At 71.7% G+C, this 57,671-nt stretch carries 47 protein-coding genes (1 of these 47 running past the window's edge); 18 read left to right on the top strand and 29 right to left on the bottom strand.

Features of this window, described 5'->3' with window-relative positions; genetic code table 11:
- Positions 1-288: 288 nt before the first annotated feature.
- On the bottom strand, positions 289-1,296 hold the full coding sequence (locus AMK10_RS33335; protein ID WP_073752971.1) for a stage II sporulation protein M: 1,008 nt from the start codon (positions 1,294-1,296) through the stop codon (positions 289-291).
- A 119-nt stretch (positions 1,297-1,415) separates the two neighbouring features.
- Here AMK10_RS33335 and AMK10_RS33340 point away from each other — a divergent pair, with 119 nt between their 5' ends.
- Positions 1,416-2,384 carry an RDD family protein gene (locus AMK10_RS33340; protein WP_073752973.1) on the top strand — a complete coding sequence of 323 codons (969 nt, stop codon included), beginning with the start codon at positions 1,416-1,418 and terminating at the stop codon, positions 2,382-2,384.
- Positions 2,385-2,524: 140 nt separating this feature from the next.
- Here AMK10_RS33340 and AMK10_RS33345 read toward each other — a convergent pair whose 3' ends face one another.
- The 9 genes from AMK10_RS33345 to AMK10_RS33385 form a co-directional block, all read right to left on the bottom strand.
- The gene (locus AMK10_RS33345) at positions 2,525-3,151 is read right to left on the bottom strand and encodes a hypothetical protein (RefSeq protein WP_073752975.1); all 627 of its coding nucleotides are present in this window, start codon (positions 3,149-3,151) and stop codon (positions 2,525-2,527) included.
- 124 nt (positions 3,152-3,275) lie between these two features.
- Positions 3,276-4,733, bottom strand: coding sequence for an adenosylhomocysteinase (ahcY, locus tag AMK10_RS33350; protein WP_073752977.1), 1,458 nt, complete (start codon positions 4,731-4,733; stop codon positions 3,276-3,278).
- 262 nt (positions 4,734-4,995) lie between these two features.
- Positions 4,996-5,988, bottom strand: coding sequence for a cation diffusion facilitator family transporter (locus tag AMK10_RS33355; RefSeq protein ID WP_073752979.1), 993 nt, complete (start codon positions 5,986-5,988; stop codon positions 4,996-4,998).
- Between the two features lie 87 nt (positions 5,989-6,075).
- On the bottom strand, positions 6,076-7,320 hold the full coding sequence (gene manA, locus AMK10_RS33360; RefSeq protein WP_073752981.1) for a mannose-6-phosphate isomerase, class I: 1,245 nt from the start codon (positions 7,318-7,320) through the stop codon (positions 6,076-6,078).
- Positions 7,321-7,376: 56 nt separating this feature from the next.
- The gene (locus AMK10_RS33365) at positions 7,377-8,513 is read right to left on the bottom strand and encodes an SIS domain-containing protein (RefSeq protein ID WP_073752983.1); all 1,137 of its coding nucleotides are present in this window, start codon (positions 8,511-8,513) and stop codon (positions 7,377-7,379) included.
- Between the two features lie 40 nt (positions 8,514-8,553).
- Positions 8,554-8,736 carry a Trm112 family protein gene (locus AMK10_RS33370; protein ID WP_073752985.1) on the bottom strand — a complete coding sequence of 61 codons (183 nt, stop codon included), beginning with the start codon at positions 8,734-8,736 and terminating at the stop codon, positions 8,554-8,556.
- A gap of 469 nt (positions 8,737-9,205) precedes the next feature.
- The gene (locus AMK10_RS33375) at positions 9,206-10,573 is read right to left on the bottom strand and encodes a phosphomannomutase/phosphoglucomutase (protein ID WP_073752987.1); all 1,368 of its coding nucleotides are present in this window, start codon (positions 10,571-10,573) and stop codon (positions 9,206-9,208) included.
- 61 nt (positions 10,574-10,634) lie between these two features.
- Complete coding sequence (locus tag AMK10_RS33380; RefSeq protein WP_073752989.1) at positions 10,635-12,251, bottom strand: L-lactate permease; 1,617 nt, start codon at positions 12,249-12,251, stop codon at positions 10,635-10,637.
- A 309-nt stretch (positions 12,252-12,560) separates the two neighbouring features.
- Positions 12,561-12,932, bottom strand: a complete 372-nt coding sequence (locus AMK10_RS33385) for a DUF3499 domain-containing protein (protein ID WP_053929176.1) — start codon at positions 12,930-12,932, stop codon at positions 12,561-12,563.
- Between the two features lie 323 nt (positions 12,933-13,255).
- Between AMK10_RS33385 and AMK10_RS33390 the strand changes: the two genes are divergently transcribed.
- Positions 13,256-13,684, top strand: a complete 429-nt coding sequence (locus AMK10_RS33390) for a metallopeptidase family protein (protein WP_073752993.1) — start codon at positions 13,256-13,258, stop codon at positions 13,682-13,684.
- Between the two features lie 61 nt (positions 13,685-13,745).
- Here the strand turns inward: AMK10_RS33390 and AMK10_RS33395 are convergent, their stop codons facing one another.
- The 3 genes from AMK10_RS33395 to AMK10_RS33405 all read right to left on the bottom strand — a co-directional run bounded on the left by AMK10_RS33395 (position 13,746) and on the right by AMK10_RS33405 (position 19,629).
- Positions 13,746-15,293 carry a DUF5719 family protein gene (locus AMK10_RS33395; protein WP_073752995.1) on the bottom strand — a complete coding sequence of 516 codons (1,548 nt, stop codon included), beginning with the start codon at positions 15,291-15,293 and terminating at the stop codon, positions 13,746-13,748.
- A complete protein-coding gene (locus tag AMK10_RS33400) occupies positions 15,290-19,105 on the bottom strand; it encodes a glycosyltransferase family 2 protein (RefSeq protein WP_073752997.1) in 3,816 nt (1,271 codons plus the stop codon). The genes AMK10_RS33395 and AMK10_RS33400 overlap by 4 nt, the downstream gene beginning before the upstream one ends.
- Positions 19,106-19,365: 260 nt before the next feature.
- The gene (locus tag AMK10_RS33405; RefSeq protein ID WP_031093859.1) at positions 19,366-19,629 is read right to left on the bottom strand and encodes a WhiB family transcriptional regulator; all 264 of its coding nucleotides are present in this window, start codon (positions 19,627-19,629) and stop codon (positions 19,366-19,368) included.
- 654 nt (positions 19,630-20,283) lie between these two features.
- Between AMK10_RS33405 and AMK10_RS33415 the strand changes: the two genes are divergently transcribed.
- The 3 genes from AMK10_RS33415 (at position 20,284) to AMK10_RS33425 (ending at position 23,207) form a co-directional block, all read left to right on the top strand.
- Positions 20,284-20,829 carry a cysteine dioxygenase gene (locus AMK10_RS33415; RefSeq protein WP_073752999.1) on the top strand — a complete coding sequence of 182 codons (546 nt, stop codon included), beginning with the start codon at positions 20,284-20,286 and terminating at the stop codon, positions 20,827-20,829.
- Positions 20,830-20,937: 108 nt separating this feature from the next.
- Entirely contained in the window at positions 20,938-21,894 is a 957-nt protein-coding gene (gene cofD, locus AMK10_RS33420) for a 2-phospho-L-lactate transferase (RefSeq protein ID WP_073753529.1), read from the top strand.
- The gene (locus AMK10_RS33425; RefSeq protein WP_073753001.1) at positions 21,891-23,207 is read left to right on the top strand and encodes a coenzyme F420-0:L-glutamate ligase; all 1,317 of its coding nucleotides are present in this window, start codon (positions 21,891-21,893) and stop codon (positions 23,205-23,207) included. Before cofD ends, AMK10_RS33425 begins: the two co-directional genes overlap by 4 nt.
- Before the next feature lie 74 nt (positions 23,208-23,281).
- Here AMK10_RS33425 and AMK10_RS33430 read toward each other — a convergent pair whose 3' ends face one another.
- The 3 genes from AMK10_RS33430 to AMK10_RS33440 all read right to left on the bottom strand — a co-directional run bounded on the left by AMK10_RS33430 (position 23,282) and on the right by AMK10_RS33440 (position 26,922).
- On the bottom strand, positions 23,282-24,277 hold the full coding sequence (locus AMK10_RS33430; RefSeq protein ID WP_073753003.1) for a DNA-3-methyladenine glycosylase family protein: 996 nt from the start codon (positions 24,275-24,277) through the stop codon (positions 23,282-23,284).
- Between the two features lie 56 nt (positions 24,278-24,333).
- The gene (locus tag AMK10_RS33435) at positions 24,334-25,425 is read right to left on the bottom strand and encodes a nucleotidyltransferase family protein (RefSeq protein ID WP_073753005.1); all 1,092 of its coding nucleotides are present in this window, start codon (positions 25,423-25,425) and stop codon (positions 24,334-24,336) included.
- A gap of 78 nt (positions 25,426-25,503) precedes the next feature.
- Positions 25,504-26,922, bottom strand: a complete 1,419-nt coding sequence (locus tag AMK10_RS33440) for a peptidoglycan recognition protein family protein (protein WP_073753007.1) — start codon at positions 26,920-26,922, stop codon at positions 25,504-25,506.
- 140 nt (positions 26,923-27,062) lie between these two features.
- On the opposite strand from AMK10_RS33440, the gene AMK10_RS33445 reads away from it, so the two are divergent.
- The 4 genes from AMK10_RS33445 to AMK10_RS33460 all read left to right on the top strand — a co-directional run bounded on the left by AMK10_RS33445 (position 27,063) and on the right by AMK10_RS33460 (position 32,001).
- The gene (locus AMK10_RS33445; protein WP_073753009.1) at positions 27,063-27,815 is read left to right on the top strand and encodes a TIGR03089 family protein; all 753 of its coding nucleotides are present in this window, start codon (positions 27,063-27,065) and stop codon (positions 27,813-27,815) included.
- Between the two features lie 187 nt (positions 27,816-28,002).
- Positions 28,003-29,439, top strand: coding sequence for an LCP family protein (locus tag AMK10_RS33450; protein ID WP_382567304.1), 1,437 nt, complete (start codon positions 28,003-28,005; stop codon positions 29,437-29,439).
- Positions 29,440-29,664: 225 nt separating this feature from the next.
- On the top strand, positions 29,665-30,285 hold the full coding sequence (locus AMK10_RS33455; RefSeq protein WP_143195003.1) for a hypothetical protein: 621 nt from the start codon (positions 29,665-29,667) through the stop codon (positions 30,283-30,285).
- Positions 30,286-30,333: 48 nt separating this feature from the next.
- On the top strand, positions 30,334-32,001 hold the full coding sequence (locus AMK10_RS33460) for an LCP family protein (RefSeq protein WP_073753015.1): 1,668 nt from the start codon (positions 30,334-30,336) through the stop codon (positions 31,999-32,001).
- Between the two features lie 70 nt (positions 32,002-32,071).
- Here the strand turns inward: AMK10_RS33460 and AMK10_RS33465 are convergent, their stop codons facing one another.
- Positions 32,072-33,094: a glycosyltransferase family 2 protein gene (locus tag AMK10_RS33465; protein WP_073753017.1), complete on the bottom strand. Its 1,023-nt coding sequence runs from the start codon at positions 33,092-33,094 to the stop codon at positions 32,072-32,074.
- A gap of 140 nt (positions 33,095-33,234) precedes the next feature.
- Here AMK10_RS33465 and AMK10_RS33470 point away from each other — a divergent pair, with 140 nt between their 5' ends.
- Complete coding sequence (locus AMK10_RS33470; protein WP_443333128.1) at positions 33,235-34,782, top strand: LCP family protein; 1,548 nt, start codon at positions 33,235-33,237, stop codon at positions 34,780-34,782.
- A gap of 88 nt (positions 34,783-34,870) precedes the next feature.
- Here the strand turns inward: AMK10_RS33470 and AMK10_RS33475 are convergent, their stop codons facing one another.
- Positions 34,871-36,295, bottom strand: coding sequence for an MFS transporter (locus tag AMK10_RS33475; RefSeq protein ID WP_073753021.1), 1,425 nt, complete (start codon positions 36,293-36,295; stop codon positions 34,871-34,873).
- On the bottom strand, positions 36,292-37,512 hold the full coding sequence (locus tag AMK10_RS33480) for a M20 metallopeptidase family protein (protein WP_073753023.1): 1,221 nt from the start codon (positions 37,510-37,512) through the stop codon (positions 36,292-36,294). The genes AMK10_RS33475 and AMK10_RS33480 overlap by 4 nt, the downstream gene beginning before the upstream one ends.
- A 59-nt stretch (positions 37,513-37,571) precedes the next feature.
- On the opposite strand from AMK10_RS33480, the gene AMK10_RS33485 reads away from it, so the two are divergent.
- Complete coding sequence (locus AMK10_RS33485) at positions 37,572-38,699, top strand: Lrp/AsnC family transcriptional regulator (protein WP_073753025.1); 1,128 nt, start codon at positions 37,572-37,574, stop codon at positions 38,697-38,699.
- Between the two features lie 86 nt (positions 38,700-38,785).
- On the opposite strand, the gene AMK10_RS33490 is transcribed toward AMK10_RS33485, so the two are convergent.
- Positions 38,786-39,334: an acyl-CoA thioesterase gene (locus AMK10_RS33490; protein ID WP_073753027.1), complete on the bottom strand. Its 549-nt coding sequence runs from the start codon at positions 39,332-39,334 to the stop codon at positions 38,786-38,788.
- A gap of 119 nt (positions 39,335-39,453) precedes the next feature.
- Here AMK10_RS33490 and AMK10_RS33495 point away from each other — a divergent pair, with 119 nt between their 5' ends.
- Complete coding sequence (locus tag AMK10_RS33495) at positions 39,454-40,713, top strand: LCP family protein (RefSeq protein ID WP_079180975.1); 1,260 nt, start codon at positions 39,454-39,456, stop codon at positions 40,711-40,713.
- Between the two features lie 115 nt (positions 40,714-40,828).
- Here the strand turns inward: AMK10_RS33495 and AMK10_RS33500 are convergent, their stop codons facing one another.
- Positions 40,829-41,986, bottom strand: coding sequence for an acyl-CoA dehydrogenase (locus tag AMK10_RS33500; protein ID WP_073753031.1), 1,158 nt, complete (start codon positions 41,984-41,986; stop codon positions 40,829-40,831).
- Positions 41,987-42,170: 184 nt separating this feature from the next.
- Between AMK10_RS33500 and AMK10_RS33505 the strand changes: the two genes are divergently transcribed.
- Positions 42,171-43,514 (top strand): UDP-glucose dehydrogenase family protein, encoded by a 1,344-nt coding sequence (locus AMK10_RS33505; RefSeq protein WP_073753033.1) that lies wholly within the window; start codon positions 42,171-42,173, stop codon positions 43,512-43,514.
- A gap of 108 nt (positions 43,515-43,622) precedes the next feature.
- On the opposite strand, the gene AMK10_RS33510 is transcribed toward AMK10_RS33505, so the two are convergent.
- Genes AMK10_RS33510 through AMK10_RS33520 form a run of 3 tightly spaced genes read right to left on the bottom strand, consistent with a single transcriptional unit; the run spans position 43,623 to position 46,505 of the window.
- On the bottom strand, positions 43,623-44,825 hold the full coding sequence (locus AMK10_RS33510) for a dipeptidase (RefSeq protein WP_073753035.1): 1,203 nt from the start codon (positions 44,823-44,825) through the stop codon (positions 43,623-43,625).
- A gap of 7 nt (positions 44,826-44,832) precedes the next feature.
- Positions 44,833-45,369, bottom strand: a complete 537-nt coding sequence (gene purE / locus AMK10_RS33515; protein WP_073753037.1) for a 5-(carboxyamino)imidazole ribonucleotide mutase — start codon at positions 45,367-45,369, stop codon at positions 44,833-44,835.
- Complete coding sequence (locus tag AMK10_RS33520) at positions 45,366-46,505, bottom strand: 5-(carboxyamino)imidazole ribonucleotide synthase (RefSeq protein WP_073753039.1); 1,140 nt, start codon at positions 46,503-46,505, stop codon at positions 45,366-45,368. Before AMK10_RS33520 ends, purE begins: the two co-directional genes overlap by 4 nt.
- A 121-nt stretch (positions 46,506-46,626) precedes the next feature.
- On the opposite strand from AMK10_RS33520, the gene AMK10_RS33525 reads away from it, so the two are divergent.
- Positions 46,627-47,145 (top strand): GtrA family protein, encoded by a 519-nt coding sequence (locus tag AMK10_RS33525; protein ID WP_073753041.1) that lies wholly within the window; start codon positions 46,627-46,629, stop codon positions 47,143-47,145.
- Between the two features lie 24 nt (positions 47,146-47,169).
- Here the strand turns inward: AMK10_RS33525 and AMK10_RS33530 are convergent, their stop codons facing one another.
- Positions 47,170-48,435, bottom strand: a complete 1,266-nt coding sequence (locus AMK10_RS33530) for an ATP-binding protein (protein WP_073753043.1) — start codon at positions 48,433-48,435, stop codon at positions 47,170-47,172.
- Between the two features lie 15 nt (positions 48,436-48,450).
- Positions 48,451-49,128 (bottom strand): response regulator transcription factor, encoded by a 678-nt coding sequence (locus AMK10_RS33535; protein WP_031098784.1) that lies wholly within the window; start codon positions 49,126-49,128, stop codon positions 48,451-48,453.
- Positions 49,129-49,615: 487 nt separating this feature from the next.
- On the opposite strand from AMK10_RS33535, the gene AMK10_RS33540 reads away from it, so the two are divergent.
- Positions 49,616-51,106, top strand: a complete 1,491-nt coding sequence (locus AMK10_RS33540) for an oligopeptide:H+ symporter (protein ID WP_073753045.1) — start codon at positions 49,616-49,618, stop codon at positions 51,104-51,106.
- Positions 51,107-51,218: 112 nt separating this feature from the next.
- Here AMK10_RS33540 and AMK10_RS33545 read toward each other — a convergent pair whose 3' ends face one another.
- Together AMK10_RS33545 and AMK10_RS33550 are read right to left on the bottom strand one after the other, a co-directional pair.
- A complete protein-coding gene (locus AMK10_RS33545) occupies positions 51,219-51,710 on the bottom strand; it encodes an ATP-binding protein (RefSeq protein ID WP_073753047.1) in 492 nt (163 codons plus the stop codon).
- Between the two features lie 202 nt (positions 51,711-51,912).
- A complete protein-coding gene (locus AMK10_RS33550; RefSeq protein WP_073753049.1) occupies positions 51,913-52,281 on the bottom strand; it encodes an STAS domain-containing protein in 369 nt (122 codons plus the stop codon).
- 290 nt (positions 52,282-52,571) lie between these two features.
- On the opposite strand from AMK10_RS33550, the gene AMK10_RS33555 reads away from it, so the two are divergent.
- The 3 genes from AMK10_RS33555 (at position 52,572) to AMK10_RS33565 (ending at position 57,023) form a co-directional block, all read left to right on the top strand.
- Positions 52,572-53,564 (top strand): RNA polymerase sigma factor SigF, encoded by a 993-nt coding sequence (locus AMK10_RS33555; protein WP_073753051.1) that lies wholly within the window; start codon positions 52,572-52,574, stop codon positions 53,562-53,564.
- A gap of 197 nt (positions 53,565-53,761) precedes the next feature.
- A complete protein-coding gene (locus AMK10_RS33560) occupies positions 53,762-54,910 on the top strand; it encodes a DegT/DnrJ/EryC1/StrS family aminotransferase (RefSeq protein ID WP_073753053.1) in 1,149 nt (382 codons plus the stop codon).
- A 73-nt stretch (positions 54,911-54,983) separates the two neighbouring features.
- Positions 54,984-57,023 (top strand): lipopolysaccharide biosynthesis protein, encoded by a 2,040-nt coding sequence (locus AMK10_RS33565; RefSeq protein WP_382565686.1) that lies wholly within the window; start codon positions 54,984-54,986, stop codon positions 57,021-57,023.
- Here AMK10_RS33565 and AMK10_RS33570 read toward each other — a convergent pair.
- On the bottom strand, positions 56,998-57,671 hold the 3' portion of the coding sequence (locus AMK10_RS33570; RefSeq protein WP_382565689.1) for a glycoside hydrolase family 26 protein. The gene runs 325 nt beyond the window's last position; only the last 674 of its 999 coding nucleotides appear in the window; its start codon lies beyond the right edge, outside the window; the stop codon is at positions 56,998-57,000. The two genes, AMK10_RS33565 and AMK10_RS33570, sit on opposite strands and share 26 nt — an antisense overlap.

The following is a 57,671-nucleotide window of genomic DNA, read 5'->3' on the forward strand; positions in this document are numbered from 1 at the left end:
AATTTGATTCCGGCGGCCTGTGGAGTGGCCTTTGCCTTTCGGCTGACTCGACTTTATCAGAAGCATTTCGGCCGAAGCGAATCGGCTTGTTTGCTCGAAAGAGAAGAATCGATCGGCTCTGCGGGAATCTCGTCCCCTGCACGAGCGAGATGAACTTTAACTGTCGCGTCCGAGCTTGTCCAGCTCGCTGCAACCGTTAAAATCTACCTCCCCACGCGGACCGTGTCAACGGTTTTTGTGGGCGATGAGGAGACTAGCAGGTCAGCGCCCTCGCACGCACATCGCCCCTCAGGCGGCGGAGGGCAGCTCCGCACTTCGCTCCGCGGTCTCGACGTCTCCCGTGTCCCCGGCGCGAGCCGCTCGGCCCCCGAGGACGTAGACGTAGGTCAGAAAGGCCAGCTCAGCCGCGATGCCGATGGCGATCCGGGCCCAGGTGGGGAGACCGGACGGGGTGACGAAGCCTTCGATGACTCCGGACACGAACAGCACCAGGGCCAGGCCGATGGCCATACCCAGCGCGGCGCGCCCTTGCTGGGCCAGTGCCGAGCGCCGGGTCCGGGGGCCCGGGTCGATGACCGTCCAGCCGAGGCGGAGGCCCGTACCCGCCGCGACGAACACGGCGGTGAGTTCGAGCAGGCCGTGCGGCAGTACCAGCCCGAGGAAGGTGTCCAGTCGGCCGGCGGAGGACATCAGGCCGATGCCCACGCCGAGGTTCAGCACGTTGATGAAGAGGATCCAGATGACCGGAACGCAGAGGAACGCCCCCAGGACCAGGCACATGGCCGCGGCCTGGGCATTGTTCGTCCACACCTGCGCGGCGAAGGACGCGGCCGGGTGGCTGGAGTAGTACGTCTCGTACTCCCCGCCGGGGCGGGTGAGGGCCCTCAGGTCCTCCGGGGCGGCTATCGCCGCCTGGACATCCGGGTGGGCGCCGATCCACCACCCGATGACAGCCGCCATGAGTACGGAGAGCACGGCCGTGGGTATCCACCAGTGCCGCGAGCGGTAGACGGCCGCGGGGAAGCCGGCGGTCAGGAACCGTGCGGCATCGCGCCACGAAGCACGTCGGGTCCCGGTCACGGTGGAACGGGCTCGGGCCACGAGCTGGGTGAGGCGCGCGGTCAGCAGAGGGTCGGGCGCGCTGGACTGGATCAGGGACAGGTGAGTGGCGGTCCGCTGGTACAGGACGACGAGTTCGTCCACCTCCGCACCTGTCAGGCTGCGCCCTTGGTGCAGAAGATGGTCCAGGCGGTCCCACTCGATGCGGTGGGTGGTCACGAAGACGTCGAGATCCATGGTCGGCTGCTGCTCCAGGCATGGGTGCGTACGGGTCCGTACTACGGCGGCGCGCTGCGGGTCAGCTTGGCAGACTGTGGGCCCGAGGGGCAGGGAAGGGCGGCGAGGGGTGGGTGGCGATGAATGAGCTCGTGACCGGAGACGCGGTCGTATTGGGACTGCAGCCTGCGAGGCTGCCCAGCCGGGCGTTGGCGATCGCCATCGATCTCGTGGTGGTTCTGACCGTTTTCGTTGTGCTGTCCATAGGTCTGGCCGTCGCGACGGTGACGCTCGATGAGGCCGCGTCCGCCGCGATCGCCGTCGCTGCTTTCCTACTGGTGCTGGTGGGCGGGCCGATCGCGGTCGAGACCCTCACCCACGGCCGTTCGCTGGGAAAGCTCGCCTGCGGTCTTCGGGTGGTGCGGGACGACGGCGGGCCGATCCGTTTCCGGCACGCGCTGGTGAGGGGGTCGATGGGCGTGGTCGAGATTCTCGGCACGTTCGGTGTCGTGGCCTGCGTCTCCTCGCTGGTGTCCGCCCGGGGGCGCCGGCTCGGTGATGTCTTCGCGGGAACCCTCGTCGTACGTGAGCGGGTGCGCGCCGGACGGACACTCGCCGTGCCCCCGCCGCCGCCCTGGCTCGTGGGGCGTTTCGCTCAGCTGGACCTGTCGGGCGTGCCGGACGGTCTCTGGCTGGCGGTGAGGCAGTACCTGACGCGGATGAACCAGCTCGACGCCGCGGTGCGCTGGTCGATGGCCGAACAGCTGTCCGCGGATCTGGCCGCGCATACGGGTGTTCCGGTACCGCAGGGCGTGCCGTCGGCCGCGTATCTGGCGGCTGTGGTGAACGAGCGGCAGACACGGGATGTGCGGCGGGTCTCCGCTGCTGCGAGCCGCGGCGCTCAGCTGCCCCCGTCCCTCCAGGTGCAGGCGCCGCTTCAAGTTCCGGGCCCTCTTGCGACGCAGGTGCCCTATCCGATGCAGGTGCCGTTGAACGGCACGCCCGCACCCATGTACGGGAGCGGGCCGTCACCCGTTCCGCTGGAGTTCCCGGCCGGGGAGACGGACGAGGTGCGGCCGTCCCCGACCGGCTTCGCCCCGCCCGCCTGACCTCCCGCCTCCGGAAGTCCTGCCCGCCCGAACACTCCCCCGCCCGGAGCCCGTCCTTCCGCGCCGGGCCCGGAACTCTCGGCAGAGCCCCACGCGGGGCCTCGTTCCTGGTCCTCGGCGTTCCTGGGCCCTCGGTGTGTCTAGCCTTCGGCGCGGGACATGTCCGAAGGCGGGGATTCGAGGTGTTCGAGTTCGATGCCCGGGGCTGCCAGCACCACGTCCCCGGCGATGTGGACGGTGTGCTGATCCCCCGTGTCCAGCGCGTTGACCTGATATTCGTCCACGGTCAGGGGCCCGTTGTCAGTGGCGTGCGCTTCACTGTTCAGCAGGGACCAGGACTGGTCGACGGTGCGGGGGGCGAGGACCGGGTCCGTGAAGGTGACCAGACGGACGCGGGTCGCGGGGGAATCGGGGGTGAGGCGCAGGAGCCGGGACACGGCGACGAGAAAAGCGGGGGATGTGCCGGAAAAGGCATGGGCACGGACATTGCCTTCGGTGGCATGGGTGCCGGTCGGATCGGTCCGTACCCAGGTGACCCCGTCGAGGGCGGCGCCGCGGATCTGCCAGCTCGCGGCGTGCAGTTCGAGGCGGATGGGGCGGCCGAGTTCGTCCAGGGCCAGATCGACGGATCCCAGGTGGGCGCCCGAGGGGTCCGTGCTCTGGGAGACATAGCGCCAGCCCGAGGGGCCGGGCGCGCAGTGGAAGTGTTCTTCGCCGAGGGGGGTGTGGTCGTGGAGATCGTGGAGCGAATAACGGCCGCGGGGCATGGGGTCCTTCGGGTTCCTCGGGTCGTGCGGGTGCGGTACGGGGCAGGCCCCCGGCACGGGGGTGCGGGGGCCTGCGCTCGGACCTGCTGCTGAGAACTGATCCGGCCGTCGGCCGACGGCCGGATCAGTAGCGGTAGAGCTCGGACTTGTACGGGCCCTCGACCGGGACACCGATGTAGTCCGCCTGCTCGGGGCGGAGGGTCGTCAGCTTCACGCCCAGCGCGTCGAGGTGGAGACGGGCGACCTTCTCGTCCAGGTGCTTCGGCAGCACGTAGACGTCGGTCGGGTACGCCTCGGGCTTCGTGAACAGCTCGATCTGGGCCAGGGTCTGGTCCGCGAACGAGTTGGACATGACGAACGAGGGGTGACCCGTGGCGTTGCCGAGGTTCAGCAGACGGCCCTCGGAGAGGACGATCAGGACCTTGCCGTCCGAGAACGTCCAGGTGTGGACCTGCGGCTTGACCTCGTCCTTGACGATGCCGTCGATCTTCGCCAGGCCGGCCATGTCGATCTCGTTGTCGAAGTGGCCGATGTTCCCGACGATGGCCTGGTGCTTCATCCGGGCCATGTCACCGGCCATGATGATGTCCTTGTTGCCCGTCGTCGTGACGAAGATGTCCGCGGTCTCCACCACGTCGTCGAGCGTCGCGACCTGGTAGCCGTCCATCGCGGCCTGCAGGGCGCAGATCGGGTCGATCTCCGTGATGATCACCCGGGCGCCCTGGCCGCGGAGGGACTCCGCGCAGCCCTTGCCCACGTCGCCGTAGCCGCAGACGACGGCGGTCTTGCCGCCGATCAGGACGTCGGTGGCGCGGTTGATGCCGTCGATCAGCGAGTGGCGGCAGCCGTACTTGTTGTCGAACTTCGACTTGGTGACCGCGTCGTTGACGTTGATCGCCGGGAACAGGAGGGTGCCCTCACGGTGCATCTCGTACAGCCGGTGCACACCGGTCGTGGTCTCCTCGGTCACGCCCCGGATCTCGGACGCCAGCTGGGTCCACTTCTGCGGGGACTCGCCGAGGGTGCGGTTCAGCAGGGTGAGGATGTGGGCGAATTCCTCGCTGTCCGCGGTCGACGGGTCCGGGGCCGAACCGGCCTTCTCGAACTCGACGCCCTTGTGGACGAGGAGGGTGGCGTCACCACCGTCGTCGAGGATCATGTTCGGGCCGCCGGTGGGGGTGTTCGGCCAGGTCAGCGCCTGCTCGGTGCACCACCAGTACTCCTCCAGGCTCTCGCCCTTCCAGGCGAAGACCGGGACGCCGGCGGGGGCGTCCGGGGTGCCGTTCGGGCCGACCGCGATGGCGGCGGCGGCGTGGTCCTGGGTGGAGAAGATGTTGCAGGAGGCCCAGCGGACCTCGGCGCCCAGGGCGACGAGGGTCTCGATGAGCACCGCGGTCTGCACGGTCATGTGCAGGGAGCCGGTGATCCGTGCGCCGGCCAGCGGCTGCGCGGCGGCGTACTCCTTGCGGATCGACATCAGGCCGGGCATCTCGTGCTCGGCGAGGGTGATCTCCTTGCGGCCGAAGGCGGCGAGGGAGAGGTCTGCGACCTTGAAGTCCTGGCGATTGGCGGCCGTCGTCATAACGGGCTGCTCCTCGTGATGGGTCGAGGGTGGGCTGGCTGGCTCTGCGGCGCGCACGGGCATACGAATGCCCGGGTGATCCGCAGTGCAGTCCGTCGGAGGCCCTCTCTCCCTCGGCCGGCCCGCTTCCGCGAACCGATCGACCGCCATCAGCAGCGACGTCTGGTACTTCCCCGAATCTACACCGAACGGCCCAGTGAGCCCCAGCCCGCCAGGCAGACGGTGTGGGTCACGGGGCCGTTCAGGGCTGGTCCTCAGCAGGTCAGTGGCCGGATCCCGCCGGTGCGTCGGGAGACTCCGGGCCACCGGCTTCCTTGCCCGGGTTGGTGCCCGCCGCGGCTGCCGCCTCGTCGTAGATGTCGGGCTCCAGGTAGATGACCCGGGCGATCGGGACCGCCTCGCGGATCCGGGTCTCGGCGGCGTTGATCGCCTCGGCGACCTCGGCCGCCGACTCCTCGGCGCGCACCGCGATCTTGGCCGCCACCAGCAGCTCTTCCGGACCGAGGTGGAGGGTGCGCATGTGGATGACGCGGGTGACGGTGTCGCCGTCGACCACCGACGCCTGGATCTTCTCGACGTCCTCGACGCCGGCCGACTCACCGAGCAGCAGCGACTTGGTCTCGGCGGCGAGGACGATCGCGATGGCGATCAGCAGGATGCCGATGCAGAGGGTGCCGATGCCGTCCCAGACGCCGTCGCCGGTGGCCAGTGCCAGGCCGACACCGCCGAGGGCCAGGATGAGGCCGACGAGCGCGCCGAGGTCCTCGAGGAGGACGACCGGGAGCTCGGGCGCCTTGGCGCGGCGGACGAACTGCGTCCACGACAGCTTTCCGCGGGTCAGGTTGGACTCCACGATGGCCGTACGGAAGGAGAAGCCCTCGGCGATGATCGCGAAGACCAGCACACCGACCGGCCAGTACCAGTGCTCGATCTCGTGCGGGTGCTTGATCTTCTCGTAGCCCTCGTAGATCGCGAACATGCCACCGACCGAGAACAGCACGATGGAGACGAGGAAGGCGTAGATGTAGCGCTCGCGCCCGTAGCCGAAGGGGTGCTGCGGGGTGGCCTCCCGCTGGGCCTTCTTGCCGCCGACCAGCAGGAGTCCCTGGTTGCCCGAGTCCGCCAGTGAGTGAACGCTCTCAGCCAGCATCGATGACGAGCCACTGAAGAGGAACGCCACGAATTTGGCCACTGCGATCGCGAGGTTGGCGGCGAGTGCCGCCACGATCGCCTTGGTTCCGCCTGACGCGCTCATGGGTGCGTGGTGTCCCTTCCTCGGTGCTGCGGCACTGGCGCCGCGCTACGGCCGGACATTGTTGCAGCCGCTGACGCGGACGGTACGTCAGACTGCCACGGTCGCCCTGAAGAGGGTTCCGCTACCTGACACTTCGACCGTTTCGTCCGCCGGCACGAACACCGATTCGCCGGGGCCGAGCGCGATCTCACCGGCGCGCGGGGCGCCCGCCGTGCAGAGCAGGATCTGCGGGGTGGCCGCGGTGAGGTCGACGGGGGCGCCGCCGTCCGGCAGGACGTAGCGGGAGAGCCGGAACTCGTCGACCGGCGTCTCGTACAGCTCCTCGCCCGAAGGTGCGGCCTCGGGGCGCAGGATGCCGGGTTCGGTGGCCTCGAAGCGCACGATGCGCAGCAGTTCGGGTACGTCGATGTGCTTCGGGGTCAGGCCGCACCGCAGGACGTTGTCGGAGTTGGCCATGATCTCGACGCCCAGACCGCCGAGGTAGGCGTGGGGCACGCCCGCGCCGAGGAACATGGCCTCGCCCGGCTGGAGTTGTACGTGGTTCAGCAGCATGGCCGCGATGACACCCGGGTCGCCCGGGTAGTGGTGCGCGATCTGGGCGTACGGGGCGTGGTCGCCGCCGAGCCGGTCCGCGGCCTCGGCCGCCTCGGCGACCGTACGGGACATCTCGTCCGGGTCCGCGCCGAGGATCGCCGTGAGGACCTCGCGCAGGGCCGCGTCCTCCGGCCGGGCGCGGAGCAGGTCCACATAGGGCTTGAGGGAGTCGACGCCCAGGGCCGCCAGCAGATCGGCGGCCTCGGCGGGCCTGCGGAAACCGCACAGCCCTTCGAAGGGGGTGAGCGCGCAGATGAGCTCGGGCTTGTGGTTGGCGTCCTTGTACGTGCGGTGCGGTGCGTCGACGGGGATGCCCCGGCGCTCCTCGTCGGCGTATCCGTGCTGGGCCTGCGCGAGGTCGGGGTGGACCTGGAGGGAGAGCGGGGCGCCCGCCGCGAGCAGCTTGAGCAGGAAGGGAAGGCGGGGGCCGAAGGCGGCGACGGCCGCGGGGCCCAGTTCGCGTTCCGGATCGGCCGCGATGACGTCCGCGAGCGACCGCCCGCCCGCGCCGGAGTGGTCCGGACCCGCGCCGGAGTGGTCCGAAACGGAGCGACCCGTGCCGGAACCGGAGCCCGGGTCCGTGTCTCCGGGACGGGTGATGCGGGACGGGGCTCCCGGGTGGGCGCCCATCCACATCTCGGCCTGCGGTTCACCGGTCGGGTCCGTGCCGAGCAGCTCGGGTATGGCCGTGGTGGACCCCCAGGCGTAGGGGCGCACGGTGTTGGACAGTCGGTCCATGGAGATTCGTCCTCGTGGGTACGCGGGGGCGGTGGCGCCAGGGAAGGGGCGGGCCGTCAGGCCCTGTTGTCGGAGGCCAGTGAGGCGTAGACGGCGGCGAAGTCGGTGACGGCGAGCAGCTCGGCGAGGGTCTCGAGGGCGGTGCCCTCCTCGGGTTCGAGCTCGCTGATCGCCGTGTCGTGGCTCAGGGCGAGCTCACGGGCGGCCGGTGCGGCGGTGAGGCCGCCGGTGGGCCGGTCGCGGAGGAGGACGACGCGGGCCCGCATGGCCTCGGGTTCGTCCACCCGGTCCCGGAAGAAGTCGTCGGGGTCGGCCCCCGCCGCGAACGCTCCCGCGAGCAGCCCTCCGTGGGAGGGCAGCGCCTCCGGCAGCTCGGCCACGAGGGCGGGCCGCCCGGCGAGCTCGGCCAGGACCGCGGCGAAGCGGCGCCCGACGGGTCCGGCGGCGTCGCCCTCCGTCCAGACGAGCGGCAGGCTGTCGGCGAGTTCCGCCGCGAGGGTCTTGGCGGGGTTGCTGTACGTGGCGATGGCCGGTCCGCAGCGCTCCGCGGTGCGGTCGAGACGGTCGGCGGCCTTCTGCAGCGCCTCCGGGGGCGCGTCGATCAGGCCCACCCGGTCCAGCAGCGCGAGGAGCGGGGTGAGCAGCGCCCAGAGCGTGCCGGGGCCGGCGGCCGAGGTCTCGGCGTCGTACTCCCCGTGCGGGGCCGCTGCCATGGGGACGACGATTCCGTGGACCCCGTCGACCGCCTCGCGCAGCGGGGAGCGGACGGGGGCGACGGCGACGACCGTGCAGCCTCGGCGGTACGCCTGCTCGGCGAGCAGCGCGAGGCCGGGTTCCGAACCGTCCGCCGTGGCGATGAGCAGCAGATCCACGGATCCGGCCCAGCCCGGCAGCGTCCAGCGCAGTGCTCCGCCCGCAGGCGCGACCCCGGTGGGCCGGATGGAGGTGACGGGTGCGGCGGCGCCCGCGAGGGCGCCGATCAGGTCGGCGACGCCGGACGCGGCGGTACCGGGCCCCGCGACGAGGACGGCGCGTGGTCTGCCCTCGGGGGCCAGGGCACCGATCCCCGCCTCGGCTGCGTGCCGGGCGGCGGTCCGCACACGGGCCCCGGCCTCGGCGGCTCCGCGGAGCAGACCTCGCCTGTCGGCTCTGGCCAGGGCTTCCGGTGCGTCGAGCAACGACTCGTCGAGCATGGCTTTGGGCCTCCGATCACCGTGCTGATCAGGGTGCGGGTTACGCGGGGCGGCGGGCCTCGTCGACCAGCAGGACCGGGATGCCGTCCCGTACCGGGTAGGCGAGACCGCAGTCCGCGCCGGTGCAGACCAGCTCGGGGCTCTCGGCCGCCGACCTGTCGTCGAGCCCGGCGTGACAGGCCGGGCAGGCGAGGATCTCCAGGAGGCCGGCTTCGAGCGGCATGGGGTGGGTCCCTTCGGGCGAGCGGTGCGGATCTGGTCCGGGCCCGGTGTGGGGTCCGCGGAGCTTGGAGCGTGGTCAGCCTACCGCCGGGCCGACGGCGTCGCGGCCCGGCAGGCCATGAGCGACGGGGCATGCGTCGGCACGGCGCGGCGGCGCGCACGGACGGACACGGGCAGCGGCGGGACGGGCACGAGAGCCGCACGGCGTACGGGAGCCGGGCGCACACGAGGTCCGTGCCCGTGCGAGGGCCGCACGGGCACGGACCTCACACCGCACAGGAGCCGGACGCACACACCGTCGAGCGCGCAGGAGCGGCACGGACACACGGGCCGCCAGGCGTACGGGGCGAGCGACGGACACCAGGAGCGTGGAGCGCCTTCCGCACGGGAGCGAGGGACGGACACAGGAGCGCCTTCGGCACGGGAGCCCCGGCAGGCACGAGGACCGCCCCCGCAGGGAGCAGCCCGCCTCACGCTCGTACGAGAGCCAGGACCTCGTCGCGTACGGCCGTCATCGTCTTCTTCTCCCGGGCCTCGACGTTCAGGCGCAGCAGCGGCTCCGTGTTGGACGGGCGGAGGTTGAACCACCAGTCCTCGCCGCTCACCGTGAGCCCGTCGAGCTCGTCGAACCGCACACCGTCGCGGCTCGCGTACTCCGCCCTGATCTCCGCCAGCTTGCCGGCCTGGTCGGTCACCGTGGAGTTGATCTCGCCGGAGCCGGCGTAGCGGTCGTAGCTGTCGAGGAGCCCGGAGAGAGGGCCCTCCTGTCCGCCGAGCGCGGCCAGGACGTGCAGGGCGGCGAGCATGCCCGTATCCGCGTTCCAGAAGTCGCGGAAGTAGTAGTGCGCGGAGTGCTCGCCGCCGAAGATCGCACCGTGCTCGGCCATCTCGGCCTTGATGAAGGAGTGGCCGACACGGGTACGGACGGGGGTGCCGCCGTTCTCGCGGACGACCTCCGGGACCGACCAGGAGGTGATCAGGTTGTGGATGACGGTGCCCTTGCCGCCGTTGCGGGCGAGCTCCCGGGCCGCGACCAGGGCCGTGATCGCGGACGGCGACACGCCCTCTCCGCGTTCGTCGACCACGAAACAGCGGTCGGCGTCGCCGTCGAAGGCGAGGCCCAGGTCGGCGCCCTCGGCGAGGACACGGGCCTGGAGGTCGACGATGTTCTTCGGGTCGAGGGGGTTCGCCTCGTGGTTGGGGAAGGTGCCGTCGAGCTCGAAGTACATGGGTACGAGGTCGAGCGGGAGCCCCGCGAAGACGGTCGGGACGGTGTGGCCACCCATGCCGTTGCCCGCGTCCACGACGACCTTGAGCGGCCGGATCCCGTCCAGACCGACGAGGCCCAGCAGGTGGGCGGCGTAGTCGCCGAGGGTGTCGCGCTCGGTGAGCGTGCCCGGGGTGGTGACGGCCGTGGCGGGGAGGCCGTGTTCCGACCACTGCTCGACCAGGGTGCGGATCTCGGTCAGACCGGTGTCCTGGCCGACGGGCGCGGCTCCGGCGCGGCACAGCTTGATGCCGTTGTACCGCGCCGGGTTGTGCGAGGCCGTGAACATCGCTCCGGGCAGGTCCAGCGCCCCGGACGCGTAGTAGAGCTGGTCCGTCGAGCAGAGCCCGATGAGGGTCACGTCGGCCCCGCGTGCCGTCGCGCCGCGGGCGAAGGCTGCGGCCAGACCGGGCGAGGACGGCCGCATGTCGTGGCCGATCACGATCGCCGAGGCGTCGGTGACCTGGACGAAGGCGGCACCGAACAGTTCGGCCAGCGGCTCGTCCCACTGGTCGGGCACGACTCCGCGCACGTCGTACGCCTTCACGAGCTGCGACAGGTCAGCAACCACGGCCGGTCCTCCTGGGGTCTTTACGGACCGCCCAAACTACCCGGCGCCCCCGCCCCCGCGGTCAGGGGAGCATCCAGCCCAGCACCGCCGTGCTCTGCGCCATCACGACGAGACACATCACCAGCAACAGGCCGAGGCTCCAGGGCAGGACCTTGCGCAGCAGATCGCCCTCGCGTCCGGCGAGCCCGACGGCCGCGCAGGCGATCGTCAGATTCTGCGGGGAGATCATCTTGCCCAGCACTCCGCCGGAGCTGTTGGCGGCGGCGAGGAGCTCCGGGGAGAGGCCGGACTCCCGTGCGGCGGACACCTGGAGGGCTCCGAAGAGGGCGTTGGCCGAGGTGTCGGAGCCGGAGACGGCGACGCCGAACCAGCCCAGCACCGGCGAGAGGAAGGCGAGTCCGGCGCCGGCCGCGGCGACGAACTGGCCGATGGTGGCGGCCTGTCCGGAGAGGTTCATGACGTAGGCGAGGGCGAGCACCGACGTCACGGTGAGGATGGCGTACCGCAGTTCGTGCACGGTGGCCGCCCACTCCCGCGCCGCCGCGCCGGCCCGTACACCGAGTACGACGGCGGTGACCAGGCCCGCGAGCAGGACGAGCGTGCCGCCCGTGCCGAGGAGCGGCAGGGTGAACGTGTTGGCGCCGACCGGTTCGCCGTCGGGCGCCGCGACATCGAGGAACGGCCAGTCGAACACCTGCGTCGCCCGGGCCAGCAGTTCCTTGACGGGCGGTATCTGGGCGAGGGAGAACACCACGATGATCAGGGCGTACGGGGCATAGGCGCGCACCACCTCGCGGCGCGGGTCCTCCTTGTCCAGGTCCTCGCTGCGTGCGCCGGTCAGCACCGCGGCGCGTACCGGCTCGGCGGCGGGCCTGCGTGCGCCGGGGAGTGCGATCAGCGCGCCGGCGCCCACCAGCGCCGCCGCGATGTCGGCGAGCTGGGCGGAGACGAAGTTGGACGCGGCGAACTGGGCGACGGCGAAGGCCACCCCACACACCAGCGCGGGCAGCCAGGTCTCCCGCAGCCCGCGCCTGCCGTCCACGAGGAAGACGAGGATGAGCGGGACGACGAGGGCGAGCAGCGGGGTCTGGCGGCCGACGACCGTGGCGACGTCGTCCAGCGGCAGCCCGGTGACCTGGGCGAGCGTCACCACGGGCGTGCCCATGGCGCCGAAGGCGACGGGCGCGGTGTTGGCGACCAGGGAGACGACGGCGGCCTTCACCGGGTCGAAGCCGAGGGCGACGAGCATGACCGAGCAGATCGCCACGGGCGCGCCGAAGCCGGCCAGCGCCTCCAGGAGCGCGCCGAAACAGAAGGCGATGACGAGGGCCTGGATACGGGGGTCGTCGGACACCCGGCCGAAGGAACGCCGCAGGATGTCGAAGTGCTGGGTGCGGACGGTCATCCGGTACACCCAGAGGGCGTTGACGACGATCCACATGATGGGGAAGAGCCCGAAGAGGACGCCCTGGGCCCCCGCGGAGAGGGTCTGTCCGAGAGGCATCCCGAACGCCAGCACGCCGACGAGGACGGCGACGGCGAGGCCGATGAGTCCCGCACGGTGGGCCTTCATCCGGACGGCGCCGAGCAGGACGAGGACGGTGACCAGGGGCAGCGAGGCGACGAGGGCGGACAGGGCGAGCGAATCGGCTACGGGTTCGAGTTGCTGGACAAACACACAGACCTCCCCGGATTCCGTGATGCGGAAGCGATCTCTCACGGGTGGGGGAATGGTCGTGTCCGCGACAAGCCGCCGTCAATGCTCCGTACCGGAAAACTTCTTCCGAACAGATATGTGACCGGTGGGACGCGTGGGGCGGCTGGTGCGCGCAGAAGGCCTTCTCGAGCGCGCCGTCAGACGCGCACGGCGTCAGGATCGCCGCAGGCGGGGCAGAGTGGATGCCGGCAGCGCGATACGTCGGGCGGGCAGCAGCCCCCGGTCAGGCACAGCGCGGTCAGGCGCACGGCCCGTCAGGCACGCGGTGCGTCAGGAGTCCGGCGAGCGCAGCACCCGCAGATGCCCCCGGCGCGCGACCTCCACCGGGTCGGCGGCGCGCGGACCTCGTCCGCCCTGCTGGCGGTCTTGGGGACGGGCCGCCTCGCGCACGGCGTTGGCGAGCGCTTCGAGATCGTCACCGCTGGGGCGCGTGGGGGCCGAGGGATCGGAGAGCCGGACGACTTCCCAGCCGCGCGGCGCGGTGAGCCGCTCGCCGTGCTCGGCGCAGAGGTCGTAGCAGTGGGGCTCGGCATAGGTGGCGAGCGGGCCGAGGACCGCGGTCGAGTCGGCATAGACGTACGTCAGTGTCGCGACGGCGGGACGGCCGCACGCGGTTCGCGAACAGCGACGTACAGGGCTCACGATGTTGGACGGTACCGCACTCTTGAGCGGGCTGCGACGACTCTCCCTCAGCTCACCCCCACGTGTCGCCCCGCGACACGTGCCCCGGCGGGCCCCGGCGCACCCGTTCCGACCTGCGCGGCAGGTGATGCGCGCGGGTGTGCGCGGGCTCCTTCGCGGCCGTCGGGAGGAACATGAGCGGTCGTCCGACGGAGGGTCAGCGATCGGAGCAAGGGCCGGATTCGCACGCGATCCTGGCCGGAATGTTCATCTGTGGACATCGGGCCGACCGGCGGCGGAAGCCGTGATCGCCCGGGCCGGAGGAGGGTTACGCTGCGTCGGTGATGGACAGTCCCGTACCGCCCCCTTCGTCCGAGCCGCGGCCCCGCCGCCGCGACCGTCACGGCCGCGGAATGCGTGGACCGGTCGCGCCGCCCCAGGTGCCGCTGTCGGTCAGCAGGGCCGAGAGCTTCCGCGACCTCGTGCAGGACTCGGTGGAGCGGCTGGAGCGGCGCTGGCCTCAGCTGACGGATGTCGACTTCCTGGTCCTCGACGTGCCGGGATCGCTGGAGGACACCGTGCCGCTCGGGCGCGCGCTGTCCGCCGTCAAGGGCCAGCCGGCGCAGATCGTGATCTACCGGCGCCCCGTCGAGATCCGCACCAAGAGCCGCGACGAGCGCGCCCTGCTGGTGCACGAGGTCGTGGTGGAGCAGGTCGCGGAGCTCCTCGGCCTCTCCCCCGAGTCGGTCGACCCGCGCTACGGGCAGGACTGACCCACCTGGGGCGTGTCCGGCCCACCCCCGGCGCGCCGGACACGCCCGAAGCGCGCGGGCCTCAGTCGTCCAGGACGGACAGGTCCTGCTCGGCCGTGGGCACCTCGACCGTGCCGCCGTCGTCCGGAAGGGTCTGCACGGTGAACATGTCGACCCCGCCCTGGGTGAGCGTGAGCGTGCGGGCGGCGTGCACCGGCCCGCCCGACTCGGTCTCCACCGTCAGCGCGTAGCTCCCCTTGAGCCCTGACGGGGCCTCGGGGGTGACGTCCAGCGTCGTACCGCCCTTGACCGTGTACGTCTTGACGGTCGCCTCGCCGCCCTCGCTGCCGGCCGAGGCCGTCACCTTGACCTTCGCCGTTTCGCCCGGAGCGGTCAGGGAGAGCACGGAGCCCTTCGCCCGGTTGTCGGCGACGCTCGCCCGGTCTCCCACCGGCTCGGTCGCCGGGATGAACGCGATCTCCTGCTTGGCGCCGGTGCCGCGCACCACGCGCAGCGCGGCGACGACGGGGGTCCTGCTGCCGTCGGCGGGCGAGAGCCGGATCGAGCCGGGCTCGCCGCGTGTGACGTCCTTGAGGTCGACGCTCGCGGTCATCTGCGACTTGATGTGCAGGGTGTCGTTCCCGGCGGGTGCGAACGTCGCGTTCTTCCCCATGAGCTGGACCTTCACATCGGCGTCGTCCTCGCCCGGCGCGAAGGCGACCAGGCGTACGTCGGTGGCGTCCGCCGGGATGCCGGGCAGCACCAGGGTGTCCGCCGGGTCGGCCGAAGCGGCCAGCCAGTCGCTGCCCACCTCGTCCTCGGCGGCGCTGAGGACCGCGCCGACGCGCCCCGACCGGGTGGTGACATGGACGGTCACGTTCTCGGCGGCCTCGCCGGTCAGCGTCGAGATCAGCATCGGGACGCTCGACCTGGCCGGGACCGTGATGCCCTCCGCGACATCGGACTTGAGGGCGCCGTCGGCGCCGTACAGCTCGATGTCGGCGACGGCGGCGGTGTCGTCGGGGTTGGTCAGGTGGACGTAGTCCTGACGCTTCGCGGAGGTGCTCGCGCCCGGGAACCAGAAGTCCGTGTCGGGCGCGGTGCAGCTGACGCCGAGCAGCCCGCGGGCACCGCCGGCGGCGGCCGTGGTGGTCTGCTGGGCGGCCCAGCCGGGGGCCAGCCTGCCGGTGGCGGTGCCGATCAGCGCGGGGGCGTCGGACTTGTCCGTGTCGGCGGTGGACGGCTTGCCGGGTTCCTTGAGGGAGATGACGGGCTTGCTGTCCGCCGCCTTGTCCTCGGCCTCGTCGTCCTTCGCCTTGTCCGCTTCCTTGTCGGCGTCCTCGTCGGCCGGTGCGTCCTCGTCGACGGGGAGCGGCTCGGCCGGCTTCAGCTCGGCCGCTCCGGCTTCTCCCCCGCTCTCCCCGGCAGGGGTGAAGGAGGTGTACGCCGTCTCCGCCACGTCGGAGGTGCTGGGCGCGGGGCAGAGCAGGCTGGTGCGCTCGACGGGAAGCCGGGCCGCGGCCTTCGCCTCCGGTTCGCCCGCGTCGCCGGGCGCGGTGAGCGCGGCGAAGCCGGTGACCGCGGCAAGGGCGACGGTGCCCGCGATGAGGGACAGGGGGGTGGACTTCACTCGGACTCGCCTCGCGATGCGTTGCCGTTGCCGTTGCCGTTGCCGGTCTGCCACGGGTTCTGGCCCGGGGCTGCGTTCTCGTCGTGCCCGTCGTACGGGGCCTCGCCCGCACCCGTGGCGTAGGGCTGCTGCTGGGCGTAGCCGTACGGGTCGTAGGCGCCCTGCTGCTGGTACGGGTCCTGCTGGTAGGGATCGGCCTGGTAGTACTGGCCGGCGTCCTGCCCGGTCTGGTACTGGCCGTAGTCGGCGCCCTGGTACTGCTGCTGCGCGTCCCACTCCCCGTACGCGTTCTGCTGCGGGACCGCCGCGTAGGTGCCGGTGCCGTCCTGGTCCCCGGGGATCGCCGCGTACGTGCCCGTACCGTCCTGGTCCCCGGGCACCACCGCGTACGTACCCGTACCGTCCTGATCACCAGGGACCGCCGCATACGGATCGGCGGTCTGCTGGGCCGGGATGTACTGCTCCCCGGTGTCGGGCGCCGCGTCGGCGTGGAGGGCCTGGGCGTTCGCCGCGCCGGGCTCGTCCTCGCTCCCCGCCGCCTCGGCCTGGGCGGCCGCGCGCAGCCTGCGCGCCCTGCGTCCCTCGCCGGCGACCGGCTCGGCCGGTACGGACTCGGTCTCCTCGGGCAGGTCGTCGTCGATCTCCCGGCGGCGGCCCGGCAGGGCCAGGACCACCAGGACGACACCGAGCGCCACCTGCGTCCAGACCCAGGCGGTGTGCGCGACCGGGGTGTCGTAGGTGAGGTCGAGCGTTCCGCCGCCCGCGGGGAGCGCGAAGCCCTGGGCCCAGCCGTCCACGGTCTTGGGGGTCAGCGCCACGCCGTCGAGCGTGGCCGTCCAGCCCGGGTCGGCCGTGTCGGCGATCCGCAGCACCCGGCCGGCGTCGCCCTCGGGGATCTTGGTGTGCGCCTCCACGGGGAGCGAGCCCACCGGCACGGGCTCGGCGCCCTCGCCGGAGGGGACGATCGTGAGGCGGGAGGCCTGGCGGTCGACGCGCCACAGGGCGCTGCCGTCGAGCTGGCTGAGCCGGCTCAGACCGGGCGTCGAGTCCAGCACGCGGCTCATCTGCCGGGGCGCCCCGTCCCGTACGAGGACGTAGCGGATCGCGAAGCCGCTCAGCTGGCTGCCCTGGTCGGCGCCGGAGCCCGCGACCAGGTTGGCGACGACCTTGTCGAGGTGGGAGTTGCTGCCGCCCGCCTCGGTGAGCTCGGCGTCACCGAGGCGCGCGCCGGAGCCGCGGACCAGGCTGTAGGAGACGGCCGCCTCCGACGTGCCGCCGAGGACCAGGGTCCGCGGCTGGTCGCGGGTGGCGCTCTCCTCCGCGACGAAGGCCGGCACCTGCACGGGGTCGCGGCGCTCCAGCGGCCCGGTGGCGCCGCCGATCATCCAGCCCACCGCGGCGAGCACGGGTGCGATCCCGGCGGCCAGGGCGATCAGCGCGGCGACCGGCTGGCGCCACCCGAAGCTCAGCGCGGCGACCCGCACCCGGGCTCCGTCCGCACCGAGCAGCGCCGCGGCGAGCAGCGCGATCCCGTAGACGAGGGTCGCGGGCCCGGCCCAGGTGGAGCCGTTGGAGACGGCGGCGAAGACGAGCGCGGTCAGCACGACGGCCCAGGCGGTACGGATCGCGAACTGCCGCTCCCCGCGCAGCAGCGCGGCCAGCGCCGCGAGCACGATGCCCAGCAGCAGGATGCCGCCGGCCGCCTTGGGGCCGCCGGGACTGATGCCGAGCAGGTCCAGGGCGGACGCCGTACCCGTGCCGAGGTCGAGCCCGGCCTCCTCGAGGAAGCCGGACGGACTGGTCAGCAGCGAGAGCGACCAGGGCGCGAGGACCAGCAGCGGGGTGCCCGCCGTGGCCAGGAAGCGCAGCCCGTACGCGGTGATGTCGTTGCGGCGGAGCACGAGCACCCCGATGCCGAGGACCACCGCGAGCGGCCACACGATCGGTGTGAAGGCCGTCGTGAAGGTGAGCAGCAGGGTGTACGCCCAGGTGGCCCGCCAGCTGCCGCGTGCGGTGGAGCCGTCGCCGCGCAGCCCGTGCGCCGCGACGGCCGCGCGGGCGATCAGCGGGAGCAGGACGGCGAGCACGGCCGTACCGAGGCGCCCGGTGGCCAGTGCGCCGGTCGCGGCGGGGAGGAAGGCGTACGCGATGCTCGCCCAGGCCCTCAGGAGCCGGGACTCGATCAGCGGCCGGGAGGCGAAGTACGCGGTGAGTCCGGCGAGCGGGACCGAGCAGACGAGCAGGAGGGTGAGTGCGAAGCCGGTGGAGCCGAGGAACAGGGCCGACAGCGCGGCGATCACGCCGAGGTAGGGCGGCGCGGTCTGGGTTCCGCCGGTCCCCACGGGGTGCCATCCGCCCGCGTAGCGCGACCAGAGGTCGGAGACATCGGCGGGGGCGGGCAGCAGGGCTCCGCCCGCGAGGGCGCCGCTGCCGAGGAGGCCCCGGCAGGCGACCAGCGAGACGAGCAGGAGGAGGGCGAAGAGCACGGGGCCGGGCTTCCGGCCGAGCTTCTTCAGCCGCGCGAACTGTTCGATCTCCAGGAAGTCGGCGTCGTCACCACCGGGGCCGGACTCGACCACCCCGTGGCGCGAGCCTCCGGAGTCGGAGTCGGTGCGGCTGCCGAAGTTGCCCGCGATCTGCTCGACGGTGGCCCGGACGGTGGCACCGGGCGGCGGGAACAGGGCCCGCAGTTCGGCCGCGTCCACCGCTCCCTTGCCGCGCGCACGGCGCGCGGCGAAGATCCGCCCGGGGCGCAGCAGGGTGCCGAAGAGCCCGGCGACCTCGTCCAGCGCCTGCCCCGGCACCTTGCCGACGAGATAGGCGAGGGTGCGCAGGAAGGTGCCGACGACGAGGCGGAGCAGCGCCCACGGCAGCTGCTTGCCCCGGGCGTTGACGAGCATCGTGTAGACGGCGCCCGCCTTGTCGACGCGGTGCGGGCTCGCGACGGAGCGTCCGGCGCAGTCGATGGGACGGCGTTCCCTCGCGGAGGCCTCGGCATGCCGCAGGATCGCGTCCGGGGCGACGAGCACCCGGTGGCCGGCCATGTGCGCGCGCCAGCAGAGGTCGACGTCGTCACGCATCAGCGGGAGCCTGCGGTCGAAGCCGCCGAGCTCCTCCCAGACGTCACGGCGCACCAGCATGCCCGCGGAGGACACGGAGAGCACGGTACGGACCTGGTCGTGCTGGCCCTGGTCCTGTTCGCGGCGGTCCAGGCCGGTCCAGCGGCGCCCGCTGTTGGCGATGGAGACGCCGACCTCCAGGAGCTGCTTGCGGTCGTACCAGCCGCGCAGCTTGGGTCCGACGATCGCGGCGTGCTTGTCGTTGTCGACGACGCGCAGCATCTCGGCGAGCGCGTCCGGCTCGGGGGCGCTGTCGTCGTGCAGCAGCCAGAGCCACTGCACGGGGTCGCCGTGCGGAAGCTCCGGCATGTCGTACGCGTCGTCACGCCAGCTGCGGGTGACGGGGTCCCAGCCGCTGGGGCGCTTCAGGTACGGCAGGTCGTCGGGGGTGAGGACTCCGGCCGTGCGGACCGCCTCGTCGACGGCGGTGCCGAAGCTCGTACGCCGTGCCAGGTGCAGGACGCGCTCTCCGCCGAGCGACTCGGTGACCAGGCGGGCGGAGTCGTCGGCGCTGCCGGTGTCGGCAGCGACGACGTTCTGTACGGGGCGTTCCTGCCCGAGCAGCCCGGCCAGCACACGGGGCAGCCAGCGTGCGCCGTCGTGGGAGACGAGCACGGCGGTGACGACGTGCCGGGGGAACTCTGGGGCGGCGGCGGCCGCGTTCGGCGCCGCCGAGTGGCTGTGCACGGACATCGGGGTACGGGCCCTCCGGCCGGGTCCGGAGGGGGTCCCCCCCGGGGGCTGCATCGGTGTACACGCGCGCCCCGGCGGGGCGTTGGCGCGTCTCTCGGACGGGGCCCCACACTAACGGTACGGATGTGCGCCCCGCGCCGAGCGGTTGACGGGCGGGATCCGGAGCGCCCGTGGACGCCGATGGCCTGGGGGCCGCGCCCTGCGTTCAGGGTGCGGCCCCCAGGCCATCGCGGTCCCGGTGTCCGGGTGCGCGGGGTGCGTCAGATGGCGGCCTTTTTCAGGCGTCGCCGTTCGCGCTCGGAGAGGCCGCCCCAGATGCCGAACCGTTCGTCGTTGTTGAGGGCGTACTCAAGGCATTCAGAGCGGACCTCGCAGGCGAGACAGACCTTCTTGGCCTCGCGGGTGGAGCCGCCCTTCTCAGGAAAGAAGGACTCGGGATCGGTCTGGGCGCACAGTGCGCGCTCCTGCCAGCCGAGCTCCTCGTCCGCGTCCTCGACCAGCAGTTGCTGGAACAGCTCGGTCATGTGCGCCCCTCGTCTGTCTCTTGCGTCCCCGTGATGCGGCCGTTATCGATGCGGCCGAACGACACGAGTGAAATTACAAGTGTGTAGCTTCGGGCCAGTCAAGCGAAGATCTGCTATTGGCCTTGGTATTCACTCTGCGGAACCAAGCGTATGCGGAAAGTGTTCAAATCACCAAAAATCTGACATATGCCACGCGCGTCCACCCGGCGTCGCTTCTCACCGAATGAGACGAGCGGGGCCGCGGTGATGTTTCGATTTGATCACTGTAGCGACCAAGATCACAGTAGGGTCACGAGCCCTCACCCATGTTTGGGCACACGCCCGTTGCGCCACCTTGCCTCTCCGGTGGGTGGCAAAACCTTTCTCCATCCCCTGCAACCAGAAGGGGTGAAACATTGCCGCCAAATCGGGCATTGAGTTGACAGACCGCACATCGAGCCGGTCTCCTTGACTTCATGCCAGCGACCGCAGCCTCGTACACGACCCGCATCCGTGGGTTCCGTACGGCTGTCCAGGCCCGCTGTTGCTGTTCCAGCTGTCACAGCTGTTGAAGCCGTAGAGCTCCAGCTCTGATCCAGCTCTCTTCACCGTATTTCCGGTCTTCCGCGACACCCCCACGCACGCGCATCCACATGCCGAGGAACCACCGCACCCATGAACAGCGACAGCGACCTCTCGATCGCCGGCGACATCCTTGAAGTCCAGCACCTCCTCCAGCCGGCCCGCCCCCATCCCTCCACCGTGGCCGAGTTCGTCGGGCTCGCCCGCACCATCGCGGCCGACCGCGACCGGTGGGCCCCGCTCGTCCGCTACGACACCACGACCCGCTGGTACCACCGCCTGCAGACGGTTCCCCAAGCTCTCGGCTCCGCTCGAGCAGGGGAGGCCCCGATCGGCTACGAGGTGTGGCTGCTGAGCTGGGTCCCCGGGCAGGGCAGCGGACGCCATGACCACGGCCTGTCCTCCGGTGTACTCACCGTCCTGGACGGCGAGTTGACCGAGCACACGGCACGTGGGGCGGTCACCCTCACCCCCGGCGCGCAGCGCGTCTTCGCACCCGGTTACGTCCACGAGGTCGCCAATGACTCCCTCGAACCCGGGGTCAGCCTGCACATCTACTTCCCGGGCCTCACCGAGATGCCGATGCACTCGGCGCAGTGCGCCCCGGCCGCCGAACCCGAAACCGTCGTACCGGCCTGACGGTCGCCCGCCACCACCCCACCAACGATCAGGCTTCGCCTGACAGTCCCACCCGTCGCCCGCCACCACCCCACCAACGATCAGGCTTCGCCTGACAGACTGATGCTCATGCGCATTGTGGTTCTGGCCGGCGGTATCGGTGGTGCTCGTTTCCTGCGCGGTCTCAAAGAGGCCGCTCCCGACGCGGACATCACGGTGATCGGCAACACCGGCGACGACATCCATCTGTTCGGGCTGAAGGTCTGCCCCGACCTGGACACCGTGATGTACACCCTCGGTGGTGGCATCAACGAGGAGCAGGGCTGGGGGCGTACCGACGAGAGCTTCCAGGTGAAGGAGGAACTCGCGGCGTACGGCGTGGGGCCCGACTGGTTCGGGCTCGGCGACCGTGACTTCGCCACCCACATCGTCCGTACGCAGATGCTCGGCGCCGGCTATCCGCTCAGCGCGGTCACCGAGGCGCTCTGCGCGCGGTGGAAACCCGGGGTCCGGCTGATCCCGATGTCCGACGACCGCGTCGAGACGCATGTGGCGGTCGACGTGGACGGCGAGAGCAAGGCGATCCACTTCCAGGAGTACTGGGTGAAGCTGCGCGCCTCCGTGGCGGCGCGGGCCGTCGTGCCGGTCGGCGCGGAGCAGGCCAAGCCCGCCCCCGGCGTCCTGGAGGCCATCGCCGAGGCCGACGTCGTCGTCTTCCCGCCGTCGAACCCGGTCGTCTCCGTGGGCACCATCCTCGCTGTGCCCGGCATCCGGGAGGCGATCGCCGAGGCCGGGGTCCCCGTCGTCGGGCTCTCCCCCATCGTCGGCGACGCACCCGTGCGGGGCATGGCCGACAAGGTCCTGGCCGCGGTGGGCGTCGAGTCCACCGCGTCGGCCGTCGCACAGCACTACGGCTCCGGGCTGCTCGACGGCTGGCTCGTCGACACCGTGGACGCCGGGGCGGTCGACGAGATCGAGGCCGCGGGCATCCGCTGCCGCGCCGTCCCGCTGATGATGACGGACCTGGAGGCCACGGCCGAGATGGCACGGCAGGCCCTGGCCCTCGCCGAGGAGGTACGGGCATGAGCGGTACGGCACCCTCCTACCGGGTCTGGGCCCTGCCCGGGATGCCCGAGGTGCGGGCGGGCGACGACCTGGCGAAGCTGATCGCGGCCACGGAGCCGGGCCTGGTGGACGGCGACGTCCTGCTGGTCACCTCGAAGATCGTCTCCAAGGCGGAGGGCCGGATCGTCGAGGCCACCGACCGGGAGGCGGCGATCGACTCCGAGACGGTCCGGGTGGTCGCCCGGCGCGGAACGCTCAGGATCGTGGAGAACCGGCAGGGGCTCGTCATGGCCGCCGCCGGGGTCGACGCGTCGAACACCCCGGCCGGGACGGTCCTGCTGCTGCCCGAGGACCCCGACGCCTCGGCCCGGCTGATCCGGGACGGCCTGCGGGACGCGCTCGGCGTGGAGATCGGGGTCGTCGTCACGGACACCTTCGGCCGCCCCTGGCGCAACGGCCTGACGGACGTGGCGATCGGTGCCGCGGGGGTCAAGGTGCTGGACGATCTGCGGGGCGGCACCGACGGCTACGGCAATCCGCTGAGCGCCACGGTCGTGGCCACGGCCGATGAACTCGCCTCGGCCGGTGACCTGGTGAAGGGCAAGGCGTCCGGGCTGCCGGTCGCGGTGGTGCGCGGGCTCCCCCATGTCGTGGCGGGCGCGGACTCACCGGAGGAGGAGGGCGCCCGTGCGATGGTGCGGGTCGCCGCCGACGACATGTTCCGGCTGGGCACGTCCGAGGCGGTGCGCGAGGCTCTGTACCTCCGGCGCACGGTACGGGAGTTCACGGACGATCCGGTCGACCCCGGCGCCGTACGGCGTGCGGTGGCGGCGGCGGTGACCGCCCCGGCCCCGCACCACACGACTCCGTGGCGGTTCGTCCTGCTGGAGTCGCAGGAGTCCAGGACGCGGCTGCTCGACGCGATGCGGGACGCCTGGATCGCGGACCTGCGCGAGGACGGGCGCGGCGAGGAGTCGGTCGCCAAGCGGGTGCGGCGGGGTGACGTCCTGCGCAACGCACCGTATCTGGCGGTGCCGTGCCTGGTGATGGACGGCTCGCACACCTACGGGGACGAGCGCCGGGACACCGCGGAGCGCGAGATGTTCGTGGTCGCGGCCGGCGCCGGGGTGCAGAACTTCCTGGTGGCGCTGGCCGGTGAGCGGCTGGGCTCGGCGTGGGTGTCCTCGACGATGTTCTGCCGGGACGTGGTGCGTGAGGTGCTGGACCTTCCGGACTCCTGGGACCCGCTGGGCGCGGTGGCCGTGGGCCGTCCGAAGAGCGCACCGTCCGCCCGGGCCGACCGGGACCCGGGGGCGTTCGTCACGGTCCGCTGAACCGGGTCTGCCGGGGAGCGGGCTTCCTGGGACTCCCCCGGGGCCCAGGAAGCGCCAGGGAGCCCGAGGGGTTCTCAGAGCCGGGCGATGTCGCCCGGTGTCATCCGTGGGGCCCGGCGCGCCGGGACATGGCCCGAGAGCAGGATCAGGCGGGTCGCCCGGTGGCGCTGGCCCTCGTACGGGGCGAGGAGCTCCAGCATCTCCTCGTCGCCGGCGTGCCGGTTGCCGCCGAGGGCGTGACCGACGATGCCCGGCAGGTGGTAGTCGCCGACCGTGACGGCGTCGGCCGCGCCGTTCGAGCGCTGCAGGGTCTCCGCCGCCGTCCAGGGGCCGATGCCGGGGACGAGCTGGAGCCGGGCCATCGCGTCGGGAAGCTCCATCGAGGCCGCCTCCTCCATGCGCCGGGCGACCCGGACCGCCCGCAGGACCGTGTCGGAGCGCTTGGAGTCGACGCCCGCGCGGTGCCACTCCCAGGACGGGACCATCGACCAGGTCCTGGCGTCCGGCATGACATGGAGGCCGTACGCCCCGAACGCCGTGTCCTCGGGGCCGGGGGCCGGGGTGCCGTGGGTGCGGACCAGCAGCCGCCAGGCGCGGTACGCCTCGTCGGTGGTGACCTTCTGTTCCAGGATCGACGGGATCAGGGACTCCATGACCAGCCCGGTGCGCAGCAGGCGCAGCCCCGGCCTGCGGTGCTGGGCCGCGGCGACCAGCCGGTGGCGCGGGCGGAAGTCCTCCGGGGTGTCGTCGGCGCCGAGCAGCGCCGGGAGCCGGTCCAGGAGCCACTGCGCGCCCGGACCCCAGGCCGCCGCCGAGACGCCGCCGTCACGGGAGCCGGAGACGCGCAGGGTGCCGGGGCCGGCCGGGGTGCGGGTGGCCCGCCAGAACGTCCCGTCGGGCAGCGCCCGGAAGCAGGGGTCCGCGGGGCCGCGCCGCAGCGGGCTCAGGACCAGCCGGAGATCGAGCGGCCACGGCGGCGTCCAGGTCCTGGTGTGCGGCGCGGACGCGTCCGTGCCCGCCGCCTGCCGGCGCGGCACGGCGGTGGTGCGGGGTACGAAGCGTCCTGCCACGGGTGAGTTCCTCGGTCGTCGGGGTGCCTATCGAGGGTAAGGCCGACCGGGGCCGTTCACTGGTCGGAGGAGAAGCGGACCGAGGCGTCCGGGATGCTCGCGCCGCACCAGATCCGGATTCCGTCGCGCAGTTCGTTGTCCGCGCCGACGTGGGCTCCGTCACCGATCACCGCGCCCGTGAGGACCGTACGGCTGCCGATGCGGGCGCCGGCTCCGACCAGCGAGTCGGTGATCACGGCGCCGGGTTCCACGACGGCGCCGGCGAGCACGGTGGACCCCGCGATCCTGGCGCCCTCGCCGATCAGCGCGCCCTCGCCGACGACCGTACCGCCGGTGAGCTTGGCGTCGGCGGCCACGGAGGCCGTGGGCAGGACGAGCCGGTCGCCGCAGCGGCCGGGCACCGCGGGAGAGGGCGCGCGGCCCAGGACCAGGTCGGCCGAGCCGCGCACGAACGCCTGCGGGGTGCCGAGGTCCAGCCAGTACGTGGAGTCGACCATGCCCTGGAGGTGGGCGCCGGAGGCCAGGAGTCCGGGGAAGGTCTCGCGCTCCACGGAGACCGGCCGGCCCGCCGGGATGGTGTCGATGACCGAGCGGCGGAAGACGTACGCCCCCGCGTTGATCTGGTCGGTGACTATCTCCTCGGGGGTCTGCGGCTTCTCCAGGAAGGCCGTCACCCTGCCCGAGGCGTCCGTCGGCACGAGACCGAAGGCGCGCGGGTCCTCCACCCGGGTCAGATGGAGGGAGACGTCCGCCCCGGACGTGGCGTGCGCCGCGACCAGGGCCCGGATGTCGAGACCGGTGAGGATGTCCCCGTTGAACACGATGACCGGCTCGTCCGGCCCCGAGGACAGCCGGGACGCCACGTTGCGGATGGCCCCGCCGGTGCCGAGCGGCTCGCGCTCGGTGACGTACTCGATGGAGAGGCCGAGCGACGCGCCGTCACCGAAGTACGGCTCGAAGACCTCCGCCAGATAGGACGTCGCGAGCACGATGTGCTCCACCCCGGCAGCCCTGGCCCGCGCCAGCTGGTGCGTGAGGAAGGGCACCCCCGCGGCCGGGACCATCGGCTTCGGGGTGTGCACCGTGAGCGGACGCAGCCGGGTGCCCTTGCCACCGACCAGGAGGATCGCTTCTTTTGCCTCTGTCACAGCACCGTCTCTGCTTCCTGCTGGGGCCGGGCCTCGTTTCGGCTGGCCAGTGTATGCAGACCGTTCGGTCCCTCCCGGTCAGCGGCCCTGCAGCTTCGCCGAACTCGTCCGGGCCGTGCCGAGCTTCTTGTAGAGACGGATTCCAGGGCATTCGGTTGCGAAGCCGTCCCGATGCCCCGAGATGACGTGGAGCTTGGCCTTGGCGCCCTTCTTGTACTTGCCGCTGCCACCGGAGACGAGGGTGACCTTGCCCTTGGGGTTGCGGCCGAACAGCCCGAGCTTCCAGGCCGTCAGCTTGGCGATCGCGTTGACGGCGGCGGCGGGCGGATTCTTCGAGCTGTACGTCCCGAGTACCGCGATGCCCATGCTGTTGGTGTTGAAACCGAGGGTGTGGGCCCCCAGGACCGCCTTGGACACGCCTCCCGCGCGGCCTTCGTAGATGTTTCCGCACTTGTCGACGGCGAAGTTGTAGCCGAAGTCGCGCCAGCCGCTGCTCTTGACGTGGTAGCGGTAGATACTGCGCAGGACCGAGGGTGCCTGGGCACACGTGTAGTTGTTGCCGGTCGCGCTGTGGTGGACGAAGGCGGCCTTGACGGTCGAGGTGTACGCGAAGGCGCGCTCCCGCAGGCTCTCGTCGGCACCCCAGCCCTTGCGCGTGACGATGCCGGGGCGCGGGCCCACGAACGGCTTGGCGGCCGGTCCGACGACCGCCTGCTCCTCGGACTCGGCCTTGCTCAGGGGCTGGATCATCGTGGCGCCGAGCGGGGCGAGATCGGCGTTGACCGCGGAGCTCTCCGCCGCGGCCATGGTGAGGCCCGCGGCCTCCGGGAGCGCGCCCGGCTGGGCGGCCGTGGTGGTGCCGGGCGACGGGGCGACGGCGGTGACGGCGGACGGACCGCCCTCGGCGCGCGGCTGCTCCGGGTCCTCACCCGGGTCGACGAGCTCCACCCGCAGACCGGACGGGAGCGCGGCGGCGGCGCTCCGCGCCCCGGCGCTCTCGGACCGTACGCGCACCTCGACGCCGTCCGAGTCGCCGACCCAGAGCGGGGCCGTGGAGCCGCGCACCCGGCCCGATTCGCGCTCGGCGCTGCCGGAGTCGGCGGCGTGGTCGGTGTTGTGGGTCTCCAGGGACTGCCAGCCGGACCAGTGGGTGGTGCCGGTGGCGCGGGTGCGGACCTGGACCGATCCGTGCAGTTCGGCGTCGGCGTCGTCCCAGATCACGCCGACGAGCGAGAAGCGCTGCGCGTCCCGCCGGAGCAGCCCTTGTCCGGCTGCGGGGTTCGTAGGTGCGGTGGGTGTACCGGTGGCCCTCGGTGCGGCGCCGGTGAGCGGCCGCAGGGGCAGTGACTGGGTCGAACCAGCGGGTTCGACGGGGGATGCCGCGGGCGCCTGGGCGACCGGGGCGTGAACGGGGGCGGCGGGGGCGGGCGCGGCGAGCGGAAGGGTGAGTGCCGTCGCGCAGGTGACGCCGATCGAAGTCGCAAGAAGTGCACGCATACAGGAAATACTTGACCCAGTCGGGCATAACCGGCTACTGGAGTACGAGCACCTGAAGTTGACGCCCCGTCTGCCGAACCGGTGTACGGGGCACCCGTCACCCCCTGTCGGGCCGGCGCCGGCCGCGTACGCTTGCGCGGATGAACGCCAGTGATCGCACCCCCGCCGACCTGCTGCGATCCGCGCTCGCCGCGGACCCGGGCCGTCCTCTCGTCACCTTCTACGACGACGCAACCGGAGAGCGCGTCGAACTGTCGGTGGCCACCTTCGCCAATTGGGTGGCCAAGACCGCCAACCTGCTCCAGGGCGACCTGGCCGCCGAGCCGGGCGACCGGCTCGCGCTGCTGCTCCCCGCCCACTGGCAGTCGGCCGTCTGGCTGCTCGCCTGTTCCTCGGTCGGTGTGGTCGCGGATGTGCAGGGCGATCCCGCGTCCGCCGATCTGGTCGTCAGCGGACCCGACGGCCTCGACCGGGCGCGCGCCTGCCGGGGCGAGCGGGTGGCGCTGGCCCTGCGCCCGCTGGGGGGCCGCTTCCCCCAGCCGCCCGAGGGGTTCGCGGACTACGCGGTGGAGGTGCCGGGCCAGGGCGACCGCTTCGCCCCGTACGCCCCGGTGGACCCCGGTGCCCCCGCGCTGGCCGTGGGCGGCGAGGGGATGACGGCGCAGCAGCTGGTCGCCCGGGCCCGCGAGGACGCGACGGCGCTGGGGCTCGGCCCGGGGTCCAGGCTGCTGACAGGGCGTACGTACGACACCTGGGAGGGGCTCTCCGCGGGGCTCTTCGCACCGCTGGCCGCGGGAGGCTCCGTGGTCCTGTGCCGCCATCTGGACCACCTGGGGGAGGACGGGCTCGCCAAGCGTGTCGAGAGCGAGCGGATCACCAACACTGCGGTATGACAAGCGCTCTGAGGGCCACTCGTCCGGCCCACGGCGGGCCGAGCCCCCGGGACTGAACACCGACGGCGGTACATGATCGGGCGGTACAGACCACTCCGCCTGAATGCACAACCAAGCGTGAGGTTCAGCCGTCTACTTCTGCGACCGGCGGCCCATCGCGCCGCCGAACGTGAGGATGGACGCAGACGTGAGCGACACCCCCGGCACCCCGGCCGACCCGGACGACCAGGACGACACGGCCGGGGGCGGGCGGGCGGACGGGGCTCCGGAGACGTCCGGAGCCGCGCCGAAGGACGACAGCCCCGCCGGCACCCCGGGGGCCGCACCCGAGGGCGACGCCTCCGACGGAACCCCTGAGACCGCGCCGAAGGACGCCCCCTCCGCCGGAACCCCGGGGGCCGCGCCCGGAGGCGACGCCTCAGCCGCTCCGGCCGGGGACGGGACCTGGGGTGCGCGGCCCGCGCGCGACCCCGGGCAGCGCAAGCGGCACTGGCTCCGCTGGACCGCCCTCGCCGCCTCGTTCCTGGTGCTGGTCGCCGCCGGGGTGGGCTGGTGGGTGTACAAGAAGCTCGACGACAACATCACCACCGACACCAGCGCCGCCGCCGAGCTCAAGGCGTACGAGAAGGACCGCCCGCTGCCGATCGCGCGGGACGCGCAGAACATCCTGCTCATCGGCTCGGACACCCGCTCCGGCGACAACAGCGCCTACGGGCGCGACGACGGCGGCAGCCAGCGCTCGGACACCACGATCCTGCTGCACCTCGCCGCCGACCGCAGGAGCGCGACCGCCGTGTCGATCCCGCGCGACCTGATGGCCGAGATCCCCAGCTGCCACACCGAGGACGGCAAGGCCACGAGAGCGCAGTTCGCCCAGTTCAACTGGGCCTTCGAACTGGGCGGCACCGCCTGCACGATCCGTACCGTCGAGAAGATGACGGGCATTCGCGTCGACCACCACATGGTCATCGACTTCAGCGGCTTCAAGGACATGGTGGACGCCGTCGACGGAGTCGAGGTCTGCCTCAAGGAGCCGGTCGACGACGACGACGCACACCTCAAGCTCCCCGCGGGCCGCCAGAAGCTGGACGGCGAGGAGGCCCTGGGGTACGTACGGGCCCGCAAGTCGATCGGGGACGGCAGCGACACCGAGCGCATGGACCGTCAGCAGAAGTTCCTGGGGGCCCTCGTCAACAAGATGCAGAGCAACGGCGTCCTGCTGAACCCGGCGCGGCTCTACCCGGTGCTGGACGCGGCGACGAAGTCGCTCACCACGGACCCGGGCCTCGACTCGCTGAGGGACCTGTACGACCTGGTGCGCGGGATGCGGAACGTCCCCACGGACAAGGTGCAGTTCCTGACCGTGCCCCGGCAGTCCTACCGCGCCGACCCGAACCGGGACGAGCTCGTGCAGCCGGACGCCGACCGGCTGTTCACCGCGCTGCGCAAGGACGAGCCCGTCGCCGTGGTTCCCGCCGAGGAAATCAATTCCGGGGATTCACAGGCGGATCACAGCTCCGAGAAGGACTCGTCCGGTCGAAAGCCGGGAGAAACGGAGGGGAGCCCCACCCCCGCTCCCACGTATTCGGGATCGAATGCGGCCGATGACCCGTGCGACGCGTAGAACAATTCTCAAACAGGGGGCTGCAATCGGAGAGTATTAGACGGAATGCCCGGTTGTAAGGAGCGTGGAATGTGTCACGCGCGCCCCCCGTGGGCGAATCGGCCGGATAGTGTGACGCGATCCGGTGGACGCGGCGCCCGTGCCGCGCAGGGCCGGAAGCGAAGAAACCGAGCGCCGTGCAGGGGGAGGCGCCTCGCGTGGCACCGACGGAGGATTCAGGCGACCGTGGACGCGCACAGCCGTGGGCGGGCGGGGGAAATCGATCCCGCCGAGCAGTGGGTGCTCGACCCGCGGACCGGCAATTACGAATTGCGACCGAACCACTCCGGAACAGAGTCGCCGGGCCCTTCCCTTACCCAGGACATCCCCTCCGGACAGCTCTCGATGATGCGCTCCGACACCCCCTTCACCGAGGTGGAGGAGAAGGAGCAGGCGGCCGGGAACGAGCAGGAAGCGGTCCTCCGGGGCAGCAGGGCCGAAACCGCCGGCCTACGTGCCGGCGTCCTCGACGGGGGCGACCCCGCCGACGCGGCGGACGCGACCGTCACCCGGCTGCGGGACAAGGGAGTCACGGAGCCCACGAACAAGGCGGCCGCTCCGGCGAAGACCGCCATGACGACGGCGTACGCGCCGGAACAGGCGGACCGGGCCCGTGCCCTCGCGGACAGGACGGGCCTGCACGCCACCGCGCCGAAGCAGGCAAGCTCCGGCACCGAGGGGCTTTTGGCGATGGTGCCGGTCCCCGGAGCGGACTTCGGGGGCGCGGGAGTGCCGGTCACCGGCGCGACGAAGGCGCCCGGAGACATCCAGAAGACAAACGCCGACAAGGCGGTATGCGCGCAGTGACGACCGTCCTCGCGCCACAACAGAATTCTGAGCAGTAGGGGGGTCCTGGTGGGACGGAGCAGCACGCGCGGGGAGAGGACTCGACCACGCGGCCGCCACGACGGCGACGGCGTGGACGGGACGGACGGCCGGGCGGCGCGCGGCGAGCACGGGCGGCGGGAGCGGTCCGCCCCCGCGGAGGGCGGACATCGCCAGGGGCCGCCGAACCGGCGTTCGCGGCGGGCCGCGAAGGGCGGCAAGAAGCGCGTACTGCGCTGGGTGGCCTGCGTTCTCGCCCTGCTGATACTCGGCACCGGCGGCGCCGGATACCTGTACTACAAGCACCTCAACGGCAACATCAGGAAGGAGGATCTGACGCTCGGCGACAAGGCCATGGCCGATCACAAGGCCAACGCCGCGGGTCAGACCCCCCTGAACATCCTGCTCATAGGCTCCGACGCGCGGGACTCCGCGGCCAACCAGAAGCTGGGCGGCGCCAAGGAGACCTTCGGCGGCACACCGCTCGCCGATGTGCAGATGCTGCTCCACCTCTCCGCGGACCGGAGCAACATCTCGGTCGTCAGCATGCCGCGCGACACCATGCTGAAGATGCCCAAGTGCACCGACCCCGACACCGGCAAGGTCTATGCGGCCAGCACGGTCGACGTCCAGACCAACGAGAGCCTGGGCCGCGGCGGCCCCGGCTGCACGGTGGCCGCCTGGTACGAGCTCACCGGCATCACCATCGACCACTTCATGATGATCGACTTCGCGGGCGTGGTCTCCATGGCCGACGCGGTCGGCGGGGTCCCGGTCTGTGTCGACGCTAACGTCTACTCGCACACCAGGGACGGCAAGGGCTCGGGGCTGAAGCTGGAGGAGGGCACCACCTCCGTCAAGGGCAAGCAGGCCCTCCAGTGGCTGCGTACGCGCTACGGCTTCGAGGACAACACGGACCTCGGCCGCACCAAGGCCCAGCACCAGTACCTGAACTCGATGGTGCGCGAGCTGCGCAAGGGCACCAAGCTCACCGACCCCGGAAAGCTGATGAACCTCGCCGAGGCCGCCACCAGCGCGCTGACGGTCGACAAGGGGCTCGACACCGTCAAGAAGCTGTACGACCTGGCGGAGGAGCTCAAGAAGGCCCCGACCAACCGCATCACCATGACGACCATGCCGAACGTCTACGGCACGGGCCAGTACAGTGGCCGGGTGTACCCGAAGGCCGAGGAGGCCGAGCAGGTCTTCCGGATGATCCGCGAGGACATCCCGCTGGACGGCAAGGCGTCCAAGCGGAAGACGGCGGTCACCAAGGACGCCGCGGCCCCGGCCGCCGAGATCGCGGTCAGCGTGCGCAACGCCACCGGCACGGACACGCTCGGCCCGGCCCAGGGCCGTGCGAGCACGGTCAAGGACCTGCTCACCGGGGAGGGCTTCGCCAAGGCGTCGGTCGACTCGCAGAACGTCGAGGGCGCCGCCCGCACCGGCATCCTGTATCCCAGCGCGGATCTGGAGGGCGACGCGCAGGCGGTCGCCAAGGCGCTCGGGATCCCGGTGTCCCAGGTGAAGAAGTCGACGGACGCGTCGGGCATCGTCCTGGCCGTGGGTGCGGACTGGCGCGAGGACGGGGCGTACCCGGCCAAGGACGTCGAGGAGAAGACGCCGGACTCGGCGAACCCGCTCAACGGGGCGAACGAGGAGGCGTGCATGCACGTCAACCCGGGGTTCACCTGGTGACGTCGTAGGACATGGAAAGGGCCCCGCCGGCTGGTTCGCCCGGCGGGGCCCTTCTCCTGTGCGTACGGGGTCAGACCGCCTGCTCCTGGATGGCCGGGCGGCGGCTGGCGATGACCTTCTTCGCCAGCGAGCGGGGGCTGGTCAGGAAGCCGTAGCCCCAGGACATGTGCATGGTGGCCAGCGCCACCGGGATCTGCGCGCGGGCCTTCAGCGACAGGCCCTTCCCCGCGGGCAGCGATCCGGCGACGATCGCCGCGACGTAACCGGCGGGCACGACGAAGGCCCACGGGGTGACCGCGGCGCCGACGACGACGCCCGCCGCGATCGCGCAGACGGCGGTCGGCGGGGCGAGGTAGCGCAGGTTGATCGAGCCGGAGTGGTAGCGGGCCACGACGTGACGCCAGCGGCCGTAGTCCTTGTACTGCTTGGCGAGCGCGCGCACGCTGGGCCGCGGGCGGTACTGGACCCTCAGCTCGGGCGAGAACCAGATCAGGCCGCCCGCCTCGCGGATGCGGAAGTTCAGCTCCCAGTCCTGGGCGCGGATGAACTCGACGTTGTAGCCGTCGGCGCGCTCCAGCGCCTCGCGGCGGAAGACCCCCAGGAACACGGTCTCGGCGGGGCCCGCCTCGCCGCCGGTGTGGAAGGCCGCGTTGCCGACGCCGATCTTCGAGGTCATCGCTGCGGCGACGGCCTCCTCCCAGGCGTTCTCGCCCTCGGCGTTCATGATGCCGCCGACGTTCTGCGCGCCTGTCTCCTCCAGCAGCCGGACCGCCGTCGCGATGTAGTTCGGCGAGAGCATGCCGTGGCCGTCCACCCGTACCACGATCGGGTGACGTGAGGCTTTGATCGCGGCGTTCAGCGCAGCGGGGGTCCGGCCGGTCGGGTTGGGGACGGTGTGGACCCGGGAGTCCTCCCGGACCAGCTCGGCAGCGATTTCGTCCGTACGGTCGTTCGAGGGACCGAGGGCGATCACGACCTCCATCTCACCGGCGTACTCCTGCTCCAGGATGTGCCGGACCGAGTTCCTGAGATGGCGTTCCTCGTTGAGCACCGGCATGATCACGGAGACGGCGGGGTACTGCGCGGCAGACATGTGGTCCTCGGGGGTCCTCGGGGATGCCGGGGGTCCGGGGGTTTTCGCACCCCAGGAGGCGGCGTGATTCGGCCGCCACGTTACCGCGAACGAGGGACACCGGCGCGCCCCGCCGGGTCTCGTCCCGGTCTGCAGATCGTATGGGCCTACCGTGCGAAAGTCCCACTCGCACCGCGGAGGTGTCCCTCGTGCCCACGCCGCACCGATCGCCCCGTCCACCGCACCCCCGCACCGCTCCACCGCAGCGCAGGAACCCCCGGCAGTCCGGAGGCGGCACCGCTCGGCGTGGCCGGTCCGGGGGACGGACGCCACCCCGCTGGGGCATGCGGGTCGCCACGGGGCTGTCCGTGCTGGTGCTCGGTGCCGGCGGGATCGGCCATGCCGTCGTCAGCGGTCTGGAGACGGGGATCGACCGGGTCGACCCCTTCAAGGACATGAAGAACCGCCCCCAGGGCGGAAACGGGATGAACCTCCTGCTCGTCGGCACCGACGGCCGCGACAGGATCAGCAAGGCGGAGAAGAAGAAGTACAAGCTGGGCGGCGCCCCCTGCCACTGCACCGACACCCTGATGCTCGTCCACCTCTCCGCCGACAAGCGGCGCGCGAGCGTCATCAGCCTGCCGCGCGACAGTTATGCCGAGCTCCCGGCGCACACCGACGCCACGACGGGCCAGGAGCACTCCTCGCACCCCGTGAAGCTGAACGCCGCCTACGCCGAGGGCGGCCCCCAGCTCACGGTGCGGACCGTCGAGAAGATGACGAGCATCAAGATCGACCACTATCTGGAGGTCGACTTCACCAGCTTCATGAAGACGGTGGACACCCTGGGCGGGGTGGAGATCTGCACCGCGAAGCCGCTCAAGGACACGTACACCGGCCTGAACCTCACCCCCGGCACCCACAAGCTGGACGGCGGGCAGTCGCTCCAGTACGTACGCTCACGGCATCTCGACGGAGCCGCCGACCTGGGCCGGATGCAGCGCCAGCAGAAGTTCATGGCCGCGCTGATCAAGCAGACGACCAGCAGCGGTGTGCTCATGAATCCGGTGAAGTTCCAGCAGGTCACCTCGACGATGCTGGAGTCCGTACGCGCCGACAAGGGCTTCGGCACGGAGCAGATGCTGGAGCTCGGCAAGGCCATGCGCGGCTTCACCCCGGCCTCGTCGGAGTTCGCCTCCGTGCCGCTGGAGGAGAAGGGCTTCCAGGTCAAGGGCATCGGCTCCACGGTGAAGTGGGACGCCGCGAAGGCGAAGAAGCTCTTCCAGGCCCTGCGCGAGGACCGGCCGCTCGCCCCTCACCTGCCGAAGGAGCCGAAGGCGACGCTCGTCGACGTGGCGCCGCAGCAGATCCGGGTGCAGGTCTACAACGGGACGCAGAAGGACGGGCTCGGCCAGGACGTCGACGCGGGCCTGCGCGGCACGGGCTTCAACACGACCCGCGCTCCGCTGACCGGCGGCCCGGGCGATCTGAAGCGGACGGTCGTCAGCTACGACCCGCGCTGGGACAGGTCGGCGAAGTCCCTGGCCGCCGCGCTGCCCGGCTGCGAGCTCAGGGCGGTGAAGGGGCAGGGCGGGACGATGGAGGTCATGGCGGGCTCGGACTTCAGGAAGGTGCAGCGGGTGAAGGCCGAGGACCCGCAGCGCGGCGAGTTCGGGACGGTCACGGGCGACCAGGTGGTCTGTCCCTGACCGGCCGCGCGACCAAGTGGTCCGCCCCTGACCGGCCGGCGCTGAACCCGGCGCCCCAGGCCCTCGCGACGGCCGGCCCCCGGGCCGGTCAGCCCTCGCGGCGCCGGGAGAAGGCGGTGGCCGCCAGGGCGATCAGCGCGGCGGCCGAGGCGACCAGCCACAGCGCCTCGTAGCCGCCCTCGCCCGGCTCTCCCGTGGACTCCACGAGGAACGCGCCGAGCAGGGAGGCGAAGACCCCGCCCGCCACGGCCCCGCCCAGCGTCTTCACGTTGTTGTACAGGGCCGCGCTGATCCCGGACCTCGACGGGTCCGAGGCCTCGACGATCACCGTCGGCATGGCGCCGAGGGCCAGCCCGATCCCCAGGCCGGTGAAGGCGGAACCCGCCGCCATCTGCCAGATCTCGTCGTGCAGGAGGGCGAACTGCAGGAAGGTCAGGGCCACCAGTCCGAACGCCGCCATCAGCGTGGGCCGGTAGCCGATCCGCTTGGCCACCGCGGCGGTGCCCAGCGAACCGACGACACTGCCGAGGGCCCCCGGCAGCAGGACCAGCGAGATGGACAGCGCGCTCAGCCCGAAGCCGTATCCGGTGGCCTCCGGGTCCGCCGCGTAGAACGTCGAGTTCGGCGCCTGGCTCCCGAAGTAGAAGACCCCGAAGAGGAACGACGCGCAGTAGAAGGGTGCGGTGGTCCGCGCCGCCAGCGCCCGTACGTCCACGAGGGGCTCGGAGCTGCGCAGTTCCACCAGCACCCACACCGCCAGCAGGGCGAGCCCGAGCACCAGGGGCCCCAGGACCCGCGCGGATCCCCAGGAACCGCCCTCCGCCCCGGAGACCCCGCCGAGCAGGGCGACCATGGCGCCGCTGAGCAGCACCACCCCGGCCCAGTCGACCCGGCCGCCGGCCCTGATCCGCGACTCCGGCACCGCGACGAAGGAGACGGGCACACAGATCACGGCCAGCACGGCGGGCACCAGCAGGGTCAGCCGGAGGTTGCCGAAGGCGGTGTCGACGAGCCCCATCACCACGCCTCCGGCCATCGCGCCCAGCGTCAGCGCGCCCACCAGTCGTGCGATGGCCCGCCGAGCGTCGGCGACGGGCAGCCTGTCGCGTACGAGGGCGATCTCCAGGGGCAGCAGGGCGGCGATCGGCCCCTGGAGCACCCGGCCGGCGAGCAGCGTGGCGTAGTCGGGGGCGAGCGCGACGACCAGGGTGCCGACGGCGATCAGCGCCAGGGCGACGCGCAGCATCCGCCGGTGGCCGTACAGGTCGCCGAGGCGGCCGAACAGCGGGACGCAGACGGCGGCGGCCAGCAACTGCACGGAGACGACCCAGTTCAGGGCCGCCGAACCGATGCCGAGGTGGTCGGCCAGGTCGGGGAGCAGCGGGGCGAGCCCGACCTGGAGGAATCCGCTGGTCACCTCGAAGAGGATCAGGAGGCCGACGACGGCGGTGACGGACGCGGACAGCGGCTGCTCGGTGGCCCCGGACGGCGGCGGGGTGGCGGTCGCGGTCATGGCTGCTCCTGCGGGGCGGGGGTGAGCGGGGCGCCGAGCCGGCGCAGGGCCAGTCCGGCGAGGAGGGCGGCGGCGTGCGGCAGCGCGCCGTCGTCGTAGACGGCCTGAGCGGAGTGGTTCATCGGGGCCGTCGCCGGGTCGGTGCCGGGCGGGCAGGCGCCGAGGCCGAGGAAGGCCCCGGGCACGTCGCGCAGGACGAAGGAGAAGTCCTCGGAGCCCGCCATCGGCTTGGGCGCCTCGAAGACGTGGTCCTCGCCCAGGACCAGGCCCGCCGTCTCCAGCGCGAAGGCGGCCTCGGCCGCGTCGTTGACGGTCGGCGGGTACTGCTCGACGTAGTCGATCTCGGCGCTCGCCCCGTGTGCGGCGGCCACGCCGTGCACCGTACGTTCGAAGGCCGCGCGCACCGTTGCGTGGGAGGCGTCGGAGAAGGTCCGCACGGTGGCGTCGAAGCGGGCGGTCTCCGGGATGACGTTGGCCGCGGTGCCCGCCTCGATCCTCCCCACGGTGATGACGGCGGGGTCGAAGACGTCGATCTCACGCGTGACGGCGGTCTGGAGCGCGGTGACCATGGCGCACATCGCGGGGACCGGGTCGGCGGCGGAGTGCGGTGAGGACCCGTGGCCGCCCCGGCCGCGCACGGTGACCGCGACCGCGTCCGAGGCGGCGAGCATGGGGCCCGGCCTGGTCGCGGCGAAACCGGTGGGCGCGCCGGTGGAGATCACGTGCAGGGCGTAGGCGGCGACGACCCGCTCCCCCGCCGCGTCGAGGACGCCCTCGTCGATCATGATCTGCGCGCCGCCCTGCCCCTCCTCGCCGGGCTGGAACATGAAGACGACGTCCCCCGCCAGTTCCGCGCGCCTGGCGGCCAGCAGCCGGGCGGCGCCGACGAGCCCGGTGACGTGCAGATCGTGCCCGCAGGCGTGCATCCGGCCGTCGACGACGGAGGCGTACGGGACGCCCGAGTCCTCCTGGACCGGCAGCCCGTCCATGTCCCCGCGCAGGAGCACGGCGGGTCCCGGCAGGCCGCCCCGCAGGACGGCGGTCACGGAGCTCAGCGCCTTGCCGAGCCGGATCTCCAGGCCCAGGCCGTCCAGCGCGGCGACGATCTTCGCCTGGGTGAGCGGGAGGTCGAGGCCGAGCTCGGGCTCACGGTGGAGGGCGTGGCGCAGTTCGGTCAGGGCGGGGGCGAGGTCACGGGCCTCGTGGAGCAAGGACATGGGCGTATCGTGCGGAACGAACACCCTTGACCATGATCGTCCGCAGGAAAGCGCTCCTCATGAGTTCATCGACGCATGAATCCGCCGAGCCCTCCCTGGGGCTGCTGAGCACCGAGCAGCCCGCGCCGCTGGACGAGCTGGACTACCTGCTGATCACCGCCCTCCAGACCTCGCCCCGGGCGGAGTGGGCCCAGATCGGCAAGGCGCTCGGGGTGGACGCCTCGACGGCGGCGCGCCGCTGGAACCGGCTGACCGAGGCCGGGAACGCCTGGCTGAGCTGCTACACGGTGGCGGTGGGGCCCACGGTGCCGATCATCGCGTTCATCGAGGTGGACTGCGTCACCGGTGCGCTGCACGACGTGGCGGCGGAGATCGCCGACGATCCGCACCTGATCAGCATCGAGCACGTCACCGGCGCGCGTGACCTGCTGCTGACCGCGGCCTTCCCCGACCTGGCGATGCTCGCCCGCTACGTCGGCTTCCGCCTCGGCCGGCTGCCCGGGGTGTCGGCCACCCGCTCCCAGACCGCGACCGCCGTGCACACCGAGGGCAGCCGCTGGCGGCTGGACCGGCTGGCCCCCGACAGCCAGGACGTCCTGGCGAAGGACCGGGGCCCGGCCGCACCGAGGCGCGGACTGCCCGCCCCGGACGCGCTCGACACCCGGCTCTACCTGCTGCTGAGCGAGGACTTCCGGCAGCCCGCCGCCCGGCTGGCCGAGCGCCTCGGCGTCAGCCCGACCACCGTGCGCCGCAGGCTGGACCGGATGCACCGGCAGGACGCGCTCATCTACCGGTGCGAGGTGGCCCGTCACCTCTCCGGCTGGCCGATCTCCGTCACCTTCTGGGGCGTCGCTCCGGCGGGCGAGGCCTCCCGCATCGCCTCACAGCTCATCCGGATGCGCGAGACACGGCTCTGCGCCTCCCTGACCGGCCCGCACAACCTCCTGCTGACGGTGTGGCTGCGCTCCGCCGAGGACATCGGGGCGTTCGAGGCCAGGCTCACGGAGCGCTTCCCCGAGCTCGCCGTCATGGACCGGGCGGTGGCCCTGTGGCAGCTCAAGATCGCCGGGCACCTCCTCGATCCCCGGGGCCGCCACATCAGGGGCGTACCCGTGACGTTCTGGGAGGAGCCGGAGGCGGAGCGGGCCGAGGACGCGCTGCTGGAACGGCTGCGCGTCCCGCGCTGACGGACCACCGCGCGCCCGGGACGGCCTTCCGGGCCGGGAGACGGCCGTCCGGACACGAGGGCCGGCCGTCCGGGCGCCCGCGCCCCTCAGTCGTCGATGCCCTCGGCGGCCCGCTGCTCCCGCAGCTCCTTGATCGCGCGGCGCCTGGCGAGGCGGTGCGTACGGCGGATCTGCGCCTCCTGGTAGCGGCGCTTGTCGCGCTCGGTCTCCGGGACGACCTCCGGCACACGGCGCGGCTTGCCCTCCCCGTCGACGGCCGCGAACACCAGATACGCGCTGCCGACCTGCTGGGCGGGGGTGGACTCGTTCCACCGCTCGGCCATCACACGGACGCCGACCTCCATCGAGGACCGGCCCGTCCAGTTCACCTGGGCGCGGACGTGAACGAGGTCACCGACGCGGACCGGCTCCAGGAAGACCATCTCGTCCATCGACGCCGTCACGGCCGGGCCGCCGGAGTGCCGGCCGGCGACCGCGCCCGCCGCGTCGTCGACCAGTTTCATGATGACGCCGCCGTGCACGGTACCCAGGAGGTTGGTGTCGTGGCTGGTCATGATGTGGCTGAGGGTGGTCCGGGAGGCCGAGGTCGGCTTGACCGGAACATCGCCCTCCGGCGGCTGGGGCTGATCTGTCATGCCGTCCACCTTATGCGGCGGCTTGCACCGGGTTGCTTTGCATCAGCTTCGCAACAGCCCTGATCCGAATTCCCGTACACCCTGTAAGAGGCACAGGTCGAGACGGCACACTGTTCGGCATGAGCGATTGGCCCGAAGGACGGAACGGCGGACCCGGCGAGCGCTACGGGCGAGGCAGCGCGAGCTCGCAGCCCGAGAGCGCCCGCGCCATGCCGCACGTCCGCCGGCGCCCCGCGCCGCCGCAGTCCCCGCCCCGCATCCCGCCGCAGCAGCAGGGTCAGGGGTACGACGACGGATCCGGTTACGACAGCGGCTACAACACGGGCCAGGTCTACGGCGGCGGCCACGGTGGCGGCGGCCGTGGCGGTGACAGCGGCTACGTCCAGCCCCGCGCCGCCCCGAACTGGGGCCGGCGGATCAAGGTCGGCGTGCTGACGCTGGTCGTCGTGGTCCTCGCCGTCTCCATCGGCACGTACTTCTGGGCCGACGGAAAGCTCAAGCGCGAGGTCGACCTCTCCAAGGTCATCGACCGCCCCTCCGAGGGTGACGGCACGAACTACCTGATCGTCGGCTCCGACAGCCGCGAGGGCATGACGTCCGAGGACAAGAAGAAGCTGCACACCGGTTCCGCCGAGGGCAAGCGGACCGACTCGATGATGATCCTGCACGACGGCTCCAACGGCCCGACGCTGATCTCCCTGCCCCGCGACTCGAACGTCGAGATCCCGTCCTTCAAGGGGTCCGAGTCCGGCAAGATGTTCGAGGGCACCGGCCGCCAGGTGAAGCTGAACGCCGCGTACGCCGAGGACGGCCCCGAACTGCTCGTGCGCACGGTGGAGTTCAACACCGGGCTGCGCATCGACCACTACGTCGAGATCGGCTTCGGCGGCTTCGCCAAGATCGTGGACGCCATCGGCGGCGTCGAGCTGGACATCCCCAAGGCCTTCAAGGACAAGAAGTCCGGCGCCGACTTCCAGGCCGGCAAGCAGACACTGAACGGCGAGCAGTCCCTCGCCTTCGTCCGCACCCGCTACGCCTTCGCCGGCAGCGACCTGGACCGCACGAAGAACCAGCAGAAGTTCCTCGCGGCGCTGGCCTCGCAGACGGCGACCCCGTCGACGATCCTCAACCCGTTCAAGCTCTACCCGACGATGGGCGCGGGCCTGGACACGCTGATCGTCGACAAGGACATGTCGCTCTGGTCGCTCGGCAACATGTTCTTCGCGATGAAGGGCGTCACCGGCGGCGAGGGTACGTCGATGAACATCCCGCTCTCCGGCCAGAGCGTGAACGGCAACCTCGTCTGGGACAAGGGCAAGGTCAAGCAGCTCGTCGAGCAGCTGAAGAACGACGAGAAGGTCACGGTCAAGGGCAGCTGACCCCCGGCCGCGCCACGACGAAGGAAGCCCCCGCCTCGGCGGGGGCTTCCTTCGTGACGCACCTGACGCGCGCGACGCACCCGACGCGCTCAGGGCGCGGGCGCGAGGGCCTCGCTCACGGCAGGTTGCGGGCCATGACGATGCGCTGGACCTGGTTGGTGCCCTCGTAGATCTGGGTGATCTTGGCGTCGCGCATCATGCGCTCCACCGGGTAGTCACGGGTGTAGCCGTAGCCGCCGAGCAGCTGGACCGCGTCCGTGGTGACCTCCATCGCGACGTCGGAGGCGAAGCACTTGGCCGCGGCGCCGAAGAAGGTCAGGTCGCCGTCGAGGCGCTCGGACTTGGCCGCCGCCGCGTAGGTGAGCTGGCGGGCCGCCTCCAGCTTCATGGCCATGTCGGCGAGCATGAACTGGACGCCCTGGAAGTCGCCGATCGGCTTGCCGAACTGCTTGCGCTCCTGGACGTAGCCCTTGGCGTAGTCGAGGGCGCCCTGCGCGATGCCGATGGCCTGGGCCGCGATCGTGATGCGGGTGTGGTCCAGGGTCTTCATCGCCGTGGCGAAGCCGGTGCCCTCCTCACCGATCATGCGGTCGGCGGGGATGCGGACGTTGTCGAGGTAGACCTCGCGCGTCGGGGAGCCCTTGATGCCGAGCTTCTTCTCCGGGGCGCCGAAGGAGACGCCCTCGTCGGACTTCTCGACGACGAACGCCGAGATGCCCTTGGAGCGCTTCGTCGGGTCGGTGACGGCCATCACCGTGTAGTACTCGGACTCGCCCGCGTTGGTGATCCAGCGCTTCACGCCGTTGAGCACCCAGAAGTCGCCGTCGCGGACGGCCTTGGTCTTCATGCCGGCCGCGTCGGAGCCCGCGTCCGGCTCGGAGAGGGCGTACGAGAACATCGCGTCGCCCTTGGCGAGCGGGCCAAGGTACTTCTTCTTGAGGTCCTCGGAGCCGGAGAGGATCACCGGGAGCGAGCCCAGCTTGTTCACGGCCGGGATGAGGGAGGAGGAGCCGCAGACGCGGGCCACCTCCTCGATCACGATGACGGTGGCGAGCGCGTCGGCGCCCGCGCCGCCGTACTCCTCCGGGACGTGGACCGCGTGCAGGTCGGAGGCGACCAGGGCGTCCAGGGCCTCTCTCGGGAAGCGCCCCTCCTCGTCGACCGCGGCGGCGTGCGGGGCGATCTTCGCCTCGGCGAGCGAACGGATCGTCTCGCGGAGCATGTCGTGCTCCTCGGCCGGACGGTACAGGTCGAAATCGGTCGAACCCGCCAAGACGTTCACTCCCCAAGGATGCTAACTACCGTTAAGTAACCCAATTTTAGTGGCCTCGCCGCGCGAAGGCATACGGGCACGGCACGTGAGCTTGCCGACAGCACCGCTACGGCCGGAAAACAGCGTTCCGCACGCACGGTTATGCTCGGCTCCGCACGTCTGTCCGCATCGTTCAGGAGCACCCATGGCCCTCAGGATCACTGTGATCGGCACCGGCTACCTCGGCGCCACCCATGCCGCGGCCATGGCGGAGCTGGGCTTCGAAGTCCTCGGACTCGATGTCGTGCCCGAGAAGATCGAGATGCTGTCGGCGGGCAGGGTGCCGATGTACGAGCCGGGGCTCGAGGAGATCCTCCAGAAGCACGTCGCGGGCATCGAGGGGTCCACGGGGCGGCTGCGGTTCACCACCTCCTGGGAGGAGATCGGCGCCTTCGGCGATGTGCACTTCGTCTGTGTGAACACTCCCCAGAAGCACGGCGAGTACGCCTGCGACATGAGCTACGTGGACAGCGCCTTCGAGTCGCTCGCCCCGCAGCTGACCCGGCCCGCCCTGGTCGTCGGCAAGTCCACCGTCCCGGTGGGCTCCGCCGCCCGGCTGGCGAAGCGGCTGGCCGAGCTGGCACCGGTGGGCGCGGACGCGGAGCTGGCCTGGAACCCGGAGTTCCTGCGCGAGGGCTTCGCGGTGAAGGACACGCTGCACCCGGACCGGATCGTGGTCGGCGTCGAGAGCGAGCGGGCCGAGAAGCTGCTGCGCGAGGTGTACGCGGGACCGATCGCCGAGGACTCGCCCTTCGTGGTGACGGACTTCCCGACCGCCGAGCTGGTGAAGACCTCGGCCAACTCGTTCCTCGCCACCAAGATCTCCTTCATCAACGCCATGGCGGAGGTCTGCGAGGCCGCCGACGGCGACGTGGCGAAGCTCGCCGAGGCGATCGGCCACGACGAGCGCATCGGAAGCAAGTTCCTGCGGGCCGGGATCGGCTTCGGCGGGGGCTGCCTGCCCAAGGACATCAGGGCCTTCATGGCGCGCGCCGGTGAGCTGGGCGCCGACCAGGCCCTGACCTTCCTGCGGGAGGTCGACTCCATCAACATGCGCCGCCGGGGCCACATGGTGGAGCTGGCCCGCGAGGCCGTGGGCGGGGGCTCGTTCCTCGGCACGCGCGTCGCGGTGCTCGGCGCCACCTTCAAGCCGGACTCGGACGACGTACGCGACTCGCCGGCCCTGAACGTCGCCGGGCAGATCCACCTCCAGGGCGGCCAGGTCACCGTCTTCGACCCCAAGGGCATGGACAACGCCCGCCGCCTCTTCCCGACGCTCGGCTACGCGGACACGGCGCTGGACGCGGTGCGCGGTGCGGACGTGGTGCTGCACCTGACGGAGTGGCGTGAGTTCCGCGAGCTGGACGCGGCCGCGCTGGGCGAGGCCGTGGGCCGCCGGATCATCCTGGACGGCCGCAACGCGCTGGACCCCGCGGTGTGGCGCGAGGCCGGATGGACGTACCGCGCGATGGGCCGCCCGAAGGCCTGACGCCGACGGGAGAAAAAGGGCCGGACGGCCCGGCCCTCTCCCTCCCTGGGCCGGAGACGGCGACGGGGCGGGCGCCGTCGGCGCCCGCCCCGTCCTCCTGCCCGCTCCTCAGCCCAGCGGGCCGTCCAGCTCGTCGATCGTCGCGTGCGACGGGCCGACCCGGGCGCTCAGGTCCCGGGCCACCGCCTCCGCGTCGCGCAGGACCCGCACGGCGTTCTGCCAGGTCAGCTTCGCCAGGTCGGTCTCCGACCAGCCGCGCGTGAGCAGCTCGGCGATCAGATACGGGTAGCCCGACACGTCCTCCAGCTCCAGCGGGAGGAACGCCGTGCCGTCGTAGTCGCCGCCGATGCCGATGTGGTCGATCCCGGCGATCTCGCGCATGTGGTCGAGGTGGTCGGCGATCGTGGCCACGGTGGCCATCGGGCGCGGGTTGAGCGCCTCGAAGTCCGCGTGGATCCGCATGGCGGCCGGGGTGGTGTCCAGGTGGTGCAGGCCGTGCTCCCGCATGTTGCGGTCGGCGGCGAGCGTCCACTCGACGGCCGCCGGCAGGACGAACTTCGGGACGAAGGTCGCCATCGCCACGCCGCCGTTGGCCGCGAGCATCCGCAGCACGTCGTCGGGGATGTTGCGCGGGTGGTCGCAGACCGCACGGGCCGAGGAGTGCGAGAAGATCACCGGCGCGACGGAGGTGGCGAGCGCGTCGCGCATCGTCGTCGCCGCGACGTGGGACAGGTCGACCAGCATCCCGACGCGGTTCATCTCGCGCACGACCTCACGGCCGAACTCCGACAGCCCGCCGGTGCGCGGGGAGTCGGTCGCCGAGTCCGCCCAGTCGGTGTTGTCGTTGTGCGTGAGCGTCATGTAGCGGACGCCGAGGGTGTGCAGCGCGCGCAGGGTGCCCAGGGAGTTGTTGATGGAGTGGCCGCCCTCGGCCCCCATCAGGGAGGCGATCCGGCCCTCGGCGCGGGCCTTCTCCATGTCGTCGGCCGTCAGCGCGCGCCGCAGGTCCTCCGGGTAGCGGTCCAGCATCTCGGCGACCACGTCGATCTGCTCCAGCGTGGCGCTCACCGCGTCGTCGCCGGCCAGATGCGGCGGCACGTAGACGGACCAGAACTGGGCGCCCACACCGCCGGCCCGCAGCCGCGGGATGTCGGTGTGCAGGGTGCCGGTCTGGTCCAGGGCGATGTCGCGGACGTCGAGGTCGTAGCCGACCTGCTCGCGCAGGGCCCAGGGGAGGTCGTTGTGGCCGTCGACGACCGGGTGCTCGGCGAGGAGCTGCCTGGCGCGGTCCAGATGGTCGAGCTGGGACACGGGGCGCCTACTTCCCGAAGCCGAAGGAGTCCGCGCCCTGGGTCTTGGCGCGCAGTCGCTTGCCCTTCTCCGTGGCCTGCTCCTTGAGCTCCTGCTGGAAGTCCTTCATCCGCTCCAGCAGCGCGCCGTCGTGGGCGGCGAGGATACGGGCGGCGAGCAGGCCCGCGTTGCGGGCGCCGCCGACGGAGACCGTGGCGACCGGGACACCGGCCGGCATCTGGACGATGGACAGGAGGCTGTCCATGCCGTCGAGGTACTTCAGCGGCACCGGCACGCCGATGACGGGCAGCGGGGTGACGGACGCCAGCATGCCGGGCAGGTGGGCCGCGCCGCCCGCCCCGGCGATGATCGCCTTCAGACCGCGGTCCGCGGCCTTCTCGCCGTACGCGATCATCTCGTGCGGCATGCGATGGGCGGAGACGACGTCGACCTCGTAGGGGATCTCGAACTCGTCGAGGGCCTTGGCCGCCGCTTCCATGACGGGCCAGTCGGAGTCCGAGCCCATCACGATGCCGACGACGGGGGCGGAACCAGGTGCGGTCATTCGGTGATCGTTCCTCGCAGGTAGTCGGCCGCGTGCCGGGCGCGCTCCCGCACGTCCGCCAGATCGTCGCCGTAGGTGTTGACGTGGCCGACCTTGCGGCCCGGCTTCACGTCCTTGCCGTACATGTGGATCTTGAGCTGCGGGTCGCGGGCCATGCAGTGCAGATACGCCTGGTACATGTCCGGGTAGTCGCCGCCGAGGACGTTGCACATGACCGTCCAGGGGGCGCGGGGGCGCGGGTCGCCGAGCGGGAGGTCCAGGACCGCGCGCACGTGGTTGGCGAACTGGGAGGTGATCGCGCCGTCCTGGGTCCAGTGCCCGGAGTTGTGCGGGCGCATCGCGAGCTCGTTCACGAGGATGCGTCCGTCACGCGTCTCGAAGAGCTCGACCGCGAGGTGGCCCACCACGCCCAGCTCATCGGCAATCCGCAGGGCCAGCTGCTGGGCCTCGCCGGCGAGGCTCTCGTCGAGGTCGGGGGCCGGGGCGATGACGGTGTCGCAGACCCCGTCGACCTGGATGGACTCGACGACCGGGTACGCGACGGCCTGGCCGTGCGGCGAGCGGACGATGTTGGCCGCGAGCTCCCGGGTGAAGTCGACCTTCTCCTCCGCGAGGACGGCGACACCGGCCCGGAAGGGCTCGGCGGCGTCCGCCTCGGAGCGGACCACCCACACGCCCTTGCCGTCGTAGCCGCCGCGGACCGTCTTGAGGATGACGGGGAAGCCGCCCACCTCCTCGGCGAAGGCCGCCGCGTCCGCCGGGTCCGCCACGATGCGGTGGCGGGGGCAGGGCGCGCCGATCTCGGTGAGCCTGGCGCGCATCACCCCCTTGTCCTGGGCGTGCACCAGGGCATCGGGACCGGGGCGTACGGGAATGCCGTCCGCCTCCAGGGCCCGCAGATGCTCGGTGGGCACATGCTCGTGATCGAAGGTGATCACGTCGCAGCCGCGGGCGAAGGCGCGCAGTGTCTCCAGGTCGCGGTAGTCACCGACGACGACCTCGCCGACCACCTGGGCCGCCGAGTCCTGAGGAGTGTCACTGAGGAGCTTGAATTTGAGACCGAGGGGGATGCCGGCCTCGTGGGTCATACGGGCGAGCTGACCGCCACCGACCATGCCGACTACAGGGAACGTCACCACTCCAGGGTATCGGGCGGCAGGCAGGTCCCCGGCCTCGCCGGCTCACAGGCATCACACGGGAGGGCTGGTTAGCATGGCCGGGTTGACGAAACCGACCGGACGGGGCTGAGCGATCACCATGAGCGAACGGGGCGCACTGCGGACCCGGCTTGATCTGCTGGCCCGGGAGGTCGCCAAGTTCGGCGCGGTCGGCGCACTCGGGCTGGTCGTCAACATCGCCGTCTCCAACCTGATCTGGCGCACCACGGAGATTCCGGTGGTGCGGGCCGGGCTGATGGGGACGGTCGTCGCCATCCTCTTCAACTACGTCGGCTTCCGCTACTGGACGTACCGGGACCGTGACAAGACCGGCCGGACCCGCGAGCTGATGCTGTTCCTGCTGTTCAGCGCGGTCGGAGCGGTGATCGAGACGGGCGTCCTCTATCTGGCGACGTACGGCTTCGGCTGGAACAGTCCCGTCCAGAGCAACGTCTTCAAGATCCTCGGCATCGGGATCGCCACCCTGTTCCGCTTCTGGTCCTACCGCACCTGGGTGTTCAGGGCGCTCCCCGCCAAGGAGGCCGTGCTCAACGCGGAACGATTTCTGGAGCAGCGGCGGCCCTCCGACGACGTGACGCCCGGCCCGGTCCCCCACTGACACCCGGCGTCCCGCTCCGGTGCTTCACCGCACCGGGCGCACGGACTCCTTGCGGCTCGGGACGACCCGGCTGAGGAAGAGGGCGAAGACCGGGGGCTGCTGCTGGAGCAGTTCGAGCCGCCCGCCGTCGGCCTCCGCGAGGTCCCGGGCCACGGCGAGGCCGATCCCGGTGGAGTTGCGGCCGCTGATGGTCCGCTCGAAGATCCGCGCCCCGAGATCGGCGGGCACGCCGGGTCCCTCGTCCGTCACCTCGACGACGACCTGGTTGCCCGTGACCCGGGTGCGCAGCGCCACGGTGCCGCCTCCGTGCATCAGCGAGTTCTCGATCAGCGCGGCGAGCACCTGCGCCACGGCTCCGGGGGTGCCGACGGCCTCCAGCCCGTGCTTGCCGGAGCAGACGACGGCGCGGCCCGCGCTGCGGTAGGCCGGGCGCCACTCCTCGATCTGCTGCTTGACGACCTCGTCGAGGTCGAAGACGACGGCGGACCCGGTGCGGGGGTCACGGGCGTTGGTCAGCAGCCGCTGCACCACGTCCGTGAGCCGCTCGACCTGGGTGAGCGCGATGTTCGCCTCCTCCTTCACCGTGTCCGGGTCGTCGGTGACGGAGATCTCCTCGATCCGCATGGAGAGCGCGGTCAGCGGCGTACGCAGCTGGTGCGAGGCGTCGGCGGCCAGGCGCCGTTCCGCGGTCAGCATCCGGGCGATCCGCTCGGCGGAGGAGTCCAGGACGTCGGCGACCCGGTCCAGCTCCGTCACCCCGTACCGCTTGTGCCGGGGCCGCGGGTCACCGGAGCCGAGGCGCTCGGCGGTCTCGGCGAGGTCGGTGAGCGGGGAGGTCAGCCGGTTGGCCTGGCGTACGGCGAGGAGTACGGCGGAGACGATGGCGAGCAGCGCCACGGCTCCGATGATCAGCAGGGTCCTGCCGACCTCGCGCGTCACGGTCGAGCGGGACTCCTCGACGGTGACCTTCTCGCCCTGCTCGCCCGTCTCGGTGCTGCGGATGACGCCGTCGGTGGGGCGCTCACCGACCTCGATGGGCGCCCGCCCCGGGATCTCGACACGGGCGTAGCGGGTGGGGTCGACCTGCTCGGAGAGCACGTCGGGGGTGATCCGCTCGGCGCCGAGCAGCCGGCTCTCGACGACGCTGATCAGCCGGAAGGCCTCGGCGTCGACGCTCTCCTGGGCGCTGTTGCTGATGGTGCGGGTCTCGACGATGACGAGGGAGACGCCGAAGACGGCGATCACGACGAGCACCACGGCGAGCGTGGAGTTGATCAGTCGGCGGCGCATGACTGTCTCTGTACGTCAGCTCTTCTCGAACCGGAAGCCGACGCCCCGGACGGTCGCGATGTAGCGCGGATTGGCCGCGTCGTCGCCGAGCTTCTTGCGGAGCCAGGAGATGTGCATGTCGAGGGTCTTGGTCGAGGACCACCAGGTGGTGTCCCAGACCTCGCGCATCAGCTGGTCGCGGGTGACGACCCGGCCGGCGTCCCGGACGAGGACCCGCAGGAGGTCGAACTCCTTGGCGGTGAGCTGGAGTTCCTCGTCGCCCATCCAGGCGCGGTGGGACTCGACGTCGATCCTGACGCCGTGCGTCGCGGGCTGCGGGGCGGGCTCGGTGGCGCCGCGGCGCAGCAGGGCGCGGACCCGGGCCAGGAGCTCGGCCAGGCGGAAGGGCTTGGTGACGTAGTCGTCGGCGCCCGCGTCCAGGCCGACCACCGTGTCGACCTCGTCGGCCCTGGCGGTCAGCACCAGGATGGGTACGGCGTGGCCGTCGGCGCGCAGCCGCCTGGCGACCTCCAGGCCGTCCATGCCGGGCAGCCCCAGGTCGAGCACGACCAGGTCGACGCCTCCCTGGAGTCCGGCGTCGAGTGCGGTCGGACCGTCCTCGCGGACCTCGACCTCGTAACCCTCCCGACGCAGGGCGCGGGCCAGCGGCTCCGAGATGGATGCGTCGTCCTCGGCGAGCAGTACACGGGTCATGCAGTGATGGTAGTCCGCGCGGGACCGCTGGGGTGAAGCCCTCGACAGGCCCTGCGGCACAGGGTGAAGAATCGGTCATCCACCTTTGAATATGGGACCGTGGTTCCATCCGAACCTGTGATCCATCTCTCAAGTCCTTTCATATCCCCCTCTGTCGTGTCGTATGGTTGCTCGACGCCTGTTGCACAGCCGAATGACCTTTGGGCAGCGTTTCGCGCCAAGGGTCACTTTTGTGTACGGGCCGGTTCCCGCCGGCCCGACCAGTGAATGACCTGTGGGCCGGGCCCGGAGCGCGAGGACGCGTACCGGGCGTGGATCCCGGAGCGGTCGGTCCCACGACTCCGCCCCCCGAGTCTCCGAACGGAGCGGGGCCGGATCGAATCCCCTCGAGGCGTCGGGGGTGGGATGCCTCCGCACCGGTGCCGGCTACCCCCCACCGGGCGCGCATGCTCACGAGGCGACGCGTCCCGACCAGCAAGGATCGACCATGGCGTCCAGCCTGACGAAGGACTCCGCCGGCACTGCCGGCTCGGAGAAGACCTTCTTCGGCCACCCCCGCGGCCTGGCCACACTCTTCATGACGGAGATGTGGGAGCGCTTCAGCTACTACGGCATGCGCGCCCTTCTCCCGCTCTACCTGATCGCTCCCAACGGGCTTCACATGAACCCCGCCACGGCTACGGCGATCTACTCGGTGTACCTGTCGCTGGTGTACCTGCTCGCCATGCCCGGCGGCTGGTTCGGCGACCGCGTCTGGGGTCCCCGCAAGACCGTCGCCATCGCGGGCGGCGTGATCATGATCGGCCACCTGACGCTGGCGCTGCCCTCCGAGGGCACGTTCTTCGCCGGTCTCGGCCTCGTCGCCATCGGCTCCGGCCTGCTGAAGTCGAACATCTCCACGATGGTCGGCCACCTCTACGACGGCCCGGACGACCCGCGCCGTGACGGTGGCTTCACGATCTTCTACATGGGCATCAACATGGGTGCCTTCGCCGCACCGCTGATCATCGGCACCGTCGGCGAGAACGTGAACTGGCACCTGGGCTTCGCCCTGGCCGCCCTCGGCATGGGACTCGGCGTCGCCCAGTTCCTGCTCGGCACCCGGCACCTCAACGAGCGCAGCCTCGTCGTGCCGAAGCCGCTCTCCGCCGACGAGCGCGCCTCCACGCTGCGCAAGTCGATGATCTGGCTCGGCATCGCGGCCGTCTTCTACATCGGCACGGTCGTCACCGGCGTCTACACGCTGAACTGGCTGCTCGTCCCGATCACGATCGCCGGCCTGGTCATCCCCGTGATGGTCCTGGCGCGCATCAAGCGCGACAAGGAGCTCAGCGAGACCGAGCAGAAGAAGATGTCCGGCTACATCTGGTTCTTCGTGGCCGCCGCCATCTTCTGGATGATCTACGACCAGGGCGGTTCGACCCTGGCGATCTTCGCCGACTCCTCCGCGGAGAACTCGGTCCTCGGCTGGGACTTCCCGGTCTCCTGGTACCAGTCGGTCAACCCGGTCCTGATCATGGCGCTGGCCCCGGTCTTCGCCGCCTTCTGGATGGCGCTGAACCGGCGGGGCAAGGAGCCGAGCACGGTCGTGAAGTTCAGCTCCGGTCTGGTGCTGGTCGGCGCGTCGTTCTTCCTCTTCCTGGCACCGCTGACCATCGCGGGCGACGGCCACAAGGCCGCCGCGATGTGGCTGGTCGCGATCTACTTCGTGCAGACCGTCGGTGAGCTGACGCTCTCCCCGGTCGGCCTCTCGGTCACCACGAAGATGGCCCCGGCCAAGTACGCCAGCCAGATGATGGGTGTCTGGTTCCTCGCGGTCACCGCGGGCGACTGCACCACGGGTCTGCTCTCCCTCGCGGGTGTCGAGCTCAACGGCACCGGGGTGGTGGCCCTCCAGGCGGCCCTCGCGGTCGCCGCCGGTGTCGCGGTCTTCATGTACCGCGGCAAGGTCAAGGAGCTCATGGGCGACGTGCGCTGACACGGACCCCGGCCGTACGACGGAGGGCCCCGCACCGAATCGGTGCGGGGCCCTCCGTCGTACGGATGCGTCGGTCGGTCCAGGCGGACGAACGCGTGGTCCAGGAGGAGTCCTAGGCCGGCGCTGCGAGCTCCGCCCAGACGGTCTTGCCCGGCTGGTCGGGCGTACGCGTCACGCCCCAGTCCAGGCAGAGGCGCTGCACGATGAACATGCCGTGCCCTCCGGGCCGCCCGGCGCGGTGCGGGGTGCGTGGCGCGGGCTGTCCCGCGCCGCCGTCCACGACCTCGACCCGGAGCATCTTGGGCGAGCAGCCGATACGGAGCTCCTCGGGACCGCCCGCGTGCAGGCACGCGTTCGTGACGAGCTCGGAGACGACCAGCAGGACGTCCTCGGCGGCGGCTCTGCGGTCGGCGCCGGACGCGGGCAGCCAGCCCCAGTCGTGCAGCGCCTGTCTGGCGAAGTCCCGGGCCATCGGGACGATGCCCGTGGCCTGCCTCAGCGAGAGCGTGCGCCACTGCCGGTCTGCGGGCGCGACAGAGGCGGTGCCCGTGCCGTCCGGCTCGCGGCCGAGGCCGCCCGGCGGATGCTGCCGGGTGGTGCTCATCAGCGCTTCACCTCACCGATTCACCGTGTGTTGCCATCGAACAGATATTGATCAGATACAGAGTGCGCGGGGCCCCTGACCCCGACGGGGTCTCTCCTGCCCGGCTGAATGGTGACAACACCCACTTCGCGTACGCCATGAGCGTGACTCGCGCGACAAGGGGGGACACCAGGTGCGGGAAAGGACAATAGAAACGCCGCTGTCAGGTGCGCAGGGCCTCTTCGAGCGAGGCGTGGACGGTGAAGACCGCCTCCGCCCCCGTGATCTCGAAGACGCGAGCCACCACGGGCTGCATTCCGGCCAAGTGAACCCCTCCCCCGGCGGCCTCCGCCTTCAGGCGCGCGCCGAGCAGCACGTTGAGCCCGGTGGAATCGCAGAAGTCGAGGCGCGAGCAGTCGACCACGAGGCGCGTGCGCCCCTGATCGAGCGCGCTCTCCAGAGGCTCCCGCAGCAGATCGGCGGTGTGGTGATCCAGCTCACCCACCGGCGTCACGATCTCGCTGCCGCCCTCGGTCCGGACATCGACCTGTAGCCGACCCCGGTTCGCACTGCCGACCGTCCCGCGGTCCATCCCGTCCCTCTTCGCCGTCCGTCACTGTCCGCACACCGTGTGCGCGGTTGTCATCGTGGCTGCCCTCGACGTGCGTAAAACATTACGCGTTTCCCTCGCCACACGGTAGTCGAAGAACTCAACAAACCGGACATACAGGCGCATTTGGCGCTTGTAACTCACAGCTTGGACCGGGTAAGGGTAGGTAGGACAGCTCGACCAGGAACGCGATCGGCTTCGGAGGCGCCGCTTCACCGCAGGAACACGTATGGGCATCGGCAGCCATATGCCGAGAACGATGGAGGAGAACCATGTCACCCCGGCTCGACGTATCGCGTACCCACATCGCGACGTCGGCATGTCCTCAGGGACCGACCGATTCCGACTCCGCTGCCGCGAGCGCCGTACCCGGCCCGCGCACCAGCACCCGCACCACCGGCACCACCACGGGCCCGGCCACCGACGACGACTTCCCGGCCGAAGGGTTCGAGGGGCTCGAAGGCCTCCCGGAGATCCCGCACTACGCCGAAGTCGGCGCACTCGACGCCAGGGCGCTGTCGAAGACGCTCTTCGCCCGGCTCGAAGTCCTCGAAGAGGGCACCCACGAGTACGCGTACGTCCGCAACACCCTCGTCGAACTGAACCTCGCGCTGGTCAAGTTCGCCGCGTCCCGGTTCCGCACCCGCAGCGAGCCCATGGAGGACATCGTCCAGGTCGGCACCATCGGCCTGATCAAGGCGATCGACCGCTTCGAGCTCAGCCGCGGCGTGGAGTTCCCGACCTTCGCGATGCCCACCATCATCGGCGAGATCAAGCGCTTCTTCCGCGACACCAGCTGGTCGGTACGCGTCCCGCGCCGGCTCCAGGAGCTGCGGCTCGACCTCGCCAAGGCGGGCGACGAGCTGGCCCAGAAGCTGGACCGCGCGCCCACCGTCGACGAGCTCGCCGAGCGCCTCGGCCTCAGCAGGGACGAGGTCGTCGAGGGCATGGCCGCGAGCAACGCGTACACCGCGAGCTCGCTGGACGCCAAGCCCGACGACCACGGCGACGGCAACGAGGCCGCTCTCGCGGACCGCCTCGGCTACGAGGACCACGGCATCGAGGGGATCGAGTACGTCGAGTCCCTGAAGCCGCTCATCGCCTCGCTGCCGCTGCGCGACCGCACCATCCTCTCCCTGCGGTTCGTGGCCAACATGACGCAGTCGGAGATCGGTGAGGAGCTCGGCATCTCGCAGATGCACGTCTCCCGGCTGCTCTCCCGGACCCTCGTCAAGCTCAGGAAGGGCCTGACCGTCGAGGAGTGAACCGGCCTCCCGCACACCGCGGGAACGCCTTGCGGAAGGACCTGCCCGGGCTGACGGGCGGGTCCTTCCGCATTGTTGACGAAGTGCCACGCACTGGGCCACATTGGGCATGGTTCTGGGGGGAACACATGGCTCATGGTCAGAGCGGTCCGGCGGCCCGTGGCGTACCGGCGGCGGTGGGAGCAGCGGAATCGGCGATGGGCGCCCGGCTGGGCCGGGAGTGCCTGTACGTCCCGTCGTGCCGGCTGGGCCTCTACGTGGCGCTCCGTCACTGGTGCGAACCGGGCGGCAGGATCCTCATGTCCCCCGTCAACGACGACGTCATCCTCTTCGTCGTGCTCGCCGCCGGGCTGCGGCCCCTCCAGGCGCCCCTGTCCGCGACGGACGGCTCGATCGACCCGGACGCCGTGCCCGAATCCGTGTGGCAGGACCTCTCGGCCGTCCTCACGACCAATCTGTACGGCAACCCCGACCCGGCGGGCAGGCTGCGCGAGCGCTGCGACCGTCTCGGGATCCCCCTGATCGAGGACGCCGCGCACGCCATCGGCAGCGCGTCGGACGGACGGCCGGTCGGCACCTTCGGGGACGCGGCGGTCTTCAGCCTCTCCAAGCACGTCGGCGCGAAGGCGGGAGGGTTCCTCGCCGTCGCCGACCCGGCGCTGCGCGCACCGCTGGAGCGGGCCCGGGACGCGCTGCTGGACCCGGCCCGGCTCACCGCCGAACTCGCCTACGCCGTACGCCCGTACGCGGAGTCGGCGGTGCGCGGGCTGCGGCTGGCGCCCGCCGCGTGGTGGGCGCTGCGCCGTCTCGGCCTCCAGGAACGGGAGGAGATCCGGATGCCGTTGAGACCCGCCGAGCTGCGCGGCGCGCTCGGCACCGCGCCCTCGCTGACCGGCTTCCACTCCTGGGTGCGCGTCGACATGCACGACTACCGCACCGCCCCCGGCCGGCTCCGCTCCCGCCGCGTCGGACGCCTGCTGGGCCGGATCGACGAGCGGCTCGCCGCGCACCGCACGGGCACCGAGCGGCTCCTCACGACCCGCTGGGCGGCCCCGGCCCGCGCCGGCGCGCCCGTACAGCCGCTGTTCCGGGTGCCGTTGCTGGTGGCCGACCGGGACGCGGCCGTCGCCGCCCTCGCCCGCCACCGGATCACCGTCGGCTATCTCTACGACCCGCCGCTCGACACCTACGCGGGCGAGGCGTTCACCGACCCGTCACCCTCCCCCGGCAACGCCGCCTGGTTCGCCCGGCACGCCCTGCCCGTGGACCCGCTGCGGGCCGGTCCCGTCATCGGCGTCCTGGAGGCGGCGGGCGCCGAACCCGCGGGAGAGCTGCCCGGTGGCTGACACCGCCAGAGCGGGCCCGCCGAGGACGCAGGCCGCCCCCGCCCCCGCTCCGGAGGGCGCGAGCGGCGACTCGATGTTCCGCAACGCCTACGCCCTGATGCTCTCCACCGGCGTCTCCGCCGCCCTCGGTCTCGGCTTCTGGCTGGTCGCCGCCCGCTACTACACCGAGGAGGCCGTCGGCCAGGGCTCCGCCGCCATCGCCGCGATGCGGCTCCTCGCCTCGGTCACCGCCACCACGATGATCGGCGCCGTCGTCCGCTACGTGCCCCGCGCCGGGCGCGCCACCGGTTCGCTCGTCGCGGTCACGTACCTCGCGAGTTCCGTCGTCGTCACGCTCGTCAGCGTGGTCTTCCTGCTCACCCTGGCCCTGTGGGGGGACTCGTACGCGCCGCTCGGCACACTCTCCGCCGGGCTGGTCTTCACCGGCTCCTGCGTCGCCTGGGCGATCCTGACCCTCCAGGACGGGGTGCTGACGGGACTGCGCAAGGCCGTCTGGGTGCCCGTCGGCAACGCGGTGTTCTCCCTCGGCAAGCTGCTGCTCCTCGCCGCGTTCGCGACCGCCCTGCCCGTCCTGGGGGTCTTCGTCTCCTGGGCCGCCGCCATCGCCCTGTCCGTGCTGCCGCTCGGCTGGCTGGTCTTCCGCCGGCTGATCCCGCGCCAGGCCGGTGCCGACCGGGACCGCGAACCGCCCGGGCTGCGGGAGATCGGACGCTTCCTGGCCGGTGACTCGGTCGGCGCGCTCTTCAGCCTCGCGATGATCAACCTGCTGCCCGTGATGGTGGCCGTCCGCTTCGACGCCGCCCACAACGGCTTCTTCTACATCGCCTACACCGTCGGCGGGACCATGGAGTTCATGGCCATCAACATGGCCTCCTCCCTCACGGCGCACGCCTCGCACAGCCCGGGCCGCCTGGCCGAGGGCGTACGGGGAGCGCTGCGGCGCATGGCGGTCCTGCTCGTCCCGGTCGTCCTCGTGCTGGTCCTCTTCGCGCCGTACATCCTCGCCCCCTTCGGCGAGGACTACGCGGCCCACGGCACCCTGGTGCTGCGGCTGCTGGCCGCCGCCGCCCTCCCCCGGGTCCTGGTCGAGCTGTACATCGGGGTACTCCGGGTGCAGGGCCGCACCGGTGCGCTGGCCGTCCTCCAGGGCGCGATGTGCGCCCTGGTGCTGGGGAGCGCGGCCCTGCTGCTCGGCCCGCTGGGGATCGCCGGGGCCGGCTGGGCGATGCTGCTCGCGATGACGGCGGTGGCGACCGCGTCCGCCCTGGGCCTGCGCTCCGCGCTCACCGGCCGGCCCCTGTGGGGTGTGCGGCGGCCGGCCCGGGGAGGCGAGGAGTTCGGGACCGACTGGGCCAGGCTCGCGGCGCAGCGCACCCGGGACCGGCGGGCGCAGGCCTACGAGGCGGACCGGACCTCCGACACGGTGTATTCGCGGGCCCACGACACGGTGACGCCCGCCTTCGGCCTGCCGGTGCACGGGCCCGCGGCCCCGCACGCTCCCGTGGCGTCCGCCGCGGCGGCCCGGTGGCTGTGGGGGCTGCTCGGGCTCGCGGCCGCGCTGTTCTGGGTGCCGTTGGCACGGGCGGCGGACGTCGGCACGGGCCGGCTGAGCGGTGCGGAGCTGGTCGACGCGCTGCCGCCGGTCACCGTGACCGCCGGGGTGCTCATGGTCGTCGTCCACAGCGCGGCCGTCGCCCTGCACAGGCCCCGCCCGGCGCTGCTCGGCTCGGCCCTGCTGGTGACCGTCGCCGCTCTGCACTCCGCACCGCTGCTCCTCGGCATCCGGCCGGCCGCCGCCTCGCCGGAGTGGCACGGGACGCTCGCCGACTTCCTCGCCGGGGCCGCCGGGCTCGACTCCCCCTCCGGGGTGCTGCGGGTCCTGCCCTTCGCGCTCCAGCTGCTCTGCCTGGCGCTGGCCGCGGTCCTGCTGCGGACCGCGGGAGCGCACTGGCGGGCCACGGCGTCCGTGGTGTGGGTGCTCGCGGTCGCGGGCTGGGCGGCGCAGGACGCCTTCGCCTGGGCCGGACTGCCCGTGTCCGGAGCGCTGTCGGCGGCCACGGCGGTGGCGTACGGGGTGCGTGGGTGGGTCAGCGGCCGGGCACCGGCTGCTTGAACCAGTCGTCCTGTCCCGCCGTGCGGTAGCCCTCCAGGCCAGGACCGTCGTCGACCGTGAGGTCGCAGCCCTCGCCCGGCACCGCCCTGTTCCAGTGCACCAGCGCCTTGGCCCCGGGCATGGTCCGCGCCACCTCCGGGATCGCCTCGTACCACTCGCGCTGGCGGTCCTCGTCCGCCGGATCGGGCACCGTGGCGAACTCGGCGAACATCAGCGGCTTCTCGGCACTGATGTGGGTGCGCAGCCAGTCGTAGGCCGGCCGCTGGCTTCGGTCGAAGTCCTTCCAGTCCGTGGTGTCGTGGCAGGTGAAGTAGTTGTACTGGTCCATGCCGATCCAGTCGACGTAGTCGTCGCCCGGGTAGAGCCGCTCGAAGAGCTTCCCCGACGCGAGGTAGCCGGACACCGTCCACACCCACACCACGTTGTCCACACCGAGCTCCTCGAAGCGGTCGCGGAGGTGGCGGTAGGCGGCGACGTACTCCTCGGGTGTGCCCGCGTCACCGACCCGGGCGTCGACCTCCTGGTCGAAGGAGAAGAAGACCCGCTTCCCGTACGCCTTGATGCGCCGCGCCTGCGGGTCGATGATCTCGCGGTCGTACTCCCCCGACGCGATCCTCGCCCAGCCGAGCTGGTCCTCCGTCCAGTTCG

It is taken from the genome of Streptomyces sp. CB02058, assembly GCF_001905505.1.
Lineage (GTDB): Bacteria > Actinomycetota > Actinomycetes > Streptomycetales > Streptomycetaceae > Streptomyces.

Coding starts and splice junctions, on each gene's coding strand:
- AMK10_RS33335 (WP_073752971.1), bottom strand. CDS start 1,296: ATGGATCTCGACGTCTTCGTGACCACCCACCGCATCGAGTGGGACCGC.
- AMK10_RS33340 (WP_073752973.1), top strand. CDS start 1,416: ATGAATGAGCTCGTGACCGGAGACGCGGTCGTATTGGGACTGCAGCCT.
- AMK10_RS33345 (WP_073752975.1), bottom strand. CDS start 3,151: ATGCCCCGCGGCCGTTATTCGCTCCACGATCTCCACGACCACACCCCC.
- ahcY (WP_073752977.1), bottom strand. CDS start 4,733: ATGACGACGGCCGCCAATCGCCAGGACTTCAAGGTCGCAGACCTCTCC.
- AMK10_RS33355 (WP_073752979.1), bottom strand. CDS start 5,988: ATGAGCGCGTCAGGCGGAACCAAGGCGATCGTGGCGGCACTCGCCGCC.
- manA (WP_073752981.1), bottom strand. CDS start 7,320: ATGGACCGACTGTCCAACACCGTGCGCCCCTACGCCTGGGGGTCCACC.
- AMK10_RS33365 (WP_073752983.1), bottom strand. CDS start 8,513: ATGCTCGACGAGTCGTTGCTCGACGCACCGGAAGCCCTGGCCAGAGCC.
- AMK10_RS33370 (WP_073752985.1), bottom strand. CDS start 8,736: ATGCCGCTCGAAGCCGGCCTCCTGGAGATCCTCGCCTGCCCGGCCTGT.
- AMK10_RS33390 (WP_073752993.1), top strand. CDS start 13,256: ATGGACAGTCCCGTACCGCCCCCTTCGTCCGAGCCGCGGCCCCGCCGC.
- AMK10_RS33400 (WP_073752997.1), bottom strand. CDS start 19,105: ATGTCCGTGCACAGCCACTCGGCGGCGCCGAACGCGGCCGCCGCCGCC.
- AMK10_RS33405 (WP_031093859.1), bottom strand. CDS start 19,629: ATGACCGAGCTGTTCCAGCAACTGCTGGTCGAGGACGCGGACGAGGAG.
- AMK10_RS33415 (WP_073752999.1), top strand. CDS start 20,284: ATGAACAGCGACAGCGACCTCTCGATCGCCGGCGACATCCTTGAAGTC.
- cofD (WP_073753529.1), top strand. CDS start 20,938: ATGCGCATTGTGGTTCTGGCCGGCGGTATCGGTGGTGCTCGTTTCCTG.
- AMK10_RS33425 (WP_073753001.1), top strand. CDS start 21,891: ATGAGCGGTACGGCACCCTCCTACCGGGTCTGGGCCCTGCCCGGGATG.
- AMK10_RS33440 (WP_073753007.1), bottom strand. CDS start 26,922: ATGCGTGCACTTCTTGCGACTTCGATCGGCGTCACCTGCGCGACGGCA.
- AMK10_RS33445 (WP_073753009.1), top strand. CDS start 27,063: ATGAACGCCAGTGATCGCACCCCCGCCGACCTGCTGCGATCCGCGCTC.
- AMK10_RS33465 (WP_073753017.1), bottom strand. CDS start 33,094: ATGTCTGCCGCGCAGTACCCCGCCGTCTCCGTGATCATGCCGGTGCTC.
- AMK10_RS33470 (WP_443333128.1), top strand. CDS start 33,235: ATGGGCCTACCGTGCGAAAGTCCCACTCGCACCGCGGAGGTGTCCCTC.
- AMK10_RS33475 (WP_073753021.1), bottom strand. CDS start 36,295: ATGACCGCGACCGCCACCCCGCCGCCGTCCGGGGCCACCGAGCAGCCG.
- AMK10_RS33480 (WP_073753023.1), bottom strand. CDS start 37,512: ATGTCCTTGCTCCACGAGGCCCGTGACCTCGCCCCCGCCCTGACCGAA.
- AMK10_RS33485 (WP_073753025.1), top strand. CDS start 37,572: ATGAGTTCATCGACGCATGAATCCGCCGAGCCCTCCCTGGGGCTGCTG.
- AMK10_RS33490 (WP_073753027.1), bottom strand. CDS start 39,334: ATGACAGATCAGCCCCAGCCGCCGGAGGGCGATGTTCCGGTCAAGCCG.
- AMK10_RS33495 (WP_079180975.1), top strand. CDS start 39,454: ATGAGCGATTGGCCCGAAGGACGGAACGGCGGACCCGGCGAGCGCTAC.
- AMK10_RS33505 (WP_073753033.1), top strand. CDS start 42,171: ATGGCCCTCAGGATCACTGTGATCGGCACCGGCTACCTCGGCGCCACC.
- purE (WP_073753037.1), bottom strand. CDS start 45,369: ATGACCGCACCTGGTTCCGCCCCCGTCGTCGGCATCGTGATGGGCTCG.
- AMK10_RS33525 (WP_073753041.1), top strand. CDS start 46,627: ATGAGCGAACGGGGCGCACTGCGGACCCGGCTTGATCTGCTGGCCCGG.
- AMK10_RS33530 (WP_073753043.1), bottom strand. CDS start 48,435: ATGCGCCGCCGACTGATCAACTCCACGCTCGCCGTGGTGCTCGTCGTG.
- AMK10_RS33535 (WP_031098784.1), bottom strand. CDS start 49,128: ATGACCCGTGTACTGCTCGCCGAGGACGACGCATCCATCTCGGAGCCG.
- AMK10_RS33540 (WP_073753045.1), top strand. CDS start 49,616: ATGGCGTCCAGCCTGACGAAGGACTCCGCCGGCACTGCCGGCTCGGAG.
- AMK10_RS33545 (WP_073753047.1), bottom strand. CDS start 51,710: ATGAGCACCACCCGGCAGCATCCGCCGGGCGGCCTCGGCCGCGAGCCG.
- AMK10_RS33550 (WP_073753049.1), bottom strand. CDS start 52,281: ATGGACCGCGGGACGGTCGGCAGTGCGAACCGGGGTCGGCTACAGGTC.
- AMK10_RS33555 (WP_073753051.1), top strand. CDS start 52,572: ATGTCACCCCGGCTCGACGTATCGCGTACCCACATCGCGACGTCGGCA.
- AMK10_RS33560 (WP_073753053.1), top strand. CDS start 53,762: ATGGGCGCCCGGCTGGGCCGGGAGTGCCTGTACGTCCCGTCGTGCCGG.
- AMK10_RS33565 (WP_382565686.1), top strand. CDS start 54,984: ATGTTCCGCAACGCCTACGCCCTGATGCTCTCCACCGGCGTCTCCGCC.